This window comes from Streptomyces sp. NPDC059994, assembly GCF_042737755.1.
In the GTDB taxonomy this organism is placed as follows: Bacteria; Actinomycetota; Actinomycetes; order Streptomycetales; family Streptomycetaceae; genus Streptomyces.
Map to the genome: position 1 here is coordinate 1 of NZ_JBHWUR010000005.1, position 55,329 is coordinate 55,329.

Here is a 55,329-nt window from a genome sequence, read left to right on the forward strand (position 1 = left end):
GCTCGACCGCCGCGCGACCGCCGCGTGAGAGACTTCGCGGCATCTGCATGTCATGTCCAGGACATTCGCGCACCCTCGCGGTGCGCAGGGAGAAGGGCGACGACGCCATGAACAGATCCCCCTCCAAGGGCTTGGGCCGGGCCGGCCTCGCGCTGGGCGCAGCCCTGGCGTCGACCGTGCTCTGCGCCACGGTGAGTGCGGCGGTACCCGGCGGCGCGAGCGACGGCACGGGTACGGACTCCGTCGCGCGTACGGGCGCCGAAAGCGCTTGCCCCGTCGTGTACTTCGACCTGGGCGAGACCCTCGTGCACACCGCCGACGACGGCAGCATCGGCTATCTGCCCGGCGCGGCCTCCTATCTGCGCGCCCTGCGCGAGCACCACATCAGAATCGGGCTGATCACCAACGTTCCGCCCTCCTGGGGCAGGACCGACGCCGAGCGTGCCGCCAGGCTGAAGAAGGAGGTCGACGCCACCTGGAGGGGCTCCGCGCCCTTCGCCTGGCAGGACTTCGGCGACCGGATCCTCACCCCGCGTACCGAGGCGGAACGCAAACCGGCGCCTGCCCTCTGGCAGCGCGCGCAGGCCGACTCGGGGCGCTGCCGACTCGTCTACCAGGCGGAGACGACCGAGGAGGTCAAGGTCGCCGCCTCGCTGGGCTATCTGCCGTACCAGGTCGGACAGCCCCATCGGCCCACGTTCCTCCCGGCCGGGCTGCTCGAACTCCTCGGCCGCCGGTCCCACTGACCGACGTCCGCGCGCACCGCGCCCGCTGAGGTACACACCTTGGGTACACACTTTCCCGGATGCGTACCTCAGCGGGGACGCGCCCGCGCCGCGGCTACGTGCCCGGCCGCGGCCTGCGGCGTCCGCCTCCGGTCAGCCGGGCCGCGTCACCGGCGTCATGACCGTCCGCGTCCTCCCCGGGGGGCGGCGCGGGCGTCGGGTCCCACGTCCCCGCGTCCACCGCCGGGATCCCGGCCACGGCGCGGTCCCGCCCCACCACCCCGCTGCGCAGGAGCAGTTGGAAGGCCCCCAGCAGCACCGCGGTCGCGAGCGCGCTGTGCCACAGCAGGGCGTCCAGACGCCCGGCGGAGAGATACGCGCCCACGGCGATCGCGGCCAGTGCGCACACCGCGCGGTCCACGATGCTCTCGACCGAAAGCAGTGTGGCCCGTGGGGCGTTCGCGGGTATCGCGTCGTTCACCAACTTGCGCTGGATGGGGTACGCGAAGCCGGTCGCGGCGGCGAACAGGCAGAGCAGCGCGACGACGGCCCACGGCCCGCCGAACGTCATGGCCGCCAGGGTGCCCGCGAGCGCGAGACTGAGGATCGACACCCAGGCCACCGGTGGCAGACGGCGGCTCAGCCACTGGGGCCGGGCCGAGGCCACCGCCTCCGCCACCGTCATCGCCGCCATCACCCCACCGTGCGAGGCCTCCCCGATGCCGTGGTCCAGCAGGATCGGCTGGAAGAGGTTGACCTGGCAGATCCGGGACAGCGTGAAGATCGCCACGCCCTGCACCATCACCAGGGCCAGCCACGGCGAAGAGGCGACGCAGCGCAGCGCGGAGCCCGCGTCCCGCAGGAACGCGCCGCCCCCGCGCCCGCCGTTCGCCCGGCCGGCCGCCGTCCCCTTACCACCGCCCGGCCCACCGCCCGCACCGGCGAGCCGGGGCAGCGCGACGGCGCACGCGAGGGAGCCCGCGGCGCTGGCGGCGCTGAGCAGGTACGGAGCCGCGTGGGCGACGGTCATCAGGGGCCCGACCAGCGGCCAGCACACGACCTTCGCCGCCAGCCCCAGGGCCCGTGCGGTGCCCTCCGCCTTCAGATAGTGCTCGTCGCACTTCTCGGCCCGCAGCCCGTCGTACAGATAGGCGCTCGCCGCTCCCGAGGTGAGCGAACGGCCCGCGGCGATGGCGAGGAAGTGGACGAGGAAGCCGGTGTACGAGGCGCTGACCACGGGAGCCAGGTTCGCCGCCGTCATCACCACCGCCCCGGCCCGCAGGCAGTTGCGGGCGCCGATCCGGTCGGCGATCAGCCCGGTCGGGATCTCGAACAGGCAGAAGGCCACGTAGTAGATGCTCTGGATGCCGAAGATCTGCCCGTCCGAGAGCCCGGCCGCCTTCTGGTAGGCGTAGAACACCGGCATCCACCACAGCAGGTTGAACAGCAGTTGGAAGCCGTAGTTGAGCCGGATGATCCGGCGGGCGGTGTCCGTCGGACCGGTGGCGGCCGGCTCTCCGGGGCGCAGCCCCCTCACAGCGCGTACGGGCGGATCTGGACCAGCCGGAAGTCGCCCCGCTCGGTCATCAGCCACTCGATGTCCAGCGGCTTGTCCACGTCGGACCCGCCGAACTCCGACCCGCTGAAGTGGGACTGCAGGAGCCGCCCGGTCAGGGAGAGGTCGGCGAGCCGGGCGCGGGTGGCGGCGGGCAGCCCGTCGCCCCAGGAGCCCAGGGCGACGGTGCGGCCGCCGCCCTCCACCGTGTTGTACAGATACTGCTGCGGCAGGACCGAGCCGTCGACGACCCGCTCCGGGGAGCCGGGGGAACAGTTGAGGTAGACGTTGCGGAAGTCCTCGCGGCGGGTCGGGTCGCAGGTCACCAGGACACCACCGAGTGAGGCGGGCACGTACTCCTGGATGATCACGCCCATATAGGTGTCGTCGAGGGAGATCCCGACCTGGTGGCGCAGTCGTACGCTGCGGGGCGACAGCAGGGAGGCCCACACCTGGCGTACCGCGTCCAGGAGTTCGCCGGGGCCGTGGACGGCGGTGACGGAGTCGTAGACGCCCGCCGCGGAGAAGCCCGGAAGGTCCTCGGCGTTGGACGAGGAGCGCACCACCAGGCGTCCGAGCGCGGCGGCCGGGACGGGGAACGCCTGGCTGATCTGCCGGGTGACGGACTCGGGGACTGGCGTGTTCCGGATCAGTTGCTGGAGTTGCAGACAGAGCGGGTCCAGGACGTCGGTGGCGTCGAGTTCGAGTGCCATCTTGAGCTTGCCGATGCCCTGCTGGAGGGCGGGCGACGAGGCGAGGAAGTGCTGCTGGAGCGCGAACGGCAGCGCGACGCCCTCCGGGGCGCCGACCGTCGCGGCCACGAAGTCGGACGCACTGGCGCGGAGTTCGGCTGCGGAGGGCGCGCTGAGGCCGAGCCGGGCGGCGAGGTGCCCGTAGAGGTCGTCGCGCGGCGGGCGGGGCCGCCCGTAGAAGGCGGTCAGGTCGGCCGTACGGCTGTCGAGTACGTGGTGCAGCTCGCCGAGGTTGGCCGCCTTGGTGCCGTACCGGTCGCGGTCGGTGCTGCGCAGCCGGTGCAGGGCCAGCACGGGGGTGTTTTCGAGCAGGGGCGGTTCGAGGCGTATGCGCTGCTGGTGCCAGGCCGGTGCGCGCAGGGCCGGTTCCTGGTCCAGCCGCTCCAGGGAGATCTCGTCCTCGCGCACCCGGTAGCGCACCCACGCGCCGTCCAGGCCGCCCCTCTCGACGAGCTCCTCCAGATCGAGCACGATCGCGTTGGGTATCCCCCAGCCGGAGGCCAGGACGTTGGTGTGCGAAAGCGGCGTGATCGGCGCGGTGTTGAGGAATCCGGCCACCCGGGGGACATCGTCCGGCAGGCACGGCATGGCCACGATGTCCGCCCAGCCGAGCCCGGCTTCCCCGGCTGTGTACTCCTCGTACGCCTCGTTCGTACGGAAGAACCGCAGCCGCCCGGTGGCCTCGCCGGGGTTCAGCGGCGTCCGGGTCCTGGAGCCGAAGAGCTCGTGGCTCAGGATGCGCGGCACGCGCAGTTCGCTGATGGCCGCCAGCTCCTCCTCCTGCCCGTGGTTGGCGGGCTTGAGCAGCAACGGGAGCCTGCCATCGACCCGTACCCGCACGAACTCGTAGAAGAATTCGAGGAGTTCGCCGTGCATGGTGTCGGCCTCGGTCGTCTCCAGGACGAGGAAGGTGCGCTCGCGGCCCTCCGCGTCCTCGCCGGTGTGCAGGGACAGCACACCCAGCAGGAAACGACGCCCGGGGTCCATGTAGACGGAGGCGTTGAACGCGTCCAGGTCCGCGTCCAGCTCGGCGAGTTCCATGCCCAGGACGCGGGTGGCGATGTAGTTGACGTGGAAGGGGTGCGCGGCCGTGTCGAGCAGGTGCCAGGTGTTCTCGGCACGGTCGACGACGACCTTGAGGTAGGGGTGGCCGGCCAGGACCCCGGAGAGCGTGCGGAAGAGCGGCAGGGAGAGGTTCTCGCCGACGACCGTGCGGTCCGTGGCCGGTTCGGCGGCGCCGGTGAACAGCTGGGCGGTCATACGGAGACCTCCTCGGGCTGTATGACGGAGCGCCGCGCGGCGGGCAGCACCCGCGGCAGGGCGTCCACCAGCGTCTCGAAGTCGCGGAGCACCGTCCGCGGGTCGGTGGCGGAGAGCAGGCACAGGGCCGCCATGGTGTTGGCGCCCGCGGCCGGGTCGTACACCGGCACGACGCTGCCGTCGGGGAGCGAACTCTCCGCGACCACCGACAGCTCGCTGCCGCGGGTGAGGGGCACGCGCGCCGAGACCGCCGGGAAGTCCCAGACCCTGCGGTCCCGCCACGCCTCGCCCCTGCCGTCGACCGCGAGGACGACGAGGGAGCCGGCCGCGCCGTGCGCCTGCGCCGGGGCGAGGGCCTGCCCGGGCCACTCGACCGGGCGCCCGAGGAGGTGGTCGACGAGCATGCCGACGAGGTCGAGCCCGAAGACCTCCTCGATCTGCGGCACCGTCATCGCGCCGCCGAACCGGGCAGCCGTCTCGATCAGCCACATGTCGCCGTCCGCGCCGAGCTTGATCTCGGTGTGCGTCCCGCAGTCGCGCAGGCCGAGGGCGTCGACGGCCTCCCGCGCGAGCGCCACCACGCGGTCCTGGGCGTCCTGGGACAGCAGGGCGGGGGTGATGCCGGCACGCTCGGTGAACGGCTCGACCGTGGGCATCCGGCCGCTGACGCAGACCGGGTGGAAGACGCCGTCCGCCACGACACCCTCGACACTGACGTAGTCGCCCCAGCCGGGCTCCTCGAACCAGTCCGACACGGCGCCGGTCACGATCTGCTCCACCACGAAGTCCGCGTTCGCCTCGGCCACATGGAGCTCCGCGTACCCCAACTGGGCGGATTCAGCCATGACTTCACGCGAGCGGCGCCAGGCCGCTGACACCTCGTGCGGTGAGCGGATGATCTGGTGCGCGGTGGAGCCCGCGCTCCAGGCCGCCTTGAGGAGCATCGGGTAGGGCAGGGCACCGGCCGCCTCGTGCAGGTCGGCCTCCGTGGCGACGGCACGGAACTCGGGCTGCGGCAGGCCGTGTTCCTGCCAGGTGCGCCGCATCAGCCGCTTGTCACGGGCGAGCTCGGAGGCGCCGCCGGCCCCCGCGAGACCGAGCGCCTCGCACGCCTCGGCAACGGCCACGACCGCGTACTCGGAGAAGGTGAGCACCGCGTCCGCGCCAACAGCCTCGGCCCGCGAGACGATCAGGGACACCAGATCGGAACGCTCCGCCTCGGCGGGCGTCACGACCGAGGCGCACAGTCTCCGGGCGGAGCCTGCCACGGTGGGAGGAAGTGCGCTGAGCGCCAGCAGGTGCACTTCCGCCCTCGCGGCCGTCCGGGAGAGGACGTGACCGAGCGGCGGACCACCCTTGGCATGCACTAACAGCACCTTGCTCACTGAAGTTCGTCTCCATTCGTCCGTGTCGGTACGTGCCGTACGCGTCGTCATACGTGTCGTCGTACGTGTCGTCGTACGGATCGGTGATGCGCGTCGGGCGCGGGGAAAGGTCCCGGCGTACGTGTCGGGGCGTGTTCACCCGCATACTCAAGGCAACCACGCACCAGGCGCCCGCAGCGCCACCGGGGACGCCTGACATTCAGGCAAATGCCTGAGTCGCGGACCGCGTTGGGGCACCGGAACAGTCCGGCGCGGCTGGCGGGTCGGCCTCCACTTCGGCCGAGAACCGAGCATGCGCGGGATCGGGACGGGATACCCATCGCGATGTGACTGTGCGTCAGCCAGTTGTATACGGATGGAGAGACCGCTGTGGACGATTCCAGTCTCAAGGCACTGCTGGAACACCTTCCCGTGTTCTGGTGGGAGGTCGACGAGCCGTGGCAGGTGCTGGAGAGGGGAGGCGGCGCCTTCGCCGACACGGGCACGGCGCAGCGCTTCCTCGACCGGATGCGTCAGGAGCTCTCGGCCCCGGGGCACCCGCCGGAGGAGGGCCGCTGGCAGGCCCGGTTCGACGGCCGCACCTTCGACGTGAGCTGGCCCCTGGACGAAAGCCCCGCCCACAGCCGTACGCGCGGCCTCGCCGTGGAGGTCGACGCCCACCCCGAGACCCCGCGCCGGTACGCCGCCTTCGCGGGCCTTGTGGACCTCGCCCCGGCCGCCGCCTTCATCCGGGACCGCGAGGGCCGCTACCTGTGGGCCAACCACGCCTACGCGCACCTCTACGGCACCGTTCCGGACGAACTCGTCGGCAAGTACATAGAGGACTTCGACGCCCCCGCCGAGGCCGTCCACTTCCGCGCCCTCGACCAGGAGATCCTCACCCGGGGGACACCGGTGCGCCACACCCTCGACTACCGGCGCCCGGACGGCAGCGCGGGCCAGGCGGTGGGCCACCGGTTCCCCGTGCGGGAGAACGCGCGGACCTGCGTCGCCGGGATCTACGTGGACATCACGGATCAACTCCGCGCCATGGTCCAGTGGCAGGAGGCCGAGGACAACCTGCAGGCCCTGCGCGACCACAGCGGCCTGCCCTGCGCACTGCTGTCGGCCAACGGACGCGTGGTCGAGGCGAGCGCGGCTGCCGCCGAGCTGTTCCAGCTCAGCCTGCCCGACCTGGTCGGCCGCCGCGCGCACACCCTGCTCGCCCCCGGGCCCGGCCTCGACCGGCTGCACCGCAGGTGGAACGGTCTGATAGCGCGCCGCACCAGACGAGTGGAGACGTCCGCGATACTCGTCGACGCCCAGGGGCGGCAGCGCCGCGCACAGCTCCACCTGACGACGGTCGGCCATTCCGCAGCCCGCGCCCGGCACGTCTGGGTCATCGTCACCCACCAGAGCCTCGCCCACGAGGCCCATCCGTCACTCACCGCCGCGCAGATCCGCATCCTCTCCCTCCTGGCGGCGGGCAGCAGCAACAGCGACATCGCCACCTCGCTGAAGCTGTCCCGGCAGACGGTCGACTACCACCTCAGCCGCCTGCGGGAACTCCTGGGCGCCGCGACCCGCCCCGCCCTCGTCGCCCGCGCCTACGTACTCGGCATCCTCGCCCCCCGCGCCTGGCCCCCGCGCTCCACCACAGCGGCCCATCCACTCAGCACGGCCTGACGGGCACGGGCTGCCCCGCCACTTGGGCCGGGCAGCGCCATCAGGTCCTGGCCGGGCCGGACGACGCTGCCCGGCCAGGGCTGCCCAGAGCCTGAAGCGACCGCCTCACCCCGCCGCCGACCAGAACTCCGACCGCTCCCGAGGCCGAAGGTCCTCCGCCCGAGGCCCGCCGGGCTGCCCCGGCGTCCCGGCCGGATACGTCATGGCCGAGTCCTGCGCGCACCCGAAACTCGCGCTGATGAACACATTCCCCACGCTCCCCACCTGCAGCGACACGCTGAAGCCGTCGGGGCGGCTCGCGCGGAGCCATGGCATCGACTCGTCGTTCCGCACGCTCGTGACCTTGAAGCCCTGCTGCTCCCAGTGGCGCTGGACCACGCCCAGGAGGCTGCCACGGCGGTGGGGGGAGACCACCGTCATGATGTTGCGGCTGCGGGTGACCGTCGTCCTGCCCATCGGCTCGTTGAGATCGGTGCTGCATGCCTCCTGCATGGGGGCGCCGTACGCCCACTTCACAGGCGGCTGGACCGCCGCCAGCGTCTCGTCCAGGATCTTCTCCGAGCCCTCGCCCGCCTGCTGCATGTTCATCTTCGATGCCTTCTGCGTCTGCCGTACCCGCTGGTCGCCGCTCTTCGTCTGCCCGGCCCCGCCAGGCCCGCACGCCGCCAGCGCCGTCATCAGCACCGCGCACGCCACCACCCGTGCCCGCCTCATCGCGGCCTCGTCGTCGTGATGCGGTCGCCGTGCCCCGTCACCACGCTCGCGATGTTGGGGAGGGAGTCGCCGCCCGCGTCCGGGTCGAAGTAGAGCGCGTGCGCGGGGAGGTCACCCTTCGCCAGACCCGTCAGACCCGTGTCCTTGCCCGGGGCCACGGCGAAGTGGTGGCCGCCGAAGTGGTTGTCCGCGGGGTCCGTACCGAACCAGTTCTTCTTCGGGCCGTACTCGCTTCCCGGTGCCACGTACTCCAGCAGGTTCGGCGACGGAAGGTACGTGACCTGGTCGTTCTCCGCCGCGCCTATGTATACGTGTTCCGCCCCCACACCCAGGTCGGACGCCTTGTTCACACCCACACCGGGGCTGCCGATCAGCACCACGTCGTCCGCCGGGATACCGCCGGGCTGCTGCGTCGCCTGACCCACCGTGAGTGAGCCGTACGAGTGGCCGATGGCCGTCACATGCGGCGAGCCGGACTCGTGGGTGGCCCTGATGCCGCTCAGGAACCGGTCGTACGCCGGAGCTCCCGCCTTCGCGTCGTCCTTGCTCATCACGTCCGTCGCCGACCACGACAAGCTGTCGAGCTGCGGGCAGTCGTAGCCGAGCCACACCACCGAGGCGGTCGTGGTGTCGGGGTACATCTTGTTCGCCATGGTCGCCACGTTCCGGGCGCGGTCCACGTCCGCCGACGCGAAGTGGCCGCTCAGCTTGGTGTTGAGCCCCGGCACGTACGCGGAGACGTTCTTCGACGTGTCCGGGTTGCCGAAGGAGACTATGGCCCGGCCCTTGCCCTCCGAGCCGATGCCCAGCAGGTACGGGCGCGGCTCGCCCTCCGCCGACAGCTGCTTCTTGATGCCCTGCAACCCGTCGATCTTGTCCTTGAGCGCCTTCGCCTCGTCCCCGTCCGCTCCCGCGTACTGCGCCTCCAGGCTGTTCAGCAACATCGGCAGATACGTCCGGTTGGCCCGGTCGCGATCGACGGCCGGGATGCCGTCGCGGTTGCCGATCTGCTGCGGGTAGTCCTGGATCAGCTTGGCCTGGAGGCTGGGGGACAGCTGCGCCCACCACGCCTGCACGGCGGCAGGGGAGCCGTTCTTGTCCGGCATGCCGAGCTCGTGCAGCAGCTCGCGGTTGAGCTCGTCCGCCTTCGCCAGCTCCAGCAGGCCCGTGCTCCAGTCGCCCTTCGCGCAGCGGTTGGCCGCGTCGGTGAAGAGCCTGATCGCCGCCGCGTACTCCTTGTCCGCCTTCTGCGCCGCCGCCAGAGCGTCGCCGATGCGGTCGGCGTACCCCTGCGCGCGGGTGGCCTGGTCGCGCTGCATCATCGCCACGTCGCCGGGCTTCATCCCGCCGGTGTCGACGCTCGGCGCGGTGACCTTGCCGTCGTCCGCGACCTGGTATCCGGCCCCCGTCGCGTCCGCCACGGCGTTCGCGAGCTTGCCCTGCTGCGCGGCGAACTCCTCGCCGCAGGCCCTCAACACCGTTCCCACGGCGTCGAGTTCCTTCTTCGCCACCACCAGGTCGCGCTGCATCCGGCCGAGCCGGTCGGCGGCGGACTCGGCGGCGATCCCGCCCCAGTTCCCCTGCTGGAGGGGCTGGTGCAGATACTTGCCGCAGTCGGTGGTGTGGGTGGCGAACTTCTCCGCCAGCTTGTCCCAGGCGTCACCCGCGTCCGTCAGCAGGAGCGGTTTGGCGTCGCGGAGTTGCGAGACCCGCATGTGTCAGTGCCCCCCGTTCGACGCCGGCGGGAGGGTCACTCCCGGGGCGTAGGGGGTGTACGGCGTGTACGGGCCGTGCCCCGGGGCCGTGACGCCCGGCGCGTACGGGCCGAAGCCCAGGAACGACTTCCCGCGCTCGTGGTCCTCCCGGGTGAAGCGCGTACTGGACGAGCCGACCGCGTCCGCCGCACCCTCCACCATGCCCGCCAGCGAGCGCAGCGCCTTCGCCCACGCCTCCAGGCAGTCGTCGATCGCCTTGGCGGTCTCGAAACCGGCGAGACCCGCCACCGCCGCGTCCGTCGGCGTGTACAGGGTCTTGATCTCGTCGGGGATGTCCTTGGCCACCTTGCGCGCCGAGTCGCCGGCCTTCTGGACTTCGCCTGGCGTGATCCAGAAGCCCCGTGTGGGACCACCGATCGGTGTGGACATGCCGTTCGCCCCTCCGCTTGCTGATCTTCTTTCCGGCAGGCTACAGGGCGAATTCAGGCCAGCTATGAGTACGCGTACTCAGTCCTGATCATCCAAGTGCTCAGCGACGGCGGCTCCCCGATGCCCTCGATGTCCTCGGACCACAGCCCCGGGCGGGCCGAGCCAACTCCCGCACCAGCGACCGCCATTCGACGTCACCGAGCACCACGACCTCCACCCCGCGCCCGGCCGGCCCGCCCCCTGTTGCTGTAGGCCCGATAGGCATCGAGGTTGGCCGTTGCCGGCCTCGGCGGGGGTCGGGCATCTTGCGGGGCCTGCCGCATCCGGCCCTGGGACGCGGATCTTCTCCAGGACCGGCTTGAACTGGGTGCAGGCCGCCCGCTGGCCGGGTGTGACGATCAAGGGCAGCGGGCGGCGGCGGGCGGCAGCGGCCGTCGGCCCTCAGATGGAGTTTGATGGTGAACCCGCCGCGTGAGCGGGGCCGGTCCCACCGCCACCACGGGCTCAGCGGCCCCAGCGCAGCGCGGCCGTCTGCACGGGCGCGTCCCACAGCCGCAGCATTTCCGCGCCGGCCCGGCACAGCGTCACCGAGCAGCCCGCCATGTCCAGCGACGTGACGTAGTTGCCCACGAGCGCCCGCGCCACCGGCACGCCCCGGGCCTCCAGCAGCCGGACCACCTCGGCGTGGAACCCGTACAGCTCCAGCAGCGGCGTCGCTCCCATCCCGTTGACCAGGGCCAGTACCGGCCCGTTGGCCGGAGCCACCTCCACCAGCTCCTCAAGTACGGCGCCCACCGCGACCTCCGCGATCTCTCGGGCCGGCATCATCGCGCGCCGCTCCCGGCCCGGCTCGCCGTGGATCCCGACCCCGAGCTCCATCTCCCCGTCCGGCAGGTCGAAGGTCGGGCCGCCTTTCGCGGGAGTGCTGCAGGCGCTGAGCGCCACGCCGAAGGTGCGCGAGGACTCGTTGACGCGCCGGGCGATCGCGGCCACCTGTTCCAGCGGTGCGCCCTCCTCGGCGGCCGCCCCGGCGATCTTCTCCACGAACAGGGTCGCCCCGGTGCCCCGCCGCCCGGCCGTGTACAGGCTGTCGGTGACGGCGACGTCGTCGTTGACCAGGACCCGTTCGACCCGGACGCCGTCCTCCTCGGCGAGCTCGGCGGCCATCTGGAAGTTCAGGACGTCCCCGGTGTAGTTCTTGACGACGAACAGCACGCCCTGCCCGGCCTCGACGGCGCTCGCCGCGCGCAGCATCTGGTCCGGGACGGGCGAGGTGAACACCTCCCCGGGACACGCGGCCGACAGCATCCCGTACCCGACGAACCCGGCGTGCAGCGGCTCGTGCCCGGAGCCGCCGCCGGACACCAGCCCGACCCGCCCGCCCTCCCGCGCGTCCCGCCGTACGACCACCCGCCGCTCCACGTCCACGTTCAGCTCCGGGTGGGCGGCAGCCACCCCCCGCAGGGCATCGGCGACCACGGTCTCCGGACTGTTGATCAGCATCTTCATGGGACCTCCCGGGTGGAACCGGCGGCCGAGCCTCTGTCCAGTGTCCTCACGGGGCTCCGGCATCGCCGGTGACAGGCGGGCGCATTCGCGATCGCACGCCACACGAACAGTGTGCCGTCACGCCGTGGACATCCGCGATCCGTGCTCGCTGCCGCCCGCCTCCCAGGGCGGGGGTACGGCCAGTTCGGTCCAGGCGGCCAGGGCGCCGCCGCCGACGCGGACGATGCCGCAGGTGGCGGCGGGCTCCTCGGCGGGTGCGGCGGCGGAGGCGGTGGTGACGACGACCGCCACGTCGGCCTCATGGACGGCGAAGCAGGTGCCGCCGCGGCGCCACAGGTCCTTGGAGCCCACCCGGTTGCCGTCGGCGTAGTGCTTGCCTGGGATGACGGCGGAACCCGTCCGCGTTCGTCGCGACCACATCGGCGCCCGAGTTGCCCGCACCGCCGAACGCTTCCACCGGTGTGCAGCCGGCCCCGCGCGCACGGCGCGGCGACGTGTGCACGAAGCCGTCGGCCGCGGGGCCGCGGACCCCAGGTCAGCCGGACCCTTGGCGCCGGCATCCCCTTCCGCCTGGTCAGGGGGTCGCTCTCACCGGCCGGGCAGCAGGCGTTTCGCCTCGCGCGCGCATGGCTCTGGCCGGTCTTACAATGATCTCTGGAGTACTCGGGGCAGTCGACGGCCGGCCCTTGGGCCGGCGGGAAGCGGGCACCCATGGCTGAGCGACTCAAGAGATCAGGACTGGTCGGCGAGCTTTCAGCGGAATTCGCCGGCACGATGATCCTCATCCTCTTCGGTTGTGGCGTGGTGGCTCAGGTAGTCGCCGGCGGGGCTCTCACGAATCCGGCGGGCGGCCTGGGAAACCACGACAGCATCGCCTGGGCCTGGGGCCTCGGCGTCACCCTGGGCGTCTACGTCGCGGCGAGGCTGAGCGGTGCTCACCTCAATCCCGCGGTGACCGTCGCGCTGGCGGCCTTCAAGGGCTTCCCGTGGAGCAAAGTGGCTCCCTACGCGCTGGCCCAGACGGCCGGCGCCTTCGTGGCAGCCCTGATCGTCCGGTGGAACTACACCGAGGCGCTGGCGAAGGCGGATCCCACCCACACGATCAAGACGCAGGGCGTCTTCTCCACGCTGCCCGCCAACGGCAACACGAACCTGCCGGTCACCGAATGGGGCGCACTCCGCGACCAGGTCATCGGCACCGCGATCCTGCTGCTGCTGATCCTCGCGGTCACGGACCTGCTCAACACGCCCCCCGGCGCCAACCTGGCGCCGTTCATCGTCGGCCTGATCGTCGTGGCCATCGGTATGGCCTGGGGCACCGACGCGGGTTACGCGATCAACCCGGCACGCGACTTCGGTCCCCGGCTGGCCAGCTTCTTCACCGGGTACGGCGGAGCGTGGCGAGATCAGTACGGGCACTTCTACTTCTGGGTGCCGATCGTCGGTCCGCTGATCGGAGGTCTGCTGGGAGCGGGCCTGTACAAGTTCTTCATCGGCCGGTTCCTGCCGACCGCTGAGCCGGAGCCCCCCGGACGGGTCCCGACCCCGGACGAGAGCTGACACGAGAGCTGACCGGCTCCCGGGGCGGCCGTGATCCGGCCGCCCCGGGAGAGCCCAAGGAGAGGCGGCATCCCATGGCGGACTTCGTCGGTGCGGTGGACCAAGGGACCACCAGCACCCGTTTCATGATCTTCGACCATGCCGGCAACGAGGTGGCGAAGCACCAGATGGAGCACGCGCAGATCCTCCCGCGCTCGGGGTGGGTCGAACACGACCCGGTGGAGATCTGGGAGCGCACCAACTCGGTGATGCAGAACGCGCTCCGGCACGGAAACCTCTCGCCGGAGGACCTGGCGGCCATCGGTATCACCAACCAACGGGAGACGACCGTCGTCTGGGACCCGCGCAACGGCCGCCCCTACTACAACGCCATCGTCTGGCAGGACACCCGTACCGACTCCATCGCGGCAGCGCTGGAACGCTCGGGCCAGGGCGACGTCATCCGCCGCAAGGCAGGGCTGCCGCCGGCCACGTACTTCTCCGGCGGCAAGATCCAGTGGATCCTGGAGAACGTCGACGGAGTCCGCGAGGCGGCCGAGCAGGGTCATGCCCTCTTCGGCAACACCGACTGCTGGGTGCTGTGGAACCTCACCGGCGGCCCCGACGGCGGCATCCACGCCACCGACGTGACCAATGCCAGCCGCACCATGCTGATGGACCTGGAGACCCTCGACTGGGACGACGAGCTGCTGGGCTTCTTCGGCGTTCCCCGGGCGATGCTGCCAACCATCAGCCCGTCCTCCCACCGGGAGGCGTTCGGACAGACCCGTACGTCCCGGCCGCTGCGGGCCGCCATCCCCATCACCGGTGTGCTCGGCGACCAGCAGGCAGCCACCGTCGGGCAGGTCTGCTACGCGCCGGGCGAAGCCAAGAACACCTACGGCACCGGCAACTTCCTGGTGCTCAACACCGGCACGGAACTGGTGCGGTCCCAGCACGGCCTCCTCACCACCGTGGCGTACCAATTCGGCGACAGCCCGGCGATCTACGCACTCGAAGGCTCCATCGCCGTCACAGGCTCCGCGGTGCAATGGCTGCGCGACCAGCTGAAGATCATCAGTGACGCCGCCGAGAGTGAACGCCTGGCGCGGACCGTCGAGGACAACGGCGGGATCTACTTCGTCCCCGCCTTCTCCGGCCTGTTCGCCCCGTACTGGCGCTCCGACGCCCGCGGCGCGATCGTCGGCCTCGCCCGGTACAACGACAACGGCCACCTGGCGCGGGCCACCCTGGAAGCCATCTGCTACCAAAGCCGCGACGTGGTGGAGGCCATGGAGCAGGACTCCGGCGTCCACCTCGACGTGCTCAAGGTCGACGGCGGCGTGACGGCCAACGACCTGTGCATGCAGATCCAGGCCGACGTCCTCGGCGTCCCGGTCAGCCGCCCGGTCGTCGCCGAGACCACCGCGCTCGGCGCCGCCTACGCCGCCGGTCTGGCCACCGGTTTCTGGCGGGACACGGACGAACTGCGCACCCACTGGCAGGAGTCCAAGCGCTGGGAACCCCAGTGGTCGGAGGAACAGCGCGCGGAAGGATACGCGGGCTGGAAGAAGGCGGTAGAGCGCACGCTCGACTGGGCCAAGGTCGAATAGGTTCCGGCCGGGAGCGACCGAACGGGCGGCCCAGGCCACGTGTGCCGCCCACACCCGCACCCGCTGCACGAGGAGGAGACCATGGCGAACCCGGTGGCTCTCTCGCCAGGGGCACGCGCGGAGGCCCTCGTCCGACTGGGAGAGGGTGAGCTCGACGTCCTCGTCGTCGGGGGCGGCGTCGTCGGCGCCGGCGCGGCCCTTGACGCCGCCACCCGGGGCCTGAGAGTCGGCCTCGTCGAAGCCCGGGACTGGGCCTCGGGCACATCCAGCCGCTCCAGCAAGCTCATCCACGGCGGCCTGCGCTACCTGGAGATGCTGGACTTCCGGCTCGTCGCCGAAGCCCTGAAGGAACGCGGACTCCTGCTTCAGTTCCTCGCCCCTCATCTGGTGCGTCCGGTGCCGTTCCTCTACCCCCTGCAACACCGGATCTGGGAGCGTCCGTACGTCGGCGCCGGCGTGCTGCTGTACGACACCATGGCTGCGGCCTCCGGTACCTCCAGAGGTCTGCCCCACCACCGCCACCTGCTCAAGCGCCGAGCCCTGCACGAGGCGCCCGCGCTGCGCTCCGACGCCCTGGTCGGCGCCATCCAGTACTGGGACGCCCAGGTCGACGACGCCCGGCACACCATGTTCCTCGCCCGCACGGCCGTCGCCTACGGAGCGCTGGCCGCCAACCGCACCCGTGTCAGCCGCTTCCTGCGGCAGGGCGAGCGGGTGGTGGGAGCCGCTGTCACGGATCTGGAGACCGGCGAGGAGACAGAGGTACGAGCCAAACAGGTCATCAACGCGACCGGGGTGTGGACCGACGACACCCAGGCCCTCGCCGGCACGCGCGGCCAGTTCCACGTCCGCGCCTCCAAGGGCGTACACCTGCTGGTCCCCCGTGACCGGATCAACTCCCGCACCGGGCTGATCCTCCGCACCGAGAAGAGCGTGCTGTTCGTCATCCCCTGGGGACGACACTGGATCATCGGGACCACCGACACCGACTGGACACTCGACAAGGCCCATCCCGCCCTCAGCTCCAAGGACGTCACCTACCTACTGGAACACGTCAACAGCGTCCTGGCCACACCTCTGGTTCCGGAGGACGTCGAAGGCGTCTACGCCGGTCTGCGTCCCCTCCTGTCCGGCGAGGCCGCAGAAACCAGCAAACTGTCACGGGAGCACCTGGTCGCACACCCGGTACCCGGGCTCGTCGTGGTGGCCGGCGGCAAGTACACGACCTATCGGGTGATGGCCAAGGACGCAGTCGACGAGGCGGCCCGCGGCCTGGACGAGAAAGTGCCCGACTGCATCACGCAACGCGTTCCGCTGCTCGGCGCCGACGGCTATCCGGCCCTTTGGAACTCCCGCCACAACCTCGCCGAGTGCTCCGGGCTGCATGTCGCCCGTATCGAGCACCTGTTGAACCGCTACGGTTCCCTGGTGCACGAGCTGCTCGCCCTGGTCGCAGCCGACTCCTCACTCGGCGAGCCGTTGCCGAGCTCCGACGATTACCTGCGGGTCGAGGCCGTCTACGCGGTGACCCATGAGGGTGCCCGCCACCTGGAGGACGTGCTCGCCCGACGTACCCGGATCTCCATCGAGTCCTGGGACCGTGGTGTGGACGCGGCGCAGACCGTCGTGGAACTGATGGCGCCTCACCTGGGGTGGGACCAAGCGCACCGGGACCGTGAGGTCAACCACTACCTGACGCGGGTGGCCGCCGAACGCGAGGCTCAGCAGCAGCCGGACGACCAGACCGCCGACGCGGTACGGCTCGGCGCCCCCGACATCATCCCGGTGCACTGAGTGGGGTCGGGGGCTGGAAACGAGCGGGCCCTGAGCCGGCGAGTGACCGTTCTCGGTGAACTACGGGAACCGGTCCTTCTGCTTGAGCAGGAAGGTCAGGAAGGTGATGTCGCGAACTGGCTGCGCGAGAAGATCCGCATCGCTGAGCTGGACCGTCGCCCCCTCGCCTTGCTGGGCGCCGATTTCTGAATCATCGCTCGCCTCGGAATCAGGATTTCGCGTGAGTGCTCGTCACGCGTCAGGGCCGGTCAGGGCAGCCCGGTCGCGGACAAGACCGCAGAGCGACCTCGTCAGGATCCGGGCCTCATGCGATCGAGCGAATCGGCTCCGTTACGTAGGCCGACGCACGAGGGGCCCCGCGGGAGCAAGCCGACGGGGGTTCCACAGCCTCCGTCAGCGCGGTCACGGCCGGAGCGGCCTGACCAGGTGGAAGACCTCCCGGGCCGCCCCACGGCGCCCCGCTTCCTGGCCCGATTGCGTATCCACTCCCAGCACCGCCTCCCCCGCAGGGGCGACGACGACGGGTCTGCGGAGCAGGCGGCGTACTGGACACGGTCGATCTGGACATGCCCATTCCCCTTTCCGGTCCGACGGCGCGTCGCGTTGCCGGTACCGGGCCGCCTCGGGCGGTCAGAATCGTGAGGACGACACCACGATCGGCAGGCCCCTATCGGGACACGCCCCGCCGGCCCGGCACCGACAACGCACCATCCCCGGCCAACGGCCGACACTGTGACACCAGGACACTTCGGTCAGGCATGTCATGAGTCAGACTCCTGGCCCGGGACAGCACTCCCCCATCCTCCCGCCCGCATCTCATCCCCGCTCAGGGGCCGCAGAACATACTCAATCCCCCTCACGCAACACCCAGAACCTGATCCCAGCCGACTAGAGCAGTGCACGAAGGCAAGCGGCGCGTTGAGGGGGGGGCGGGGTTGCTCGTCGGCAGGGGCGCCGCCACCGACTAGCCCCGCCGCGGCAACCAACTCTGTTGTCAGAGGCAGGATTTACTCTCAAATCATGACCCACAACGTGCTGCATCGCGGTTACGGGATCACTATCGACTTGAGTGCCAGCCTCACCTTCTCTACTGCCTCGGGGCCCACGAATACGGGACCGCCTGCCCCGGGTTCATGACCATCGTCGAGAAGAACGGCCGCTACCACGCCCGGCACGTGCCCAGGGGAGAGGTGTCCGAGACAACAGGCGAGAGCGAGCTGCACAAGTCGCTCAAGAACCACACCGCCGAAACAGCGGGTCGAGAGGGCTTCAGCGTCTCCGTCGAAGACCGAGCCGTACATGGTCGCCGTCGTACGGATGTAACGGTCGCCGGCGCCAACAGAAAGAAGATCGGCTACGAGATCGCCTTGCGCGTACGAGGAGGCGTGAAGGCGTTGCGCCTGGTTCGCTGCGACTGGAGCACTCAGCGTGAATGCCCCAAGAGGCTCCTGCGTCACCGCTGAACGCCGGCCCTGCGCCCCGCTCCGCGCGGCGTCGCTACAGCCACGCGCGCCTCGCAGCCGTCCGGCCGGCCACTGTGGGCGCTGCGGTCTTGCGCCAGCTGGGGGCCGGGAGAAAACGATGTTGTGCCGCGCGCGGTGGCCCTGTGGTGTGTCGGGTTCTTCGTCTGCGGGACCCGCTTCCCTGACCGCCCCGGCCACGGCTGGGGTGGACTGCGATCCGCACCTCGGGGCCGACCCCGCCACCTCGGCGACCGCGCGGGCCGGCATCCCGACGTTCCTTGATCCACTGCGGCGTGCGATCCGTACCGAATGTCGGAGTTCGACGCTGCGTAGTCAGCACCAAGTCAGCACAGGAGAGGTGATCCAGGGTGCTGACGTGCGGTTTCAGGTCAGCACCAAACCAGCACGGAAGTCAGCGCCGTGTCCGCAAAACGCACCGAACAGCGCGCGCGGACAGCACCCTGCCGCCCTCCAAAACAGCCTCGAACCAGCGCCGACACCCCCCTCATGGTGCCCCCACGCACACCCACCCCCAGAACTATGGCGTCCCACCACATACGCCGCTGACCTGCACGTTCCTACGGTGTGGCGACACGCAAACGTCCCCCGTCGCACACCAGGAAGTGGTGCCGATGTCCTCCCCTACAACCGCTCCCCCACCCCCCACCAGCCTCCCCCGCATCGTCGCCGCCAGCCTCATCGGCACGACCATCGAGTGGTACGACTTCTTCCTGTACGGGTCGGCCGCCGCGCTCGTCTTCAACAAGCTGTTCTTTCCCGGCTCCGACCCGCTCGTCGGCACGCTGCTGTCGTTCCTGACGTACGCCGTCGGGTTCGCCGCCCGGCCGATCGGGGCGCTGGTCTTCGGGCACTTCGGGGACCGGGTCGGGCGCAAGAAGCTGCTCGTGCTGAGTCTGCTCATGATGGGCGGGGCTACCTTCGCGATCGGGTTGCTGCCGACGCACGCCACGGTCGGCTCCGCCGCGCCCGTGCTGCTCACGGCCCTGCGGCTGGTGCAGGGGTTCGCGCTCGGTGGGGAGTGGGGCGGGGCCGTGCTGCTGGTGTCGGAGCACGGGGACGCTCGGCGGCGCGGGTTCTGGGCGTCGTGGCCGCAGACCGGGGCGCCCGCCGGGCAGTTGCTCGCGACCGGCGTGCTCTCGGCGCTCACCGCGCTGCTGTCGGATGACGCCTTCCTCTCCTGGGGCTGGCGGGTGCCGTTCCTGCTCTCCGGGGTGCTGGTGCTCGTCGGGCTGTGGATACGGCTGTCGGTCGATGAATCCCCCCTGTTCAAGGCCGCGTTGGAACGTGCGGAGTCCCGCAAGGCCGCCGAGCCCGACCGGGTGGCGGAGAAGCTGCCGCTCGTCGCCGTCCTGCGCGACCACTGGCGCGACGTACTGGTCGCGATGGGCGCCCGTATGGCGGAGAACATCAGCTACTACGTGATCACCGCGTTCATCCTCGTGTACGCGACGACCTCCGCCGGGATGGCCAAGCAGACCGCGCTCAACGCCGTACTGATCGCCTCCGCCGTGCACTTCGCGGTGATCCCCGCCTGGGGCGCGCTCTCCGACCGGATCGGGCGGCGGCCCGTCTATCTGATCGGCGCGGTGGGTGTCGGCGCCTGGATGTTCCCCTTCTTCTCGCTGATCGACACGGCCGACTTCGGGAACCTCGTCCTCGCCATCACCGTCGGGCTGGTCTTCCACGGGGCGATGTACGCACCCCAGGCCGCCTTCTTCACCGAGATGTTCGCGACCCGGATGCGCTACTCGGGAGCCTCGATCGGCGCCCAGTTCGCCTCGGTCGCGGCCGGCGCGCCCGCCCCGCTCATCGCCACCGCCCTCCTGTCCGACTACGACAGCTCCACCCCCATCGCCCTCTATGTGATCGCGGCCGCCGTCCTCACGGTGATCGCCCTCGTCTGCGCCCAGGAGACCCGCCACCGGGACCTGGCGGAGGTCGACGCCGAGAGCCGCTCCCGGGACTCCGTCAACGTCTGACCGCCGCCGACATCAGATGGAGCCGCAGCGCCAGCTGGATCTCCAGCGCTCGGGCCGGGCACTGCCAGTCCGGCCCGAGCAGCCTGCCTATCCGCTCCAGCCGCTGAGCCACCGTGTTCACATGGACGTGCAGGTCGTCCTTGGTGCGCGCCGGGCTCATACCGCTCGCGAAGTACGCGTCGAGGGTGCGCACCAGGTCGGTGCCGCGCCTTTCGTCGTACGCCACGACCGCGCCGAGCGTCCGGTCGACGAAGCCCTCGATGTCCCGGGTGTCGGCGAGGAGCAGCCCGAGGAAGCCGAGGTCCTGGGCGGCCGCGCCCTCGCCGGGGCGGCCCAGCAGCCGCAGTGCCTCCAGGCAGCGGCGCGCCTCCGCGTACGCCTCGGCTATCTCGGCGGGCCGGGCCGCCGGCGCTTCGACGGGGGCCGACGCGCCCACCGTGACCCGCTCGTGCAGGGCGCCGCCCAGCTGCTTGGCCAGCTGCCGGGCGACCTCGGCCGGGGTGTCGGCCGGGCCTAGCGGCAGCAGCAGCACCGTCCCGCCGTCGCGGGTCGCGGCCAGGCCGTGCCGGGTCGCCGCCAGATGCGCGGCGGCCGACCCCATCCGCTGCCGGTCGGCGGTCTGCCGCTCCGCCGTGCCCTCCTCGGGGCTCTCGATGCGGGCGGCGAGGACCACGTGCGGCGCGTCCAGGTCGGCCCGCAGCCGGACGGCGCGGTCGCGCAGCAGCCGGGGGTCGCGGCCGGGCGCGTCCAGCAGGTCGTCCAGGAGCTCGCCACGCACGCGCTGTTCGGCCTCGCCGGCCGAGCGCCGGGCGAGCAGCAGCAGCGAGGTGACCATCGCGGCCCGCTCCAGTGTGCGGCGGTCCACCGGGTCGAGCGCCGGGTGGCCGCGCAGCACCAGCGCGCCCAGCACTTCGTCGCCCGCCGCGACCGTGGCCACCCAGTCCCGTCCGTTGCGGACCGCATGGCCGTCCGTGCCGGTCAGCTCCAAGGCGGCGAAGACCGCCGAGTCGGCGTCGGCGAACTCGACCGTTCCGTCCAGGACTTCGGAGACCGCGCTCGCCACGTCGTGCACCCCGCCGCCGCGCAGCACCAGTTCGGTGAGCCGGTCGTGGACCTCGGAGGCGCGCTCCAGGACCGCGCTGTGGTCCCGGATGATCTCGTTGGCCCGCTCCAGCTCGGCCAGTGCCGATCTGGTCTCGGCGAGCAGGTTGGCGGTGTCGATGGCGACGGCGGCGTGCGCGGCGAAGGAACCGAGCAGGGCGATCTCCTCGCGCGCGAAGACCCGGCTGTGCCGGTCGGCGGCGAACAGCACGCCGATCACATTGCTGCCGAGCATCAGCGGTACGCCGAGGATCGCGACCAGGCCCTCGTCGCGCACTCCGGTGTCGATGGTCCGGGTGTGCTGGAAGCGCTCGTCGTCGAAGTAGCTCGACGTCACATACGGCCTGGCGGTCTGGGCGACGAGGCCGCCGAGGCCCTCGCCCATGCCCAGCCGCAGCTGCTGGAAGCGGGCGGCCACCGACCCTTCGGTGACCCGCATGTAAGTGTCGCCCGCCACCGGGTCGTTGAGGCTGAGGTAGGCGACCTCGGTGCCAAGCAGGGAACGCGCGCGCTGCACGATCGCGCGCAGCACCGCGTCCAGATCGCGCAGCCCCGCGAGATCGTGGGCGGTCTCGAAGAGCGCGGACAGCTCGGCCTCTCTGCGGCGTCTGCCCTCCAGGTCGGCGCGGACCCGCAGGGCGAGCTGCCGGGCGGACTCCAGGGCGGCCAGCGCCTCGGGCCCGGCGCCGTCGGCACGGGCGAGCAGCGCGGGCCGGTCGTACGCCTCGGCCGCCGCGCCGCGCGCCAGAAGCTCCAGATAGGGGGCCTCCGCGTACTCGGTGGACTGCGGGTGATGGTGGGACATGTTCACAGGGATACCTGCCGTACGGGCGGCCGCGCCAGCCCTGTGGACAACTGTTGGCAGGCGCCGGTCAAGGAGCGGAGGTGTGGTGGTGGTGCGGCGGCGGGTACCGCCCGGGTGCGCCGACGGTGCGTCAGTGCGCGGTCCAGCCGCCGTCCAGTGCGAGCGAGGTGCCGGTGATGAAGGAGGCCTGCGGAGCGCAGAGGTAGGCGACGGCCTCGGCGACCTCGTCCGGCTCGACCAGCCGTTTGAGCGCCGAGTCCTTGAGGAGCACCTCGGTCAGGACTCGCTCCTCGGGGATGCCGTGGGCGGCGGCCTGGTCGGCGATCTGCCGCTCGACGAGCGGGGTGCGGACATAGCCGGGGCTGACGCAGTTCGACGTGACGCCGTGCTGGGCGCCTTCCAGGGCGGCGGTCTTGGAGAGCCCTTCGAGGCCGTGCTTGGCCGCGACATAGGCCGACTTGTACGCGGAGGCCCGCAGCCCGTGCACCGAGGAGATATTGACGATGCGGCCCCAGCCCTGCCCGTACATGTGCGGCAGCGATCCTCTGATCAGCCGGAACGGCGCTTCCAGCATCACCGTGAGCACGGTGTGGAACACCTCGGGCGGGAACTCCTCGATGGGGCGCACGAGTTGCAGCCCGGCGTTGTTCACCAGGACGTCGGTGCCGGTGGCGGCCTGCTCGGCGGCTTCGAGGTCGGTGAGGTCCAGGACCAGCGGCTCCAGGGATCCGGCGAGGCCCGCGCCCTGTCCGGCCAGGGCTTCGAGGCCTTCGGCGTCCCGGTCGACGGCCCGCACCTTGGCGCCGGCGGCAGCCAGGCGCAGGGCGCAGGCCCGGCCGATGCCGCCTGCGGCTCCGGTGACCAGGGCGGTGCGGCCGCCCAGGTCGAGCTCGATGGACGTGGGGACGGGACCAGGTGTGGTGGGCGCGGTCATGTTCTCGACCCTAGGCAGTGCGGCCGCCCACCACCCATGTGGTCCGGGCCCATACTTCAGCGCTCGGTCATAGGCGCAAACCATGTCGGTTCATCGGTCATCGCTTGTTTGATCCGGAAAAGCGAGAACTCCTCCAGCTCCGGCAGCGCGTCGACCGGGAACCAGCCGACCTCCAGGGACTCGTCGTCGTTGACGCGTGCCTCGCCGCCCACGGCCCGGCACTTGAAGCAGATGTCCATGAACTGGCAGTGGTCGCCGTTGGGGTAGGTGACCGGGCGCAGCGCGTCCACCAGGACGACCTTCTCCACGACGCACCGCACGGCGGCCTCTTCGTACACCTCGCGCACGGCGGTCTCGGCGGGCTGCTCGCCGGGTTCGGGGATCCCGCCGATGATCGACCACTCGCCGGTGTCCACGCGCCGGCCGAGCAGTACCCGGCCCTCGTCGTCGAAGACGACCACGCTGACTCCCGGCAGGAACAGCAGCTGCTGGCCGGCCGAGGCCCGGATCTCTCGGATGAACTCTGGTGTCGCCATGCCCTCGACCCTAGCGAGACTCGGCGGCGCCGGACTCCGGTTCACGACGCGCGCGTACGGCACGGCTCACCGCCCAGCCGAGTCCCGCCGCCGCGAGCGCCACCAGGACCCACTCGGGCACGGTGCCGAGCCGGGTCGCCGGAGTCTCGGAGGAGCGCAGCGGCACCTTGGCGACGAGCGAGTCGGGCGTGAACATCCTGGTCTTCTGGACGACTTCCCCGTCGGGCATGATCACCGCGCTGACCCCGCTGGTGACGGGGACGGTGACGGTCCGGCTGTGCTCGACCGCGCGCACGCGCGACATGGCGAGCTGCTGGTAGGTCATCTCGCTGCGGTCGAAGGTCGCGTTGTTGCTCGGTACGGAGATGATCTGCGCGCCATGGGTGACGGTGTCGCGCACGGCCCAGTCGAACGCCGCCTCGTAGCAGGTGGCGATGCCGACCTCGGTGCCCGCCATGTCGAACACACCGGGCCTGGTTCCGCGGCTGAAGTCCTGGCGGACCATGGAGACATAGCCCGGGCCGAACTGCTTGATGAGGCCGCGCAGCGGGATGTACTCGCCGAAGGGCTGGATCTGCCGCTTGTCGTAGGTGGCTCCGGGGCCCGTCTTCGGGTCCCACAGCACCTGCTCGTTGAAGAGCTGTCCGTCGGGGCGCTCGACGACCGCGCCCACCGAGATGGGCGCGCCGATCGCCTTGGCGGCCCGGTCGATGTCGGTGTACGCCTGGGCGTCGGTGTACGGGTCGACGTCCGAGGAGTTCTCCGGCCAGAGCACGAAGTCGGGCTTGGCGGCCTTGCCCGCCTTGACCCGGTCGGCGAGCCGCAGGGTTTCGCGCACGTGGTAGTTGAGCACCGCGCGGCGCTGCTCGTTGAAGTCCAGGCCCAGGCGCGGCACATTGCCCTGGATCACGGCGACCGTGGCGGTGCCGTTCTCGGCCGCGACGCTGACCAGCGGCGTCGCGGCGAAGGCGGCGGCGACCGGCGCGAGCAGGGTGGCCAGGGCGGCGGCCGCGGCCCCCTTGCGTACGACACCGGTGGCGCGCAGGCGCAGCCCCTGGCGCACGCACTCGTAGAGCCCGAAGCCGCAGAGCACGACGGCGAAGCCGAGGACGGGCGTGCCGCCCAGGGCGGCGAGCGGCAGGAACACCCCGTCCGCCTGGCCGAAGGCCAGCTTGCCCCAGGGGAAGCCGCCGAACGGCACGCGCGCGCGTGCCGCCTCGGAGGCGATCCACATCGCCGCGCCCCCCACCGGCCACCAGGGCAGCCGCGAGACCGCCGCGATCCCGGCGCCCGCGGCGGCCACCCCGACCGCCTCGATGGCCGCCAGGGCCAGCCAGGGGCCGGGGCCGACCTCCACGCCCGTCCAGTTGAGCAGCGGCAGCAGGAAGCCGAGCCCGAAGAGGTAGCCGAGGCCGAATCCGGCCTTCCAGGTCCGCCCGCGCAGACACCAGCCGAACAGCGCGAACGCGGGCACCGCCAGCCACCACAGGGGCCGGGGCGGGAAGCTCAGGTACAGGAACACCCCGGACAGCGCGGCCGTGGCAGGCCGTACGAACCGGTGCAGCAGCCGACGGCCGCGCGAGGCGGTGGCGGGCTGCGGTTCGAGTTGCTCTGGCTCGGCTGTGGGGGTGGTGGTCGTGCTCACCCGGCGGAGTCTACGGCCGCGAGCTGTAGCCGTGTCAGACCAGTTCGTACAGTAACCGTCCATATGCGCACGATCACCGTCGATCTGCGTCCGGCCACTACGTCCGTACGCGTACGGGCATCGGAACGCACCCCCGCCGGAACGTTTCCGCACGATCTGTACCCAGATCGTGCCCGGCGCCACTACGGTGTGCGCAGTCCGTCAGACGGCCGGGGGGCGGGGATGAGCGCACTGACAGGCCGGTCCGCCGCACCCGAGCGCCGGGCCGGGCCCGATCTCGTCGGTGTCCTGGTGCTGGGCGCCTGCGCGGGCTGGTCGCTGGTCACGGCGGCGGGGCGGGAGGCCCGCCCGGAGGGCGTACTGCTTGCGGTGCTCGCGGTGGCCGCGGGGTACGCGCTGGGCCGGATCAGCGGCAGTCTGGTGCCCGTGGCGGCCGCGGCCTGCGCCGCGAGCGCGGGCCTTCTCCTGGCGTACGCCTCCAGGGACGGCGTCCCCGGCGCCACCGTGGACCCCCTGCCGGGCCACATCGGCGTCTCGGCCGCGCTTCCCGCGCTCGCGGCGGGCGCGGCCTGCTGCGGCGCCTGGGCGGCCCGTACGACCCCGGTCCGCCTCGCGCTGCGGCTGCTCGCCGCGGGGTGTGCGGGCACGGCCCTCGCACTCGGCTCGGCGGCGGGCTGCGCGGCGGCGCTCGGCGTACTGCTGTGCTCCCTGGCGGCGGCCCGGATGCGGCACCGGACGGTGGGCCTCGCGGGGCTCGCGGCGATCGCCGCGCTCGTCGCGGTGGGGTCGGTCGCCGTGGCCGAGGACGTGCTGCCCGACGGGCTCACCGTCTCCCTGGAGGGCCAGCTGACGCCGGAGCGCGTACTGCTGTGGCGGGACGCGGTGGATCTGGCCGAGCACCACCCCGTGCGCGGAACCGGGCCCGACCGGTTCGGCAGCCTCAGTCCGGTGGCGCGGCAGTCCCCGGTCGCCGCCGGCAAGCCGCACTCCGCCCTGCTCCAGCAGGCGTCCGAGCAGGGCGCGGTGGGAGCCACGCTGCTCGGGGCCGCCTACGGCTGGATGCTGTACGCACTGTGGCGCTCGCCCCGGCCGACGTCCGTCGTCCTCACGGCGGGCGCCGGGCTCACCGCGCTGGCCGCGTTCGCCTGCGTCGCCAACGCGCTGAGCTTCACCCCGGTGACGATGGGCGCGGGCCTGCTGGCGGGCCTGGCGACGGCGCGGCCGCACGGAGACGGGCGGCGGGAGGCGGAACAGGAGGTGCAGGCCGTACGCGCGCGTGGATGATCCGGGTGAGGACAGGCGGGAGGGTCAGACCTCGGCGCGCTTGGCCGCGCCGAGCAGGCGCAGGCGGTCGCGGATGACGCGGACCGCCGCCTCGGCGTCGTCCACCGTCACGGTGAAGACACGCCCGTCGCCGAGCCGCAGCACCAGGCCCTCACCTCGGCGTACGACGACCGCGGTGCCCTTCTCGGGGCGCCAGCGGTAGCCCCAGCCGCCCCACTGGCGCGGGGTGACGCGCGGCGCGAAGTCCGCGCCCACCACGTCCAGGAGCGAGATCCGGCGGCGCGGCAGGCCGATGTGGCCGCAGCGCACTTCGAGGAAGTCGCCGTCGACCTTCACGGCCACATGGACGAAGGCGAGCGTTCCGTAGATCACCAGGAGCCCGGCCGTGACGCAGCCGATCACCGACATGAGCAGCGGGGCGACGCCGGACGTCCAGTTGGAGTCGACGGCGAGCTCGACGCCGAGCGCCACGCACGCCGCACCACCGGCGGCGAGCAGCCACTGGACTCGGTTGGTCGCGCGACCGGTCCAGATCGCCGGCTGCGGGGCGAGCGCCGGTGCATCACTGTCGTGCGCCGGCGGCTCGGGGGGAAATTCCCTCATGCCCAGCAGACTACTCAGATTCCACAGAACCGGCAGTGACCCCACTCTCAGTGAGCGGGGGCGCCCCGCATTCCGTGAGCAGCGGTGACGGCCTGTAGCAGCAGACCTTCCGGATAACCGAGCGCGGTCTCCGGAAGGGCGCCGACACGACCGCTGAGCAGCACCGTCACCATGCCGGTGGGCGCCGCGTCCGGGGCGGCTTCCAGGCCGGCCCGGCGCAGCGCCTGGGCGGCGACGGCCGACGCGCTGCCGTACAGGCCGGGCGCCGACAGACCGGGCTGCCGCACAGCGGCACGCACCCGCTCGGCGACCAGTTCGTAATGGGTGCAACCCAGGACGACACCCCTTACATCCTTGGGGGTCCGCTCGGCCGCCGCGGCGATGGCCAGCTCGATGGCGGGCTCGTCGCCGTGCTCGATCGCGTCCGCGAGCCCGGGGCAGGCGACCTCGGTGACCTCGACGCCGTCGGCGAACTCGCGGATCAGCCCGCGCTGGTAGGGGCTGCCGGTGGTGGCCGGGGTGGCCCAGATGGCGACGGGTCCGCCACTGGCGGCGGCCGGCTTGATCGCCGGTACGGTCCCGATCACCGGGATCCGCGGCTCCAGTTCGGCGCGCAGTGCCGGAAGCGCGTGCACGGAGGCGGTGTTGCAGGCCACGATCAGGGCGTCCGGGCGGAGCTCGGCGGCGGCGCGCGCCACGGCGAGCGCGCGCTCGGTGACGCCCTCGGGCGTGTGCGGGCCCCACGGCATGCTGTCCGGGGCGGAGGAGAGGACGAGGTCGGCGTCCGGCCGCAGCCGGCGCACGGCGGCGGCCGCCGTCAGCAGGCCGATTCCGGAGTCCATGAGCGCGATCTTCACCCGGTCACCATAGTCGACCGCCCTTGCGCACCCGCTCAGGTAGTGCAGACTGCGGCGGATGAGCGCCCTCGCATGGATCGCCGTGGTGTCACTGCTCTGCTGGCTCTGGCTGCTGCTCGGACAGGGCTTCTTCTGGCGCACCGACCAGCGCCTCCCCGCCCGTTCCGCCCCGCCGGACTGGCCGTATGTCGCCATCGTCGTACCGGCCAGGGACGAGGCCGAGGTGCTGCCGCGCAGCCTGCCCACCCTGCTGTCCCAGGACTATCCGGGCGAGGCGGAGATCTTCCTGGTCGACGACGCGAGTTCGGACGGCACGGGTGAGCTGGCGCGGGCGCTGGCCGCGCGGGAGGAGTGCGCGCTCCCGCTGACCGTGGTCCGGCCCGGCGAGCCCGAGCCCGGCTGGACCGGGAAGCTGTGGGCGCTGCGCCAGGGCATCGCGCTGGCCCGCGCGCGCGAGCCGGAGTATCTGCTGCTGACCGACGCCGACATCGCCCATGAGCCGGACAGCCTGCGGGAGTTGGTCGCCGCGGCCCGCTCCAACGGGCTCGACCTGGTGTCGCAGATGGCGCGGCTGCGCGTGGCGAGCGGCTGGGAGCGTCTGGTGGTGCCGGCCTTCGTCTACTTCTTCGCGCAGCTGTACCCGTTCCGCTGGATCAACCGGCCGGAGGCGCGCACGGCGGCGGCCGCGGGCGGCTGCGTCCTGCTGCGGACGGAGGCCGCCGAGCGGGCGCGGATTCCGGAGTCGGTGCGCCAGGCAGTCATCGACGACGTGTCGGTGGCGCGCGCGGTGAGCCGCTCGGGCGGGCGGATCTGGCTCGGGCTGGCGGAGCGCGTCGACAGCGTGCGCCCCTATCCGCGCCTCGCCGACCTGTGGCGCATGATCGCGCGCAGTGCGTACGCCCAGCTCCGGCACAGTCCGGTCCTGCTGCTCGGGACGGTCGCGGGGCTCGCGCTGATCTATCTCGCTCCCCCGGTCGCGCTCTTCGCCGGGATGGCGCGGGACGACGCGGTGGCGGGCTGGGCGGGCGGGTTCGCGTGGCTGGTGATGGCCGGAACGTACGTACCGATGCTGCGCTACTACCGGCAGCCGCTGCTGCTCGCGCCGCTGCTGCCGGTCACCGCGCTGCTGTACCTACTGATGACGGTGGACTCCGCCGTCCAGCACTACCGGGGGCGCGGGGCGGCATGGAAGGGGCGCACTTACGCGCGCCCGGAGGCCACACCGGACCAGTGAGCCGGGCCGTGCCCTCTCGCTTCCGCCGTAAAAAAACCGCGCCCACGCGCGCGTCACTTGCGCCCGGGCGTCCAGTTCATGCCCCACCCGTACTCCTGGTCGATGGTGCGCTGCGGGCTGACGCCGCGCCCGGGGACCAGATAGCGGGCCTCGCGCTGGACGACGAAGTCGCCCCCGTTGTTGGTGAGCAGCGCGAGGGCGCAGACCGTGGAGGGCACGGTGCACTCGTCGAGCGAGAAGTCGATCGCCGCCCCGTGCTCGGGCTGGAGGGTGACCGTGGCGTGCAGGTCGGCGAAGCTGCGCGCTCCCTCGTAGATCGTCACGAAGATCAGCACGCGGCGGAGCTGGTCCTTGTGGTCGAGGTTGACCGTGAGGTTCTCGCCGGACGTGACGGCGCCGGTGCGGTCGTCGCCGTCGAGGTGGATGTACGGGGGGCGGCTGAGCGAGCCGAAGGCGTTGCCCAGTGCCTGGACGACCCCCTTGCGGCCGTCCGCGAGCTCGTAGAGGGCGCACAGGTCGAGATCGAGGTCGGCGTGGTTGGCGACGGCACGCCCGAGCTTGGCGCCCCAGCCGCTGAACTGCTTGCGCGTCTGCCAGTTGAGGTTGACCCTCAGCGCCCCCGAGCTGCCGCCCTGCTTGGCCAGCGAGACCGTGGGAGCCGCCTTGGTCAGGGTCACCTTGGACAGACGTACGGGGGCCGGCGCGGGCGGTGCGGGCGAAGGCGGCGGGGCGGCCGCCGGGAAGGCGGGGGCGCTCGCCGCCGGAGCGGCAGCGGACGGGGCCGCGGCGGACGGCGCGGCTCTCGGCTGGGCGGCCGCCGGAACCGGTGCCCGGTAGGGAGCCGACGGCCCGGCCGGGGCCTGCGCACCCGGCCGGTCGACCGTGATCCCGAAGTCCGTTGCCAGCCCTTCGAGTCCGGATTCGTATCCCTGGCCCACCGCACGGAACCTCCACGCGCCCTGGCGCCGGTAGAGCTCGCCCAGGATGAACGCCGTCTCCACGGTCGCGTCCGCGCTGTCGAAGCGGGCGAGCTCCGCGCCGCTCACCCCGTCGAGGACCCGGATGGCCAGCCCGGGGACGCGGCCAAACGTTCCGCCATCGGCGGAGGCGGCGAGCACCACGCGCTCCACGTCGGGCTCCACGCGCGCGAGGTCGACGAAGAGCGTGTCCGTGACGCCCTCGGCCGACCTCTGCTTGCCCTCGTACCGCACCGCGCCGGAGGCGTGCGCCGGCTGGTTGTAGAAGACGAAGTCCGCGTCGGAGCGGACCTTCCCGGTGCCCGACGCGATCAGCAGGGCCGAGGCGTCGGCATCCGGCACCCCGGGACCGGAACGCCAGGCCAATTCGACGCGTACGGTCGGCGCCGGCACCGGCACATTGGACCCTTTAAGCATGGACATGCTCGCCCCCATCGCGAGTCGGGGTGCCGAAAGATTTTCCGCACCGTCAACCTAAACCCCGGCAGACGTTCCGGCACCCGCGGTAACCCCTCCCGAGCTCGGCCTTTACAGGATCCGTACGCTCCAGGGCGACCGATTTTCCCATGTTCGCTCGCATTGGGGATGTGCGATCACTCCGAACCCGTAAAACAACCCTCTTATCGGGCTCCCCAACGACCACATCGTGGGCTTAACTTATGTGCCATGACCTCCCCCCGCTCCACCTATGGCGGCGGTTACTACTCCGCGCCGTCCTTCCCGGACACCCCCATCTACGACTCCCTCGTCGCAGAACGGGGCACGCCTCAGATCGCCCCGATCCGAGTTCCCGCCCTGTACGACACCGGCAGCAGCTATCTGCCTGCCCTGCCGGCCGCGCTCCCCGCGCTGCCCGCCGCCCCCTCCCAGCAGCAGCCCGCCTACGCCTCGTCGTACGGCTACCAGCAGGCGCCGCAGCCGATGCCGCTGCAGCAGGCGCCCGCTCCCTATATTCCGCAGCAGACCGGCGCCCCGCGCGGCTACCCGAGCCCGCAGGCCCAGCAGCAGCGCCCGATGGGCCCGACCGGCTACGAGGCGATGCGCCCCGCGGCCCCGCGGCCCGCCCCGGCGCCGTACGACGGCTACAACCAGCCGTACCCGAACGCGGGGTACTGAGCGGGGCAGCCCACCGCTCCTCCGCGTTCGACCGGATGTCCGAGGCGGCTGGCAGGATTGGCTCATGGAGAGTCCGGTTCAGCCCGTCGTGCGCCACATCAACGTCTACCCCGTCAAGTCGGTCGGGGGGTACCGACTCGACGAGGTGCAGGTCGAACCATGGGGTCCGGCCGGCGACCGCCGCTGGATGGTCGTCGACGCCGCCGGGAAGGCCGTGACCCAACGCGAGCAGGCGCGGCTCGCGTTGGCCGCCGCCCGCGCGCTGCCGGACGGCTCCGTCCGGCTGTCCGCGCCCGGCCGGGAGGATCTGACCGTCGCCGTGCCCGAGCCGATCGGCGCGAGCGCGGTGACGCTCTTCGGCAAGAAGGTCGAGGCGATAGCGGCCGACGAGACCGCGCACGCGTGGTTCAGCGAGCACCTCGGGGTGGAGGTCCGGCTGGTCCACCTCGACGATCCCGCGACCCGGCGGCCGATCGACCCGGACTTCGCGCTGCCGGGCGAGACGGTGAGCTTCGCCGACGGCTTCCCGCTCCTGGTCGCCACCACGGCCTCGCTGGAGGCACTGAACTCACTGATCGCGCAGGGCGGCCATCCGCACGAGGGCCCGCTCCCGATGAACCGGTTCCGCCCCAATGTGGTCGTCGACGGCACCGAGGCGTGGGCAGAGGACCACTGGTCGCGGATCGCGATCGGCGAGGTCGTCTTCCGGGTCGCCAAGCCCTGCGGGCGCTGTGTCATCACCACCACGAACCAGGCGACCTCCGCGCGCGGCCGCGAGCCGCTGCGCACCCTGGGCCGCCACCGCCGCTTCGGCACGAAGCTGGTGTTCGGGCAGAACATCGTCCCGGAGCGCACCGGTGTCATCCGCACCGGTGATCCCGTGCGCGTTCTAGCGTAGGGCGCCCGTCGGCGGGAACTCGTGAGGACGGCGGACGCGTTGTGCGGGAGGGGGCTCGGGTGACGTTGCTCTCTCTTGGGCCCGCTCGCGCGTAGGGCGCACCGTACGGGGCCAGGACGCATGCGGAAGGGGGTGCGATTCAGTGCGATCCGCAGTGGGGGTGTGGCGTTGGCGGCAGAACCCCTTATGCCGCCGTACGGATCTCGTCGAGGCATGGGTGGCGCTCGCCGCCCTGGTGCTGATGGCGCTGGCCTCGCCGGTGCTCGGGAGCCTGTGCGGGGCGGTCACGGACCGGGCGCTCCAGCGCACGGTGACCAGGGAGCAGCGAGAGCGGCACGCGACGACGGCCGTGGTGGTCCACCAGGCGCACGAGCGCAGTGCGCTCGCCGGCGCCGAGGGGGTGGGCGGCCGCGAGGGCCGGATCCGGGTGGTGGCCAACTGGACGGCGTACGACGGCACTCTCCACACCGGCACGGTCGCCGCCCCCAGGCGGTCGGCCCCCGCGGGCTCCACCTTCCGCATGTGGACGGACGACCGGGGCATACGCACGAGCCGCCCCCTGGACTCCGCCACCGCGCACGCGCACGCGGTGTTCGCCGGTCTCGGCGCGGCCGTGGCGGCGGCCGGCCTCGTCGAGGGCATACGACGGCTCGTCGTATGGCGGCTGGTGCGACGGCGGTATGCCCGTCTCGACCGCGCCTGGGCCGGATACGGTCCGGACTGGGGCCGTGCGGGAGCAGGCAGCTGACCGGTCAACTCACCGGCCTCGCGCGCGCTACGGTGGACCATCAGTCGCACGTACAGCGTTCGCACGCACGAGGTGGGGGCACAGCAGCGCCATGGCTCAGGGCACGGTCCAGGTAACCCACACCGGCACTTCGAGGTGGCGGCGCCGCACCGGCGAATACGCCTCGCTCGCCGCTGCCCTGGAGGCCGCCGCGGACGGCGACATCCTCACGGTCGCACCCGGCACCTACCGCGAGAACCTGGTCCTGCGGCGGGCCGTGACCCTGCGCGGCCCGGAGGGGTCGGCGGGATCGGTGCGGATCGCCCCGGCCGACGGCGTGCCGCTGACCGTGCGCGCCTCCGCCACCGTCCAGGACCTCCAGCTCGAAGGGCAGGACGCGGCGGCGCCCGCCCTGCTGATCGAGGACGGCGCGCCCGAGCTGTGCGATCTGCGGGTGGTGACCCGCTCGGCGGTCGGCATCGAGGTACGCGGCGCGGCCCGCCCCACGGTCCGGCGCTGCACCGTGGACAACCCGGGCGGCGTCGGCATCGGTGTACTGGACGGCGCGGGCGGCCTGTTCGAGGACTGCGAGGTGGTCGCGGCCGGCCAGTCCGGCGTCTCGGTGCGCGCGGGCGCCCACCCCCGTCTGGAGCGCTGCCGGGTGCATCACGCCTCGGGCGCGGGCCTTTCGGTGACCGGCGAGGGCACCGGCCTGGAGGCGCTGGGCTGCGAGGTGTACGAGATCAAGGGCGCCGGGGTGCAGATCGCCGCGCGCGCCGTGGCCCACCTCACCGACTGCACGGTGCACCGCACCTCGGCGGACGGGGTCACGCTCGACACGGACGCGGTGCTCACGCTCGCCGACTGCGACATCCACGACATCCCCGAGAACGCGGTGGACCTGCGCTCCCGCTCGGTCCTGACGCTCACCCGCTCGGCGGTGCGCAGCTTCGGCCGCAACGGCCTCTCGGTGTGGGACCCGGGCACCCGGGTGGACGCCAACCAGTGCGAGATCCATGACAGTACGGGCGACTATCCGGCGGTGTGGGTCAGCGACGGCGCGACGGCGGTCCTGGAGGCGTGCCGCGTCCACGACGTGCCGGACGCGCTGTTCGTCCTGGACCGGGGCTCGCGCGCCGACGTCGTCGACAGCGACATCTCGCAGGTGCGCAACACCGCCGTGTCGGTGAGCGACGGGGCCACCGCGCAGCTCGACGACTGCCGCATCAGAGAGGTGTCCACGGGCGCCTGGTTCCGCGACCACGGCAGCGGCGGCACCCTCGCCAACTGCACCATCGACGCGGCGCAGACCGGCGTGATCGTCACCAAGGGCGCCGACCCCCGCATCGAGCGCTGTACGGTCACCGCACCCGCCGAGGCCGGGTTCTACGTGTCGGCGCAGGGCCGGGGCACCTTCCACGGCTGCCGGGTGACCGGCAGCGGGGGCTACGGCTTCCATGTCGTGGACGGCTGCCGTACGACGCTGATCCGCTGCCGTACGGAGCGCTGCGCGCGCGGCGGGTACGAGTTCGGCGAGGACGGGCCGGTCTCCGAGGAGTGCACCAGCGACGAGAGCGGCGTGCGCCCCGGGGCGCAGGAGCCGCCCGTCGTCCAGACCGCGACCCAGACGATGGGCCTGCTCTCCACGGTCCCGGGGCAGCGCCCCACCGGGACCGCGGCGGTGCCCGTAGAGGAACCCGCCCGCTCCTCGCAGGACGTCCTGGGTGAACTCGACACGCTGGTGGGCCTGGAGAGCGTCAAACGCGAGGTGCGGGCGCTCACCGACATGATCGAGGTGGGCCGCAAGCGGCAGCGGGCCGGGCTCAAGGCCGCCTCGGCCCGCCGCCATCTGGTCTTCACCGGCTCCCCCGGCACCGGCAAGACCACGGTCGCCCGGCTCTACGGGGAGATCCTGGCGTCGCTCGGGGTGCTGGAGCGCGGGCACCTCGTCGAGGTGTCCCGGGTCGATCTGGTGGGCGAGCACATCGGGTCGACCGCGATCCGTACCCAGGAGGCGTTCGACCGGGCGCGCGGCGGCGTGCTGTTCATCGACGAGGCGTACGCGCTGTCGCCCGAGGACTCCGGACGGGACTTCGGCCGGGAGGCGATCGACACCCTGGTGAAGCTGATGGAGGACCACCGCGAGGCGGTGGTGGTGATCGTCGCCGGGTACACGGCGGAGATGGAACGCTTCCTCAGGGTCAACCCCGGGGTGGCGTCCCGTTTCTCACGGACCATCACCTTCAGCGACTATGACCCGGACGAGCTGCTGCGGATCGTGGAGCAGCAGGCCGAGGAGCACGAGTACCGGCTGGGGAGCGGGACGGCCGAGGCGCTCCTGAAGTACTTCACGGCGCTGCCCAAGGGCCCGGCGTTCGGCAACGGCCGCACCGCGCGCCAGACGTTCGAGTCGATGGTGGAGCGGCACGCGGGCCGGGTCGCCCAGTTCACCGACGCGAGCCCGGACGACCTGAGCCTCCTCTACGCGGACGATCTCCCCGAACTTCCCTGACGGCAGGGGCTGTTGCCGGTACGTCAACGCTGCTGCGGGAGCGCCGGTGCCAATTCTTCAAGGAGTGCGGTGCGCTCCTCGGCGAAGGCCGGGTCGGCCTGGTAGTCCGAGTGGGCCAGGATCGGCGCGGGCAGCGGCTGCCGCTTCGTACGCCCGAAGGCGAGCGGGTCGAGGAGCGGGCCCCGGTCCACGTTCGTGCCGGGCAGCACCGGGCCGCCTATCGGGTCGGTGGCCCGCCACAGGTTGCGCCAGCAGTGCAGCTCCCGGTGGAGGGCGGTCAGTTCCGGGCGCCCGAAGTACGCGGGGAACCAGCGCCCGTAAAGCCGCTCCAGGGGCGAGCCGTAGGTGAGCAGCGCGACGCTGCGGCGGGTGCGGGCGGGCAGCTGCCACACGGCGGCGGCCGCCAGGACGCTGCCCTGGGAGTGGCCGGAGATGACGAGGCGGCCGCCGGTGCGCCCGGTCCAGGTGTTCATCCGCCAGGCCAGGTCCGGCACGGCCCGCTCGGCGTAGCAGGGCGGGGCGAACGGATGGGCCGCGCGCGGCCAGAAGGTGCCCACGTCCCACAGGATGCCGATGGTGCGCCGGGCCGAGGCGTCCTTGTAGGCGCGCCGGCCCCAGGTGACGAAGAGCAGGAAGCCGAGGCCGGTGAGCCAGGAGCCGAGCGCCTGGGCGGTGTCGGCGGCCGAGGCGACCGCGCCCGGCGCGTCGGCCGCCGCCCGCCCGGGCACCTGCCCGGTGGACCACGAGCCCGCGAGCGCGCCCGCGCCGAGCAGCAGCGTGGCGGCGCCGACGATGCCGAGGAAGGCGGGCGCGCGGTCGGTGAGTCCGGCCATCGCACGGGCGGTGGCGATCCGCCGGGAGCGGGCGGCGTCCGGGAGCTCGCCCGGGTAGTCCGCGAGCAGCCCCGGCTCCTCGGCACGTGCGGTGCGCCAGGTGCGCAACGCGAAGTAGGCGACGGCCGGGACGAGGAGCGCGAGCAGGGCCGGGATCACCGAGGCCTGCCAGGTGAGCAGCGGCGGCGGGCCCTTGAAGACGTCGCGGGTCTCGCCGGGCGTACCGGAGCCGTCCAGCCAGTCGGCCACGCGCTGGGCGACCCCGCCGGTCATCACTCCGCCGAGCGCGCACGCCAGGAGCGCGACGGCGGGGCCGCCGAGGCCGGACAGCGCGGTACGGGAGTCGTGCGCGCGGCGCCGCAGCAGGAGCGCGACCCCGGCGAGCAGGACGACCAGGACGCCTTGGGCCAGGACGATGACCCCGAAGGTGCGGTCGCCGGGGAGCGTGGAGTGCGGGGCCCAGCCGGGCCGCTCCCACGACGCGTACACCATCGACAGAACGAGCACGCCGAGGGCGGCGGCGGGCAGGAACGTGATGAGGGCCCGGTCCAGGTGCTCGTCGAGGCGCGACTCGCTGCGGCCCCGGCCGCACACCACGCCCACCACGACGGCCGCCCCCACGAGCAGAGTCGCCGTCAGGAGCCAGCCGAGGACGTCGAGCGGGGTGCTCGCGCCGGCCCGGTCGTGGCGGGCGGCGGCCGCGGTGACGGCCGCGGCGACGGTGAGGAACCCGGCGGCGGTGTGGGCGGCGCGCAGCCGGGCGACCAGGCGCCGCCCGTACCAGAAGCCGGGGCGGCTCAGAGCGGGCGCGTGCGGCTCGTCGTCGTCCCCGGCGGTGCCGAGCGGCTGCTGGGACTCGTACGCGCTCCAGGTGCGGTTGGACAGGTACCAGAGCAGCCCGGTCAGGGCGGCGGGCACCAGCGCGGCCAGCGCCAGACGGCGGCCGGGCGGGCTCCACCAGCCGTGCCGCTCGGGCGACAGGAAGCCGAGCCAGGACTTCCCGGCGGCGCAGCCCGCCGCGCCCGCGCACTGCCAGGCGGCCAGATCGAGCGCGACCTCGCAGGCGGCTGCGATGAGCAGCACGGTCAGGCTGAGCGCGACGAGCCGGACAAGGACCCCGTAGAGCCGCACCGCGCGTGCGGACTCCCGGGCGGGCGGGCGCATCCAGTGCGCGAGGTTGACCACCATGAACGGCAGGAGCAGCAGCCACAGGGCGCGGGCGCCGTTGCCGGAGGTGAGGTTGGCCCAGCAGTACGCCTCGGGCACGGGCCGGTCGCGGTAGCGCTCGGGGTGGTCCTCGGCGTCGGCGTCCTCGGTACGGCGGTGGACGGCGGCGGTCTCGTCCCCGGTGACCCGGACCGTACGCGGGTCGTCGAGCATGGACTGCGGGGTGGCACCACCGACGCCGTGGACGAGCAGTTCGAGCGCGGGGCCGCCGTCGTCGGCGGCCGGTGTGGCACGGGACACTTCTGTGACTCGCTCTCACGATGGGAGGATCGGCGGCGGGACACGGCGGGGGTTGTCGTGCGGATCGCGGATCGTGCGGGTCGGGCGTCGTGCGGGTCGGGCGTCGTGCGGGGGCCGGAGGACCTCGGCGCGGGGGCCTCGGCGTGCGGGTTCTTCAGGATCTCGGATCTGCTGCCGGAGTGCGGTGTCCTCACGGAATCTCCCCGTGACAGGATTCGGATGTACGGCGACGACATGTACGGCGACGCGGAAGGACCGACCCGGCAGTGACCGACAACCAGAATCTGCTCGCGGAGCAGCGTCGCGCCCTGATCCTCGACGAGGTCAGACGGCGTGGCGGTGTCCGGGTCAATGAGCTCACCCGGAAGCTCAACGTCTCGGACATGACGGTGCGCCGGGACCTGGACGCGCTGGCCCGGCAGGGCGTGATCGAGAAGGTGCACGGCGGCGCGGTGCCGGTGGTCGAGGCCTCCACGCACGAGCCGGGCTTCGAGGCCAAGTCGGGCCTGGAGCTGAGCGCCAAGGAGGACATCGCGCGCGCGGCGGCCGCGATGGCCGTGCCGGGCAGCGCCATCGCGCTCTCGGGCGGTACGACGACGTACGCCCTGGCGCACCGGCTCCTCGACGTGCCGGATCTGACGGTGGTGACCAACTCGGTGCGGGTCGCGGACGTCTTCCACGCGGCGCAGCGGGCCGCGGGCAACGGCGGGAACCGGCCGGGCGCGGCGACCGTGGTGCTCACCGGCGGGGTGCGCACCCCGTCGGACTCCCTGGTGGGGCCGGTCGCGGACCAGGCGATCCGCTCGCTCCACTTCGACGTGCTCTTCCTCGGGGTGCACGGCATCTCGGTGGAGGCGGGTCTCTCCACGCCGAACCTGGCGGAGGCGGAGACCAACCGGGGGTTCGTGCAGTCCGCTCGGCGGGTCGTGGTGGTCGCGGACCACACCAAGTGGGGGACGGTGGGGCTGAGTTCGTTCGCCTCGCTGGACGAGGTGCACACACTGGTGACGGACTCGGGGCTGTCCGACGCCGCGCGCGAGGAGATGGCCGAGCATCTGCCGGGGCTGCTGGTCGCGGGCGAGGGCGACTCGGCCGAGGTGGACGTGGCCCCCGCCGAGGACATCTAACGGACCGTCAGTTAAGGTGTGCGGGCTCGCTGTTGACCGCTCGTGCCCGTCCACATCGATCGCTGGAGGTGCGGCCCGATGGCTCGCCGACTCCGTCCCGTGGAGCTCGACTTCGTCGAGACCGCTCCGCTGCGCCTGGTCTTCGCCGCCGACGCGGCCGCCCCGGCGGACGCCCTCTACCGCGCGCTGGCCGTCGAGACCGGCACCTGGCCCGAGTGGTTCGCGGCCGTGACCCACTCGCGGGCGACCGACGGCGGCCGGGAGGTCCGGCTGAGGGGCGGCACCCGGTTCGAGGAGACGGTGCTGGCCGCCGAGCCCTCAGTGCGCTACGCCTACCGGGTCGACGTCACCAACGCCCCCGGCCCGCACGCCCTCCTGGAGGAGTGGCGGCTCACACCGACCGCCGGGGGCACCCGGGTGCAGTGGACCTTCGCGGCCGCCGGCGGCGCGCCCTTCCGGTTCGCGCTGCGGATGGGCCGGCCGGGTCTGGGCCGGGCGTTCCGCGACGCGGTGGCGGCGCTCGACCGCCGACTGGCCGCGCCCGGCGGCGGGCCGACGCCGGCGGCGTCCTAGTCCGGACCACCTGACCCGAAAGCCCTCGCCGCGCCCGTGCCTTCCGGCCCCACTGGCCGCTTCCAGCCGTGGGCCTCCCGGCCGACCGTGCTAGTCCGGCCACACTCCGTTGGCCAGGAACGTGTCGATCGCCGCCGTGTACGGCGCGATGTCCAGGCCCTGTTCGGCCAGCCAGTCGTCGGAGTAGTACTTGTCGAGGTAGCGGTCGCCCGGGTCGCAGAGCAGGGTGACGACGCTGCCGGTGCGCCCGGCGGCCACCATCTCGGAGATGATCTTCAGGGCGGACCACAGACCGGTGCCGGTGGAGCCGCCCGCCTTGCGGCCTATGGCCGCTTCGAGGGCGCGCACGGCCGCGACGCTGGCCGCGTCCGGGACCTTCATCATCCGGTCGATGGCGCCGGGCAGGAAGCTCGGCTCCATCCGGGGCCGCCCGATGCCCTCGATGCGCGAGCCGGAGTCACTGGTCGCATACGCGTCGCCGCGGGTCCAGCCGTCGAAGAAACAGGAGTTCTCCGGGTCCGGGACGCAGATGCGCGTGTCGTACTGCATGTAGTGCACATAGCGCGCGATGGTCGCCGAGGTGCCGCCGGTCCCGGCGGTGGCGACGATCCAGGCGGGCTCCGGGTAACGCTCCAGCTTCAGCTGCTGGTAAATCGATTCTGCGATGTTGTTGTTGCCGCGCCAGTCGGTGGCCCGCTCCGCGTACGTGAACTGGTCCATGTAGTGGCCGCCGGTCTCGGCGGCGAGCGCGGCGGACTCCTCGTACATCTTCATCGAGTCGTCCACGAAGTGGCACTGGCCGCCGTGGAATTCGATCAGGCGGCACTTCTCGGCGCTGGTGGTGCGCGGCATGACGGCGATGAACGGCACGCCGATGAGCTTGGCGAAGTACGCCTCGGAGACGGCGGTCGAGCCGCTGGACGCCTCTATGACCGGCTTGCCGGGACGGATCCAGCCGTTGCACAGCCCGTACAGGAAGAGCGAGCGGGCGAGCCGGTGCTTGAGGCTGCCGGTGGGGTGGGTGGACTCGTCCTTGAGGTACAGGTCGATGCCCCACCGCTCGGGCAGCGGGAAGCGCAGCAGATGCGTGTCGGCGGAGCGGTTGGCGTCGGCCTGGACCTTGCGCACGGCGTCCTTGAGCCACGCCCGGTAGGCCGCGTCGCTGCGGTCCACGTCGATGGTCTCCATGCCACTCCTCCATGTCTCGGGTGCCCCGGGACCAGGGCGCCCGGGCTGGAAATGTCGTGCAGCGTGTCGCCGAAGTCGGCTGGAAACGCGCGGCTCCCCTACTTGACAATACCGCCCTCACCTGCACAAACATTCCCTTTGGGGATCCATAGGGGTGGCTTGTGGGACGCCGGTGAAGCCGCGTACGGCGGCGGGTGACGGCCGATCCTCCGCGCGCCCTGGTGCGTACGGCCATCGTTGGGCAGACTGCCCAGCAGGAACGGTACGAAGGGGGCACAGCGGCCATGACCGAGCCCGAGTTCAGCGCCAGGGGTGTGCGGATCGAACGCTGGACGCGTTCGCTGACCAGGGCGGGACAAGTCCTGATCAAGGACGGCCGGCTCGCCCTGCTCACCAGCAACGGGCGGGAGATCGACAGCGCGCCGCTGCGTGCGGTGAGCGCGGGCAAGCCGCTGCTGCCGTGGGCCGCCAAGGCCGACCGGACCGTGGCCAGGCTCAACGGCCACCGCTACCGGCTGACCATGGGCCAGCAGAGCGGCAGGCCGCGCGGCGCGGAGCTCGCCCGGCGCTTCCTGCAGGCGGTGCGTCCGGCGGGTGAACCGCGCGGCTGAGGGGGCTGATGGGGCGCGAGTTGCGGAGCGCCGACCCCTGCGCCACCCTGGTCTCACATCACTGAGGGTTTACCGGCGGTCACGCTGTGATCCAGCCCGCCGGACCAGAAAGCTTCTTCCGGACCTCAATCGGGGAGGCGCAGCCGTGATCAGCCAGTCGAGCAGGCATTGCACGGTGGAGCTCCAAGCCCTGCCGTCGCGGATCGGGCAAGTCCGCAGAATCGTTTCAGCGCAGTTGCGTTACTGGCATCTCGATCCTCTGATAGACGAGGCGGCGCTGGGCGTCACCGAGTTGCTGACCAATGTTCACCGGCACGCCCAGCCGGACAAGCTCTGCACCGTGGAGATCGAGCTGTTGCGCGACCGCCTCACGGTGTCCGTCCACGACCACGATCCGCGCATGCCCACGGTGCGCAGCGCCGACCCCTTCGCCACCCATGGCCGCGGACTCGCGATGATCGCGGCGGTCAGCGAGAGCTGGGGGGTGCGTCCGCAGGGCGCCTTGGGCAAGACCGTGTGGTTCACGCTCCCCGCGCCGCCGGCGGTCGGGCTGCCGTCCCGCCCGGCGTACGGTACGAAGGCGACCGCTCCCAAGGCGACCGGCCCCTGCCTGCGCAAACGGCCCGCCCTGGTACTCACCGAGGGCCGGGCAGGCCATCCGCGCACCCCCGCCCGGCTGCCCGCGGCGGGCTGACCGGGCGGGGGTCCCGGGCAGGGCGGCCGGGCGGGGCGGCCGGGCGGGGGTCCCGGGCAGGGCCGCTCACTCCGCCGCGATCGCCCGCGGTATGTCGAGGCGGGCCGCTCGGCGGGCCTGGCACCAGCCGGCCAGGGCGCCCCACGATCGCGGGGAAGCGGCCGGCCGGGAAGTCGACGCCCACCCCGTCCAGGGCCCTCGCTCCGGTGTCGCCCGCGCCGTACGTCCTGACGGCGTCGACGACCCGGGCGGCGGCGGTGGCGGTGGTGGGCCGCAGTGCGGTGGTCATTCCGCACCGCCCTTGCGGCGGCCGAACTCCTCATCCAGGACGGAGAGCCGGCGCCAGTACTCGTCCTCGTCGATCTCACCTGCGGCGAAGCGGCGGCCGAGCACGGCGAGCGGCGAGCGCTCGTCGAGCGGGGGCCGGCCGTCGTAGGACCGCGGATCGGCGAGGGGCGGGCGCCAGGGGCCGCGCCGTCCGCCCCACACCGTGCGGCGCAGCAGGGTCACGACCGTGAGGATCACGGCTGCCCAGATCACCGGGAAGAACAGGATCCAGGGTCCGGGTCCGTCGTAGGCCAGTGTGTTCATGGTGCTCAGCTCCTCGGTCGGGGGTGGGTCCCGTGGCGCTTTCGAGACTCCCGCCGAGGGGTGGTCCGGGTCGTCGTACAGCCAGCGGCACTTGCCGTACCTCCCGAGGAGTAGATCGAGCGCGGACGACTGCTCTCGCTTCTGTACCTACTGGTATGTACAGTAGGAGGTATGAGCACCCCCGAGCGTCTGATCGAGGCCACCCGGGAGCTGCTGTGGGAGCGGGGCTACGTCGGCACCAGCCCCAAGGCGATCCAGCAGCAGGCGGGCGCGGGCCAGGGCAGCATGTACCACCACTTCGCGGGCAAGCCGGACCTGGCGCTCGCCGCCATCCGGCGCACCGCCGACGAGCTGCGCGCGAGCGCCGAGGCCTCCTTCGGGAGCGAGGGCACGGCGTACGAACGGATCCGCGGCTATCTGCTGCGCGAGCGCGACGTCCTGCGCGGCTGCCCGGTGGGCCGGCTGACCATGGACCCGGACGTCATCGCGAGCGAGGAGCTGCGCGCGCCCGTCACCGAGACGATCGACTGGCTGCGCGAGCGGCTCGCGCGCATCGTCCAAGAGGGCCTGGACGCGGGCGAGTTCAGCGCTCACCTGGTGCCCGAGGAGATCACGGCCACAGTGGTCGCGACCGTCCAGGGCGGCTACGTCCTGGCCCGCGCGTCCGGTTCGCCCGCCGCCTTCGACGCGGGGGTACGCGGCCTGCTCGCCCTGCTCGCGCCCCGCACCCTCTGACCGCAACCACCAGCCCAGGAGCGCCCACCATGCACGTCACCCGTCAGCGCCCCGCCAGTGTGCGGGGCCCGGCCGAGCACTTCACGGGCACGGTCTGGCTCGACGAGATCGCCGCGCCCCCGTCCCCGTCCCGGCTGCGGATGTTCAGCGTCCACTTCACCCCCGGCGCCCACACCGCCTGGCACCGCCACCCGCACGGCCAGGTCCTGCACGTGACCGAGGGCGAGGGCCTGGTGCAGCGCCGGGGCGGTCCCGTCGAGCCGATCCGGGCGGGTGACACCGTCTGGATCGAGCCGGACGAATGGCACTGGCACGGCGCCGGGCCGCACACGTTCATGACCCATCTCGCGGTCGTCGAGGCGGCACAGGACGGCACCGCGGTCGACTGGGACCGCCATGTCGCCGCCGACGCCTACCCGTCGTCCCCTGCCTGAGGAGTACGCCGTGCACGCCCTGCAGTACGAGATCACCCTGCCCGCCGACTACGACATGGACCTCATCCGCACCCGCGTGGCCACCCGGGGCCATCTCCTCGACGGCTTCCCCGGCCTCGGCCTCAAGGCGTATCTGATCCGCGAACGCGGCGCGGGCTCGCCGGTGAACGCGTATGCGCCGGTCTACCTCTGGAACACGCCCGAGGGCATGAACTCCTTCCTCTGGGGCCCGGGTTTCCAGGGCATCGTGGACGACTTCGGCCGCCCGGAGGTCCAGCACTGGATGGGGCTCTCGTACGAGGAGGGGGCGGCCGCCGGGGCCGTGCCGGTCTCCGCGACACGCGAGCGCCTCGCGGTGCCGGACGGTGTGAGGCCCGGAGACTTCGTGGCCGAGCAGATGGAGCGGGCGGCCGCCCCGGGGACGGTGGCGAGCGCGCTGGCCGTCGACCCCCGCCGCTGGGAGCTGCTGCGCTTCACGCTCTGGGAGCAGGAGGCCCCGCAGGCGCCCGGCGACCGCTTCCAGGTGCTGCACGTGTCGGCGCCGGAGCGCGGCGAGCTGACCCGGGGACGGCACTGGTGAGCGGGCCGGCCGTCGTCCGCACCGTGACCGGCGATGTGCCCGCCGACCGGCTCGGCGTGGTGGACGCGCACGACCATCTCTTCATCCGCAGCCCGCTGTTGCCGGGCCAGGAGCTCGACGACGCCGGGGAAGCGTCCGCCCGGCTCGGCGCCTTCCATGCCCTCGGCGGCGGCACGGTGGTGCAGTGGACCCCGTACGGAATGGGCCGCCGGGCCGACGAACTGGCCGCGCTCTCAAGGGAGTCGGGCGTCCGCATCGTGGCCGCCACCGGGCTGCACCAGGCCGCCCACTACCCGCCCGGACTGCTCGACTCCGTACGCGACTCGCTCGCCGAGCTGTTCGTGCGCGAGATCACCGAGGGCGTGGCGGGCGGCGGTGGAGCGCGGGCCGGGCTGATCAAGGTCGCCGGGGGCTTCCACGGGCTCGACGCGCACGCCCGGCTGACGATGCGCGCGGCCGCCGAGGCCCATCACCGCACGGGCGCGGCCATCGCGGTGCACCTGGAGCTCGGGACCGGAGCCCTCGACGTGCTCGACCTGCTCTGCGGGGAGCTGGGGGTAGCGCCGGACCGGGTGATCCTCGGCCACCTCAACCGCTCGCCCGACTTCGCCGGCCACCGGCAGGCCGCCGCCGAGGGCGCGTATCTGGGCTTCGACGGGCCGTCCCGGGCCAACCACGCCACCGACTGGCGGATGCCGAAGGCGCTGAAGGCGCTCGCCGACGCCGGGTTCGCGGACCGGCTGCTGCTCGGCGGGGACACGGTGACCCCGGACACGCCGGGCATGCCGTACCTGCTGCGCCGGGTGCGGCCCGGGCTCGAACTCGCCCTGGGCGAAGAGCTGGTGGAGCGAGTGCTGGGGGCGAATCCGCCGGGGGCGTTCGCGTTGCGCCACTGAGCGCTTCCCCGGGATCGCTGTCGGACAGCCGCGGGCCGTCCGGGGCCGGTAGCGCGGTTCCCCGCGCCCCTCACGGGGCCGCGGTACCGCACCGGACGTCCACAGCCCGCTCGGCGCCCACCGTTACGGGACCGGCCCGCGATCACGGGCCCGAACGCCCGTCAGCCCAGCGCCGCCAGCGGGTCGTCGAGCACCGGCTGCCACGCCAGCTCGGCCGCGCCGACCAGGCTGTTGTGGTCGAGCGAACACGCGAGGATGGGCACGCCGCCGCTGCGCCCCCACAGGCTGCGGTCGGCGACGACCGCCCGCAGCCGGTCGGGGTCCGCCTCCAGCAGGGCCTTGTGCAGTCCGCCGAGGATGATCCGGTCGGGGTTGAGGATGTTGACGAGTCCGGCAAGGCCCAGGCCCAGGCGGTCGATGAGCTCCTGCGCGGCCCCGCGTACGGACGGGTCCTCGTACTCCGTGCGCAGCAGCTCGCGGGACTGCTCCAGGAGCGAGACCTCGGGGCCCGGGTCGCGGCCCGCCGCCACCAGGAAGGCGAGCGGGTCGGTCTCCACGTCGAGGCAGCCCCGGCCGCCGCAGTAGCAGGAGCGGCCCTCGGGGCTGACGGTGAGGTGGCCGACCTCCAGGGCCAGGCCCGAACTCCCGGTGTGCAGACGGCCGTCGAGGACGAGGGCGCCGCCGACGCCGCGGTGCCCGGTGGCCACGCAGAGCAGGTGCTGCGCGCCGCGCCCGGCGCCGTGGCGGTGCTCGGCGAGGGCGGCGAGGTTGACGTCGTTGCCGGTGAAGGCCGGACCCTCGATGCCCGCGGCCCGTACCTGCTCGGCGAAGATCTCGCGCACCGGGGCGCCCGCGGGCCAGGCCAGGTGCAGCGGGTTCAGCGCGGTGCCGTCCGGCTCGGCGACGGCCGACGGCACGGCCAGGCCCGCGCCGACGCAGCGCAGCCCGCTGCCGCGCAGCAGTTCGGCGCCCGCCTCGACGACCTCGCCCAGCACCTGCGCCGGGTCGGCGGAGACGGTGACGCAGCCGGGTGCGGTGGCGACCGTACGGCCGCCAAGGCCCACCAGTGCGGCGCGGAATCCGTCGGCGTGCACCTGGGCGGCGAGGGCGACGGGGCCCGAGTCGTTGACCGCGAGGCGGTGCGAGGGGCGGCCCTGGGAACCGGCGGCGGCGCCGGGGCGGGAGTCGACCTGGATGAGGCCGAGCGCTTCGAGTTCGGCGGCGACCGCTCCGGCCGTGGCCCTGGTGACGCCCAGCTCGGCGGTGAGGACGGCGCGGGTGGGCGCGCGGCCGGTGTGGACCAGTTCGAGCGCGGGGCCGAGTGCCCCACGGCCTCTGTCCAGCCTCGTCCTGGTGTGCGTCGCCTTGCCGTTCATGGGGGCGAGTCTCCCATGATCCAGGACGGAGGCATTCCCTCCGGCGGCGGCCCCCGTTCACTCGCCGCTCACCCGCCGGTCGTCGAGCGGACCGGCGGCCGGGAGATCGACGGGTTGTCCGCAGGGGCGTCGCCCCCTATTCTGAGTTTGTGCCGCTACTAAACAAAGTACGGACGGCCCTTCCGGCAGGATCCGGCGCGCACACCGCCGCGCCCTCCCTGCTCCGCCTCCGCACCGCCCTGACCGTGTTCTTCGCCCTCGACGGATTCCTCTTCGCCGGCTGGGTGGTCCGCATCCCGGCCATCAAGCAGCAGACCGGCGCCTCGGCCGGTGACCTCGGCCTCGCCCTGCTCGGCGTCTCGGCGGGCGCCGTGGTGACGATGGTGATCACCGGCCGGCTCTGCCGGCGCTTCGGCAGCCACCCCGTGACCGTGGCATGCGCCGCGCTGATGGCGCTGGCCATCGCCCTGCCTCCGCAGACCCACTCGGCGCTCGCCCTGGGAGCGGTCCTGCTGCTCTTCGGCGCCGCGTACGGCGGGATCAACGTGGCCATGAACAGCGCGGCCGTCGATCTGGTCGCATCCCTGCGGCGCCCGGTGATGCCCAGTTTCCACGCCGCGTTCAGCCTCGGCGGGATGCTCGGCGCGGGCGTCGGCGCGCTGGTCGCGGGCAGCCTCTCCCCCACCGCGCACCTGCTCGCGCTGACCGGATTCGGCCTGCTGGTGACCGCCCTCGCGGGGCCGTCCCTGCTCCGCCACCCCGCCCCGGCGCACACCGCGACCCCGCACGCCCAGGGGCGGCGCCTCGACGGCCGGGCCCGGCGTCTGGTGCTCCTGTTCGGCGTGATCGCCCTGTGCACGGCGTACGGGGAAGGGGCCATGGCCGACTGGGGCGCGCTCCACCTGGAGCAGGATCTCGACGCGGCGCCCGGCATCGCGGCCATCGGCTACTCCCTGTTCGCCCTGGCCATGACAGCCGGCCGGCTCAGCGGCACCTTCCTGCTCGAACGCCTGGGCCAGACCCGCGCGCTGGTCGCGGGCGGCACGACGGCCACCGCCGGGATGCTGCTGGGCGCGCTCGCGCCGACGGTGTGGCTCGCGCTCGCCGGTTTCGCGGTGATGGGCCTGGGCCTCGCCAACATCTTCCCGGTCGCGGTGGCCCGCGCGGGCGCGCTGGCCGGACCCGGCGGCGTCGCCGCCGCGTCGACCCTCGGCTACGGCGGCATGCTCCTCGGCCCGCCCGCGATCGGCTTCGTGACCCAGTGGTCCTCCCTGCCGGTCGCCCTCACGACGGTGGCCGCACTGTCGGCGGCGGCGGCCGTGATCGCGTACGCCTCGCGGCACGCGACGGCGGGGGCGTAATGGCGGGGGCGTGACGGAGCCCGGGGGCCGCACACGGAACAGAGCGGGCCGGACGGAGCCCGGCGCGGCCGCGCTCGGACCGGAGCGGGTGGACGAAAGGGCCCGGCGGCACGGACCGTGCGGCGGCCCGGCCACACCGACGCCAACGCGATGCGCCGACGGGCCCGCGCGCCTGCGGACTCCCTGCTGATCGGCCCCGCCAGGCCAGGGACGCGGGCGCCCGCTCGCGAACCGCTCCCGCGCGGGCGTGACCGGGCGCACATGGACAGCATCACCACCCCGCCCGCGCCGCTGGCAGAATCCCGACATGGACACCGCTGAACTCATCAACGCCCTCGACCGCGAGGGCCGGTTGCTGGCCGGGGCCGCCGACGCGGCGGGCCCCGACGCCCCCGTGCCGACCTGCCCCGGCTGGCAGGTGCGGGATCTGCTGCGGCACACCGGGACGGTGCACCGCTGGGCGACCGCGTACATCACGGAGGGCCACACCGCCTTCCACCCCAGCGGTGAGGAGCCCGACCTGGACGGCGACGGGCTCCTCGACTGGTTCCGCGAGGGCCACCGCGCGCTCGTCGGCACACTGACCGGCGCACCGAAGGACCTGGAGTGCTGGCACTTCCTGCCCGCGCCCTCCCCGCTGGCGTTCTGGGCCCGCCGCCAGGCGCACGAGACGGCCGTCCACCGGGTGGACGCCGAGTCGGCCCGGGGTGGCCGCGTCACCGCGCCGGAGCCGGAGTTCGCCGTCGACGGCATCGACGAACTGCTGCGCGGCTTCCACGCCCGGGAGCAGAGCCGGGTGCGGACGCGGACGCCGCGCACCCTTCGCGTGCGGACGACGGACACGGACGCGGTGTGGACCGCGCATCTGTCGGACGGGGTGCCGCGCACGGTCCAGGACGACGACGGCCCCGCCGACTGCGAGCTGAGCGGCACCGCGCACGAGCTGTATCTGACGCTGTGGAACCGACGGCCGCTCTCGTCCGTTGCCCTTGCGGGCGACGCGTCGCTCGCCGAGCTGTGGCAGGCGAACTCGGCCATCACCTGGAAGTAGCCCCGGCACCGCACGGCCCGCGCGGGGTCATGGCACGCGCGGCCGTGACCCCGCCGCCGTACCGCGGGCGCTACGAGGGCCGGTCCGCCAGCATCCGGGAGAGCACCGCGCGTTGCAGCGGTCGCACCTCCGCGTGGCGCGCCCGGCCCTTGTCCGTGATCATGACCCGGACGCCCCGCCGGTCCTCGCTGCACATCCCGCGGGTGACCAGGTCCTCCTTCTCCAGCCTGCCGATCAGGCGGGAGAGGGCGCTCTGGCTCAGATGGACGCGTGAGGCGAGCTCCTGGACGCGGTACGCCGTACCGCCGTCCTCCGCACGCCCCTCCACGAGCACGTCGAGCACCTCGAAGTCGCTCGCTCCGATGCCGTACTGATGCAGCTCGCGATCGAGCTCGCACGTCGTGCGCGCATGCACCGCGAGGATGCCACGCCACTCGTCCACGAGCATGCGCTCCGACTTCTTGGCTGCCATGGCCGCACGTTAGCAGAGAAGCCGCTCTTTGTTGCACTGTAATTAAATGCACTTGCACTCGATGCATGTGCATGTAGTCTGCTCCGCATGACGACTCCGCTCAACGTCCCGTCCAGCCAAGAGCGTTGGAGCCCCCGGCTGTGGGGCACCCTGCTGGTGCTGTGCGCCGCGATGTTCCTCGACGCCCTCGACGTCTCCATGGTCGGCGTCGCCCTGCCCTCGATCGCCACCGATCTGGACCTCACCACCTCGACGCTCCAGTGGATCGTCAGCGGCTACATCCTGGGCTACGGCGGCCTGCTGCTCCTCGGCGGCCGCGCGGCCGACCTGATGGGCCGCCGCCAGGTGTTCCTCATCGCGCTCGGCGTCTTCGCGCTGGCCTCGCTGCTCGGCGGGCTCGTCGACTCCGGGCCGCTGCTGATCGCCAGCCGCTTCATCAAGGGCCTCAGCGCCGCGTTCACCGCGCCCGCCGGCCTCTCGATCATCACCACGACCTTCAAGGAGGGCCCGCAGCGCAACCGCGCGCTCTCCATCTACACCACCTGCGCCGCCACCGGCTTCTCCATGGGCCTGGTCCTGTCCGGTCTGCTCACCCAGCTGAGCTGGCGCTGGACCATGCTGCTCCCGGCGCCGGTCGCCCTGATCGCCCTGGTCGCGGGCCTCAAGCTCATCCCGCACAGCGACCGCCCCGAGGGCAAGCGCCACTACGACGTGCCCGGCGCCATCACCGGCACCGGCTCGATGCTGCTGCTCGTCTACACCGTCGTCCAGGCGCCCGAAGCCGGCTGGGCCTCCGCCCGTACGCTGCTGTCCTTCCTCGCCGTCGCCGTCCTGCTCACCCTGTTCGTACGGATCGAGCAGCGCACCGCGAGCCCGCTCGTCCGGCTCAGCGTGCTCCGCTCCGGCACCCAGGTCCGCACCCAGCTGGGCGCCGCCGCCTTCTTCGGCTCGTACGTCGGCTTCCAGTTCATGGTCACCCAGTACATGCAGTCGGTGCTCCAGTGGACCGCGCTCCAGACCGCGCTGGCGTTCCTGCCCGCCGGTGTGCTCGTCGCCCTCTCCTCGACGATGATCGGGTCGGTCGTCGACCGCTTCGGCACCCCGCGCATCCTCGCCATCGGCTTCGCGGCCCTGGTCCTCGCGTACGCCCTGTTCCTGCGCATCAGCCTCACCCCGCAGTACGCCGCGGTCATCCTGCCGTCGATGCTGCTTCTCGGCGCGGCCTGCGCGCTCGTCTTCCCCTCGCTCAACATCCAGGCCACCACCGGCGTGGACGACAGCGAACAGGGCATGGTCTCGGGTCTGCTCAACACCTCGATCCAGGTGGGCGGCGCGATCTTCCTGGCCGTGGTGACGGCCGTGATCACCGCGGGCGACCGGGGCGACTCGCCGCAGGACCTGCTCGACAGTTTCCGGCCGGGTCTGATGGTGGTGACCGGTATCGCGCTCGCCGGTCTCCTCATCACCCTGACCGGGCTGCGCACCAAGACCGACCGGCGGACGCTGGTCGTCGCGGGACCGGCCGAGGACGCGGCCGCCACCCAGGAGCCCGCGAAGGTCGCCGTCGGCGACTGACGCCTCCTCGGGGGAGGGTGCGGCCGACGGGTGCTTCTTGCCCGTCGGCCGTATCTGTGCGGAGACTGCTCCCATGGGCAACCGGAGCCAGGGCGAACGCGACGCCCTCACCGTCGAGATCATGTACGCCGTGGTGACCGGCTCGCTGGCCGCCCTGCTCGCCTTCGGCGCGGTCGCCGGGCCCGCCTTCCTCTTCGAACTGCGCCATCCCGCACGGGGATTGCTGCTCCTGGCCGGGTCGGCCGCCGCCGTGCTCGCCTTCGTCAGCAGGACCGTGCACGTCCTGTGGCGCTTCTCGTACGCGGGCGACGACGGCCGCCGTCAGCCGAGCCAGCCGGGCCGCACCAGGCCCGACTCATAGGCCAGCACCACCAGTTGGGCCCGGTCGCGGGCACCGAGCTTGACCATGGTGCGGCTGACGTGGGTCTTGGCGGTGAGCGGGCTGACGACCAGGCGGCGCGCGATCTCCTCGTTGGAGAGCCCGATCCCGACCAGGGCCATCACCTCCCGCTCCCGCTCGGTCAGTTCGCCCAGGCTCTCGGCCGTGGCCGGTTCCTTGGAGCGGGCGGCGAACTCGGCGATCAGCCGCCGGGTCACCCCGGGCGAGAGCAGCGCGTCCCCGTCCACCACAGCCCGTACCGCCCGCAGCAGTTCCTCCGGCTCGGTGTCCTTGACCAGGAACCCGGAGGCGCCGGCGCGGATCGCCTCGAAGACGTACTCGTCGAGCTCGAAGGTGGTGAGCATCACCACCTTCACGCCCTCCAGTTCCCGGTCTCCGGTGATCCGCCGGGTGGCGGCGAGCCCGTCGAGGGTGGGCATGCGGATGTCCATCAGGACGACGTCCGGCCGCAGTTCGCGCACCAGACGCACCGCCTCCTCGCCGTCGGCGGCCTCGCCAGCGACCTCGATGTCCGGCTGGGCATCGAGCAGCGCCCGGAAACCTGCCCGTACGAGCAACTGGTCGTCGGCGAGCAGTACGCGGATCACGGGGTCTCCCTCGGTGCGGCGGGTGCGGTGCGGGTGAGCGGGAGCCGGGCGACCACCCGGAAGCCGCCGTCCGGGCGCGGGCCCGCCTCGATGGTGCCACCGAGCGCGGCGGCCCGCTCCCGCATGCCGATCAGGCCGTTCCCACTGCCGCCCGCGTTCCCGGGACCGGCCGGTCCGTCGTCGTCCACGCGCACTTCGAGCACGTCGGGCGCGTAGTCGAGCACCACGCGCGCGGCACGGGAGCCGGAGTGGCGCACCACATTGGTGAGCGCCTCCTGGACGATACGGAAGGCGGCGAGATCGGCCCCGGGCGGGAGCGCCCTGGGCGAGCCGGTCGTGGCGGTCTCCACGGTGAGCCCGGCCGCCGCGGCCTGTTCGACGAGCTCGGGCAGCCGGTCGAGGCCGGGCGCGGGCGAGCGGGGTGCGTCGCCCGGGGTGCGCAGGGTGTCGAGCACCTGGCGCACCTCGCCCAGCGCCTCCTTGCTGGCGGACTTGATGGTGGTCAGCGCGGTACGGGCCTGCTCAGGGTCGGAGTCGAGCAGTGCGAGGCCCACGCCCGCCTGGACGTTGATGACCGAGATGCTGTGCGCCAGCACGTCGTGCAGCTCGCGCGCGATCCGCAGCCGCTCCTCGTCGGCGCGCCGCCGGTCGGCGGCGGCCCGCTCGGCCCCCGCCCTGGCCCACTGCTCCCGGCGTACGCGGGTGAGCTCGGCGATCGCCACGATGGCCAGCACCCAGGCGGCGACGACCAGTTCCTGCCCCCAGGGCGCGGCCCGGTCGCCGCCCGGGGGCAGCCAGCGGTAGAGCCAGTGGGCGACCAGGACATGGCCGAGCCAGAGCATCCCGACCGCCGCCCAGGCGGCCCGGCGGTGTCCGGCGACGATCGCCGCGAAGCAGCCGACGGCCACCGCGAGGAAGATCGGCCCGTACGGATATCCGGCGCCGAGGTAGACCATGGCGGCGCCCGCCGAGCCGAACACGGCGAGCACGGGGTGGCGGCGGCGCAGCAGCAGCACCGCGCAGCTCGCGAGGAGCAGCAGCCGGGCGAAGACGTCGAGGGAGGCACGCCCGGTCTGGTTGTGCGCGGCGAAGGTGGAGCCGCCCAGCACCACCGCGGTCAGCACCAGGGTGGACGGCCACGGCAGCCGCGAGCGCCCCCGGGCGTCCACACCGCCGCCCGCGCCCGGGACCCACATCCGTGCCCAGGGCGGGCGCGGCGCCGGACCCCGCCGCGCCCAGGGGGGATCGTCGCAGCGGGCGGGGCGCACTGAGTGCCGCTCTTCCATACCGGCCACGCTAGCCCCGGGCGGGGCGCCCGGGCGTCAGCCCGGCGTGGTGACCGCGACTACTCCCCGGGGAGTACCAGGCCCACCGAGGCGGCCAGCCCGGCGGCCGCGTGCGCGAAGAAGGCGTCCCGCTCCTCGACGACGCGGTGGAACTGGCCGAACAGCTCGAACGAGATCAGCCCGAAGAGCTGCGCCCACGCGGCGACCAGCGCGGGGCCGACCGCCGGCGGCAGGCCGGGCGCGAAGTCGGCGGCCATCCGGTCGGCCTCCGCGCGCAACTCGGGGGCGAGCCGGGGAACGGCGATGCCCCGGGCCTGGTGCGCGTCGCGCACGATCCCGATGAGCACCAGCCCCACGCGCGAGGCGGGGCCGACGGTGGCCTGGGGCGCGGTGTAGCCGGGGACGGGCGAGCCGTAGATCAACGCGTACTCGTGCGGGTGGGCCAGCGCCCAGGCCCGCACGGCCCGGCAGACGGCGACCCACCGCCCGGCGGGCGCGTCGGCGGGCCCGGCCTGCGCGAGCGCCCGCTCGGCGGCCTCGCCCACGGCGTCGTAGGCGTCCACGATCAGCGCGGTGAGCAGGTCGTCGCGGCTCGGGAAGTAGCGGTAGAGGGCGGAGGAGACCATGCCGAGCTCGCGGGCGACGGCGCGCAGCGACAGCTTCGAGGCGCCTTCGGCGGCGAGCTGTCTCCTCGCCTCGTCCTTGATGGCCGCAGTGATTTCGGTACGCGCGCGGGCTCGGGCGCCCTGGACGGTGCTCATGGAGGCCATTCTGCCATCACCGAGAGCGGCGCCCCGGAATGAGAGCACTGATCCGACCAGTGAGCCCCGAACAATTTCGAGAGCACTGCTCTTGCTTTGGAGCACCGATTCCGTGCAGACTGCTCTCAAGCGAGAGCAGTGCTCTCGAAGTCACAGCAGGGAGTCCCCGATGTCGTCGCAGCCGTACTACCTCCCGGGCAGCCGCTTCACCGTCAAGATGAACGGCGTCATCGGCTGGCTCGCCCGCCACGGCCTCAGCCTGGCCGGCACCGCCGAGATGTCGGTGCGCGGCCGCAAGAGCGGCCAGATGCAGCGCGTGCCGGTCAATCCGCACACGTACGAGGGCGCGCAGTACCTCGTCTCGGCCCGCGGGCACTCCCAGTGGGTGCGCAACATGCGGGCGGCGGGCGGCGGTGAGCTGCGCGTCGGCCGGAAGGTCCGCGCCTTCACCGCCGTGGAGGTCCCGGACAGCGAGAAGACCGCCATCCTGCGCGCCTACCTGGAGCGCTGGGGGTGGGAGGTCAACCAGTACTTCAATGGCGTCACCGCGAAGTCGAGCGACGACGAACTGCTCGCCGCCGCGCCCGACCACCCGGTCTTCCGCATAACCGTCGACGCCTGAGCCGGGCCCGGCCTCCCGGGCCCGGCTCAGCCCTAGGAGCGGCGGTCCACCATGTCCAGGACGCGCCGCGCCATCGGGTGCGAGCGCACCATGCCCGCCAGGGTCGTCGTGCCACGGGTGATGTCCGCGAAGGCCTTCCAGGCCGGGCGGAAGCCGGTGATCGCGGCGTGCAGCATCGTCGGGCGCTTCTCGAACAGCGCCAGCATCCGGCGGCCCACGCCCATCTCGACGCCGAGGCCCGCCTTGATGGCGAAGGCGTAGTTCAGCGCCTGGCGGCGGGCGTCCACGGCGTCCTGGGACTCCGAGATCCGCACCGCCCACTCGCCCGCGAGCCGCCCCGAGCGCAGCGCGAACGAGATGCCCTCCCGGGTCCACGGCTCCAGCAGCCCCGCCGCGTCCCCGCACACCAGGACCCGGCCGCGCGACAGCGGCGAGTCGTCGCTGCGGCACCTGGTCAGATGCCCCGACGAGATCGCGGGCTCGAACCCGGCGAGGCCGAGCCGGGCGATGAAGTCCTCCAGGTACCGCTTGGTCCCGGCGCCCTCGCCACGCGCCGAGATCACCCCGACCGTGAGCGTGTCGCCCTTGGGGAAGACCCAGCCGTAACTCCCGGGCATCGGCCCCCAGTCGATGAGCACCCGGCCCGCCCAGTCCTCGGCCACCGTCGCGGGCACCGGGATCTCCGCCTCCAGGCCGAGGTCCACCTGGTCGAGCTTGACGCCGACATGCGCTCCTATCCGGCTCGCGCTGCCGTCGGCGCCG

Annotated in this window: 51 protein-coding genes and 1 pseudogene (1 of these 52 only partly in view); 27 read left to right on the forward strand and 25 right to left on the reverse strand. The window is 72.7% G+C overall.

Features of this window, described 5'->3' with window-relative positions; all coding sequences use genetic code 11:
• Nucleotides 1–107: 107 nt before the first annotated feature.
• The gene (locus ACFWA7_RS04200; RefSeq protein ID WP_385820780.1) at nt 108–746 is read left to right on the forward strand and encodes a hypothetical protein; all 639 of its coding nucleotides are present in this window, start codon (nt 108–110) and stop codon (nt 744–746) included.
• A gap of 94 nt (nt 747–840) precedes the next feature.
• Here the strand turns inward: ACFWA7_RS04200 and ACFWA7_RS04205 are convergent, their stop codons facing one another.
• The 3 genes from ACFWA7_RS04205 to ACFWA7_RS04215 are packed head-to-tail and all read right to left on the reverse strand — an operon-like array spanning nt 841 to nt 5,677.
• The gene (locus tag ACFWA7_RS04205; RefSeq protein ID WP_385820782.1) at nt 841–2,262 is read right to left on the reverse strand and encodes an MFS transporter; all 1,422 of its coding nucleotides are present in this window, start codon (nt 2,260–2,262) and stop codon (nt 841–843) included.
• A complete protein-coding gene (locus ACFWA7_RS04210; RefSeq protein ID WP_385549299.1) occupies nt 2,259–4,292 on the reverse strand; it encodes a PEP/pyruvate-binding domain-containing protein in 2,034 nt (677 codons plus the stop codon). The genes ACFWA7_RS04205 and ACFWA7_RS04210 overlap by 4 nt, the downstream gene beginning before the upstream one ends.
• A complete protein-coding gene (locus ACFWA7_RS04215; RefSeq protein ID WP_385549302.1) occupies nt 4,289–5,677 on the reverse strand; it encodes an acetyl-CoA carboxylase biotin carboxylase subunit family protein in 1,389 nt (462 codons plus the stop codon). The genes ACFWA7_RS04210 and ACFWA7_RS04215 overlap by 4 nt, the downstream gene beginning before the upstream one ends.
• A 369-nt stretch (nt 5,678–6,046) precedes the next feature.
• On the opposite strand from ACFWA7_RS04215, the gene ACFWA7_RS04220 reads away from it, so the two are divergent.
• On the forward strand, nt 6,047–7,342 hold the full coding sequence (locus ACFWA7_RS04220) for a PAS domain S-box protein (RefSeq protein WP_385549306.1): 1,296 nt from the start codon (nt 6,047–6,049) through the stop codon (nt 7,340–7,342).
• A 105-nt stretch (nt 7,343–7,447) separates the two neighbouring features.
• Here ACFWA7_RS04220 and ACFWA7_RS04225 read toward each other — a convergent pair whose 3' ends face one another.
• The 5 genes from ACFWA7_RS04225 to ACFWA7_RS04245 form a co-directional block, all read right to left on the reverse strand.
• Nucleotides 7,448–8,056, reverse strand: coding sequence for a hypothetical protein (locus ACFWA7_RS04225; RefSeq protein ID WP_385549309.1), 609 nt, complete (start codon nt 8,054–8,056; stop codon nt 7,448–7,450).
• Complete coding sequence (locus ACFWA7_RS04230; RefSeq protein ID WP_385820784.1) at nt 8,053–9,771, reverse strand: alpha/beta hydrolase; 1,719 nt, start codon at nt 9,769–9,771, stop codon at nt 8,053–8,055. Before ACFWA7_RS04230 ends, ACFWA7_RS04225 begins: the two co-directional genes overlap by 4 nt.
• Nucleotides 9,772–9,774: 3 nt before the next feature.
• Nucleotides 9,775–10,200 (reverse strand): hypothetical protein, encoded by a 426-nt coding sequence (locus ACFWA7_RS04235; RefSeq protein WP_385820786.1) that lies wholly within the window; start codon nt 10,198–10,200, stop codon nt 9,775–9,777.
• Between the two features lie 504 nt (nt 10,201–10,704).
• Entirely contained in the window at nt 10,705–11,709 is a 1,005-nt protein-coding gene (dhaK, locus tag ACFWA7_RS04240) for a dihydroxyacetone kinase subunit DhaK (protein WP_385820788.1), read from the reverse strand.
• Between the two features lie 117 nt (nt 11,710–11,826).
• The gene (locus tag ACFWA7_RS04245; protein WP_385820790.1) at nt 11,827–12,129 is read right to left on the reverse strand and encodes a hypothetical protein; all 303 of its coding nucleotides are present in this window, start codon (nt 12,127–12,129) and stop codon (nt 11,827–11,829) included.
• 291 nt (nt 12,130–12,420) lie between these two features.
• On the opposite strand from ACFWA7_RS04245, the gene ACFWA7_RS04250 reads away from it, so the two are divergent.
• The 6 genes from ACFWA7_RS04250 to ACFWA7_RS04275 all read left to right on the forward strand — a co-directional run bounded on the left by ACFWA7_RS04250 (nt 12,421) and on the right by ACFWA7_RS04275 (nt 20,118).
• The gene (locus tag ACFWA7_RS04250) at nt 12,421–13,269 is read left to right on the forward strand and encodes an MIP/aquaporin family protein (RefSeq protein WP_385549323.1); all 849 of its coding nucleotides are present in this window, start codon (nt 12,421–12,423) and stop codon (nt 13,267–13,269) included.
• Between the two features lie 74 nt (nt 13,270–13,343).
• Nucleotides 13,344–14,861, forward strand: a complete 1,518-nt coding sequence (gene glpK / locus ACFWA7_RS04255) for a glycerol kinase GlpK (protein WP_385535475.1) — start codon at nt 13,344–13,346, stop codon at nt 14,859–14,861.
• 81 nt (nt 14,862–14,942) lie between these two features.
• Complete coding sequence (locus ACFWA7_RS04260; RefSeq protein ID WP_385535460.1) at nt 14,943–16,655, forward strand: glycerol-3-phosphate dehydrogenase/oxidase; 1,713 nt, start codon at nt 14,943–14,945, stop codon at nt 16,653–16,655.
• 42 nt (nt 16,656–16,697) lie between these two features.
• Complete coding sequence (locus tag ACFWA7_RS04265) at nt 16,698–16,844, forward strand: hypothetical protein (protein WP_385820792.1); 147 nt, start codon at nt 16,698–16,700, stop codon at nt 16,842–16,844.
• A gap of 944 nt (nt 16,845–17,788) precedes the next feature.
• The gene (locus ACFWA7_RS04270) at nt 17,789–18,118 is read left to right on the forward strand and encodes a hypothetical protein (RefSeq protein WP_385820794.1); all 330 of its coding nucleotides are present in this window, start codon (nt 17,789–17,791) and stop codon (nt 18,116–18,118) included.
• Nucleotides 18,119–18,750: 632 nt separating this feature from the next.
• Nucleotides 18,751–20,118 (forward strand): MFS transporter, encoded by a 1,368-nt coding sequence (locus ACFWA7_RS04275; protein ID WP_385820796.1) that lies wholly within the window; start codon nt 18,751–18,753, stop codon nt 20,116–20,118.
• On the opposite strand, the gene ACFWA7_RS04280 is transcribed toward ACFWA7_RS04275, so the two are convergent.
• The 4 genes from ACFWA7_RS04280 to lnt all read right to left on the reverse strand — a co-directional run bounded on the left by ACFWA7_RS04280 (nt 20,108) and on the right by lnt (nt 25,139).
• Nucleotides 20,108–22,024, reverse strand: coding sequence for a helix-turn-helix domain-containing protein (locus tag ACFWA7_RS04280; protein WP_385820798.1), 1,917 nt, complete (start codon nt 22,022–22,024; stop codon nt 20,108–20,110). The genes ACFWA7_RS04275 and ACFWA7_RS04280 overlap by 11 nt on opposite strands.
• A 130-nt stretch (nt 22,025–22,154) precedes the next feature.
• Complete coding sequence (locus ACFWA7_RS04285) at nt 22,155–22,958, reverse strand: 3-hydroxybutyrate dehydrogenase (RefSeq protein WP_385535452.1); 804 nt, start codon at nt 22,956–22,958, stop codon at nt 22,155–22,157.
• Nucleotides 22,959–23,014: 56 nt separating this feature from the next.
• Nucleotides 23,015–23,494, reverse strand: coding sequence for an NUDIX domain-containing protein (locus ACFWA7_RS04290; protein WP_385535450.1), 480 nt, complete (start codon nt 23,492–23,494; stop codon nt 23,015–23,017).
• 10 nt (nt 23,495–23,504) lie between these two features.
• A complete protein-coding gene (gene lnt / locus ACFWA7_RS04295; RefSeq protein WP_385820800.1) occupies nt 23,505–25,139 on the reverse strand; it encodes an apolipoprotein N-acyltransferase in 1,635 nt (544 codons plus the stop codon).
• Between the two features lie 222 nt (nt 25,140–25,361).
• Here lnt and ACFWA7_RS04300 point away from each other — a divergent pair, with 222 nt between their 5' ends.
• Entirely contained in the window at nt 25,362–26,423 is a 1,062-nt protein-coding gene (locus ACFWA7_RS04300; RefSeq protein WP_385820802.1) for an O-antigen ligase family protein, read from the forward strand.
• A 24-nt stretch (nt 26,424–26,447) separates the two neighbouring features.
• Here ACFWA7_RS04300 and ACFWA7_RS04305 read toward each other — a convergent pair whose 3' ends face one another.
• The gene (locus ACFWA7_RS04305) at nt 26,448–27,026 is read right to left on the reverse strand and encodes a hypothetical protein (RefSeq protein WP_385820807.1); all 579 of its coding nucleotides are present in this window, start codon (nt 27,024–27,026) and stop codon (nt 26,448–26,450) included.
• 47 nt (nt 27,027–27,073) lie between these two features.
• Nucleotides 27,074–27,883: a glutamate racemase gene (locus ACFWA7_RS04310; RefSeq protein WP_385820809.1), complete on the reverse strand. Its 810-nt coding sequence runs from the start codon at nt 27,881–27,883 to the stop codon at nt 27,074–27,076.
• A 58-nt stretch (nt 27,884–27,941) separates the two neighbouring features.
• On the opposite strand from ACFWA7_RS04310, the gene ACFWA7_RS04315 reads away from it, so the two are divergent.
• A complete protein-coding gene (locus tag ACFWA7_RS04315; RefSeq protein ID WP_385820811.1) occupies nt 27,942–29,117 on the forward strand; it encodes a glycosyltransferase in 1,176 nt (391 codons plus the stop codon).
• Between the two features lie 53 nt (nt 29,118–29,170).
• Here the strand turns inward: ACFWA7_RS04315 and ACFWA7_RS04320 are convergent, their stop codons facing one another.
• Nucleotides 29,171–30,517: a TerD family protein gene (locus ACFWA7_RS04320; protein WP_385820813.1), complete on the reverse strand. Its 1,347-nt coding sequence runs from the start codon at nt 30,515–30,517 to the stop codon at nt 29,171–29,173.
• 243 nt (nt 30,518–30,760) lie between these two features.
• Between ACFWA7_RS04320 and ACFWA7_RS04325 the strand changes: the two genes are divergently transcribed.
• The 4 genes from ACFWA7_RS04325 (at nt 30,761) to ACFWA7_RS04340 (ending at nt 35,347) form a co-directional block, all read left to right on the forward strand.
• On the forward strand, nt 30,761–31,210 hold the full coding sequence (locus ACFWA7_RS04325; protein ID WP_385535436.1) for a DUF6643 family protein: 450 nt from the start codon (nt 30,761–30,763) through the stop codon (nt 31,208–31,210).
• A gap of 64 nt (nt 31,211–31,274) precedes the next feature.
• Complete coding sequence (locus tag ACFWA7_RS04330) at nt 31,275–32,108, forward strand: MOSC domain-containing protein (RefSeq protein WP_385535434.1); 834 nt, start codon at nt 31,275–31,277, stop codon at nt 32,106–32,108.
• Nucleotides 32,109–32,250: 142 nt separating this feature from the next.
• On the forward strand, nt 32,251–32,856 hold the full coding sequence (locus ACFWA7_RS04335) for a hypothetical protein (RefSeq protein ID WP_385535433.1): 606 nt from the start codon (nt 32,251–32,253) through the stop codon (nt 32,854–32,856).
• A 91-nt stretch (nt 32,857–32,947) separates the two neighbouring features.
• Nucleotides 32,948–35,347, forward strand: coding sequence for a right-handed parallel beta-helix repeat-containing protein (locus ACFWA7_RS04340; protein ID WP_385535431.1), 2,400 nt, complete (start codon nt 32,948–32,950; stop codon nt 35,345–35,347).
• Nucleotides 35,348–35,370: 23 nt separating this feature from the next.
• On the opposite strand, the gene ACFWA7_RS04345 is transcribed toward ACFWA7_RS04340, so the two are convergent.
• Nucleotides 35,371–37,647, reverse strand: a complete 2,277-nt coding sequence (locus ACFWA7_RS04345; protein ID WP_385820815.1) for a hypothetical protein — start codon at nt 37,645–37,647, stop codon at nt 35,371–35,373.
• A gap of 266 nt (nt 37,648–37,913) precedes the next feature.
• Here ACFWA7_RS04345 and ACFWA7_RS04350 point away from each other — a divergent pair, with 266 nt between their 5' ends.
• Together ACFWA7_RS04350 and ACFWA7_RS04355 are read left to right on the forward strand one after the other, a co-directional pair.
• The gene (locus tag ACFWA7_RS04350) at nt 37,914–38,774 is read left to right on the forward strand and encodes a DeoR/GlpR family DNA-binding transcription regulator (RefSeq protein ID WP_385535427.1); all 861 of its coding nucleotides are present in this window, start codon (nt 37,914–37,916) and stop codon (nt 38,772–38,774) included.
• Nucleotides 38,775–38,852: 78 nt separating this feature from the next.
• Nucleotides 38,853–39,347, forward strand: coding sequence for an SRPBCC family protein (locus ACFWA7_RS04355; RefSeq protein WP_385535425.1), 495 nt, complete (start codon nt 38,853–38,855; stop codon nt 39,345–39,347).
• 90 nt (nt 39,348–39,437) lie between these two features.
• On the opposite strand, the gene ACFWA7_RS04360 is transcribed toward ACFWA7_RS04355, so the two are convergent.
• Nucleotides 39,438–40,535: a PLP-dependent cysteine synthase family protein gene (locus tag ACFWA7_RS04360; protein WP_385535423.1), complete on the reverse strand. Its 1,098-nt coding sequence runs from the start codon at nt 40,533–40,535 to the stop codon at nt 39,438–39,440.
• 284 nt (nt 40,536–40,819) lie between these two features.
• On the opposite strand from ACFWA7_RS04360, the gene ACFWA7_RS04365 reads away from it, so the two are divergent.
• Nucleotides 40,820–41,146 carry a hypothetical protein gene (locus tag ACFWA7_RS04365; protein WP_385535421.1) on the forward strand — a complete coding sequence of 109 codons (327 nt, stop codon included), beginning with the start codon at nt 40,820–40,822 and terminating at the stop codon, nt 41,144–41,146.
• A gap of 145 nt (nt 41,147–41,291) precedes the next feature.
• Nucleotides 41,292–41,840, forward strand: a complete 549-nt coding sequence (locus ACFWA7_RS04370; protein ID WP_385820817.1) for an ATP-binding protein — start codon at nt 41,292–41,294, stop codon at nt 41,838–41,840.
• Between the two features lie 130 nt (nt 41,841–41,970).
• On the opposite strand, the pseudogene ACFWA7_RS04375 reads toward ACFWA7_RS04370, so the two are convergent.
• Together ACFWA7_RS04375 and ACFWA7_RS04380 are read right to left on the reverse strand one after the other, a co-directional pair.
• A pseudogene (locus ACFWA7_RS04375) lies at nt 41,971–42,129 on the reverse strand (ABC transporter ATP-binding protein); the annotation flags it as partial.
• Entirely contained in the window at nt 42,126–42,431 is a 306-nt protein-coding gene (locus ACFWA7_RS04380; protein WP_385820819.1) for an SHOCT domain-containing protein, read from the reverse strand. The gene ACFWA7_RS04380 and the pseudogene ACFWA7_RS04375, both read right to left, overlap by 4 nt.
• Nucleotides 42,432–42,602: 171 nt before the next feature.
• Between ACFWA7_RS04380 and ACFWA7_RS04385 the strand changes: the two genes are divergently transcribed.
• The 4 genes from ACFWA7_RS04385 to ACFWA7_RS04400 are packed head-to-tail and all read left to right on the forward strand — an operon-like array spanning nt 42,603 to nt 45,076.
• Nucleotides 42,603–43,166, forward strand: a complete 564-nt coding sequence (locus tag ACFWA7_RS04385; RefSeq protein WP_385820821.1) for a TetR/AcrR family transcriptional regulator — start codon at nt 42,603–42,605, stop codon at nt 43,164–43,166.
• Nucleotides 43,167–43,195: 29 nt separating this feature from the next.
• Nucleotides 43,196–43,600, forward strand: a complete 405-nt coding sequence (locus ACFWA7_RS04390) for a cupin domain-containing protein (protein WP_385535413.1) — start codon at nt 43,196–43,198, stop codon at nt 43,598–43,600.
• Between the two features lie 10 nt (nt 43,601–43,610).
• Complete coding sequence (locus ACFWA7_RS04395) at nt 43,611–44,180, forward strand: DUF4865 family protein (protein WP_385820823.1); 570 nt, start codon at nt 43,611–43,613, stop codon at nt 44,178–44,180.
• Complete coding sequence (locus ACFWA7_RS04400; protein ID WP_385821060.1) at nt 44,174–45,076, forward strand: phosphotriesterase; 903 nt, start codon at nt 44,174–44,176, stop codon at nt 45,074–45,076. The genes ACFWA7_RS04395 and ACFWA7_RS04400 overlap by 7 nt, the downstream gene beginning before the upstream one ends.
• 161 nt (nt 45,077–45,237) lie before the next feature.
• Here ACFWA7_RS04400 and ACFWA7_RS04405 read toward each other — a convergent pair whose 3' ends face one another.
• Complete coding sequence (locus ACFWA7_RS04405; protein WP_385820825.1) at nt 45,238–46,452, reverse strand: ROK family protein; 1,215 nt, start codon at nt 46,450–46,452, stop codon at nt 45,238–45,240.
• Nucleotides 46,453–46,601: 149 nt separating this feature from the next.
• Here ACFWA7_RS04405 and ACFWA7_RS04410 point away from each other — a divergent pair, with 149 nt between their 5' ends.
• Complete coding sequence (locus ACFWA7_RS04410) at nt 46,602–47,813, forward strand: MFS transporter (protein WP_385535407.1); 1,212 nt, start codon at nt 46,602–46,604, stop codon at nt 47,811–47,813.
• Nucleotides 47,814–48,120: 307 nt separating this feature from the next.
• Nucleotides 48,121–48,864, forward strand: coding sequence for a maleylpyruvate isomerase family mycothiol-dependent enzyme (locus ACFWA7_RS04415; protein ID WP_385820827.1), 744 nt, complete (start codon nt 48,121–48,123; stop codon nt 48,862–48,864).
• A 70-nt stretch (nt 48,865–48,934) separates the two neighbouring features.
• Here ACFWA7_RS04415 and ACFWA7_RS04420 read toward each other — a convergent pair whose 3' ends face one another.
• Entirely contained in the window at nt 48,935–49,336 is a 402-nt protein-coding gene (locus tag ACFWA7_RS04420; RefSeq protein WP_371650612.1) for a MarR family winged helix-turn-helix transcriptional regulator, read from the reverse strand.
• 87 nt (nt 49,337–49,423) lie between these two features.
• Here ACFWA7_RS04420 and ACFWA7_RS04425 point away from each other — a divergent pair, with 87 nt between their 5' ends.
• Nucleotides 49,424–50,911 (forward strand): MFS transporter, encoded by a 1,488-nt coding sequence (locus ACFWA7_RS04425; protein WP_385820829.1) that lies wholly within the window; start codon nt 49,424–49,426, stop codon nt 50,909–50,911.
• Nucleotides 50,912–50,984: 73 nt separating this feature from the next.
• Complete coding sequence (locus ACFWA7_RS04430) at nt 50,985–51,272, forward strand: DUF6332 family protein (RefSeq protein WP_385535400.1); 288 nt, start codon at nt 50,985–50,987, stop codon at nt 51,270–51,272.
• Here ACFWA7_RS04430 and ACFWA7_RS04435 read toward each other — a convergent pair.
• From ACFWA7_RS04435 to ACFWA7_RS04445, 3 genes are read right to left on the reverse strand one after another with little or no spacing between them, the layout of a single operon-like run.
• Entirely contained in the window at nt 51,233–51,898 is a 666-nt protein-coding gene (locus tag ACFWA7_RS04435; RefSeq protein ID WP_385535398.1) for a response regulator, read from the reverse strand. The two genes, ACFWA7_RS04430 and ACFWA7_RS04435, sit on opposite strands and share 40 nt — an antisense overlap.
• A complete protein-coding gene (locus tag ACFWA7_RS04440; protein ID WP_385820831.1) occupies nt 51,895–53,184 on the reverse strand; it encodes a histidine kinase in 1,290 nt (429 codons plus the stop codon). Before ACFWA7_RS04440 ends, ACFWA7_RS04435 begins: the two co-directional genes overlap by 4 nt.
• 59 nt (nt 53,185–53,243) lie before the next feature.
• Complete coding sequence (locus tag ACFWA7_RS04445) at nt 53,244–53,945, reverse strand: TetR/AcrR family transcriptional regulator (RefSeq protein ID WP_385535394.1); 702 nt, start codon at nt 53,943–53,945, stop codon at nt 53,244–53,246.
• A 169-nt stretch (nt 53,946–54,114) separates the two neighbouring features.
• Here ACFWA7_RS04445 and ACFWA7_RS04450 point away from each other — a divergent pair, with 169 nt between their 5' ends.
• Nucleotides 54,115–54,567 (forward strand): nitroreductase family deazaflavin-dependent oxidoreductase, encoded by a 453-nt coding sequence (locus ACFWA7_RS04450; RefSeq protein WP_385820833.1) that lies wholly within the window; start codon nt 54,115–54,117, stop codon nt 54,565–54,567.
• 32 nt (nt 54,568–54,599) lie between these two features.
• On the opposite strand, the gene ACFWA7_RS04455 is transcribed toward ACFWA7_RS04450, so the two are convergent.
• A protein-coding gene (locus ACFWA7_RS04455) for a geranylgeranyl reductase family protein (protein ID WP_385820835.1) crosses the window boundary here: on the reverse strand, nt 54,600–55,329 show its 3' portion. Its footprint extends 500 nt past the window's final position; the window shows 730 of its 1,230 coding nt (coding positions 501–1,230); its start codon lies off the right edge, out of view; the stop codon is at nt 54,600–54,602.

Excerpts from the sequence above, each read along its gene's own strand:
- ACFWA7_RS04200 (WP_385820780.1), top strand. The coding sequence starts at position 108 with ATGAACAGATCCCCCTCCAAGGGCTTGGGCCGGGCCGGCCTCGCGCTG.
- ACFWA7_RS04210 (WP_385549299.1), bottom strand. The coding sequence starts at position 4,292 with ATGACCGCCCAGCTGTTCACCGGCGCCGCCGAACCGGCCACGGACCGC.
- ACFWA7_RS04225 (WP_385549309.1), bottom strand. The coding sequence starts at position 8,056 with ATGAGGCGGGCACGGGTGGTGGCGTGCGCGGTGCTGATGACGGCGCTG.
- ACFWA7_RS04230 (WP_385820784.1), bottom strand. The coding sequence starts at position 9,771 with ATGCGGGTCTCGCAACTCCGCGACGCCAAACCGCTCCTGCTGACGGAC.
- ACFWA7_RS04235 (WP_385820786.1), bottom strand. The coding sequence starts at position 10,200 with ATGTCCACACCGATCGGTGGTCCCACACGGGGCTTCTGGATCACGCCA.
- dhaK (WP_385820788.1), bottom strand. The coding sequence starts at position 11,709 with ATGAAGATGCTGATCAACAGTCCGGAGACCGTGGTCGCCGATGCCCTG.
- ACFWA7_RS04245 (WP_385820790.1), bottom strand. The coding sequence starts at position 12,129 with ATGTGGTCGCGACGAACGCGGACGGGTTCCGCCGTCATCCCAGGCAAG.
- ACFWA7_RS04250 (WP_385549323.1), top strand. The coding sequence starts at position 12,421 with ATGGCTGAGCGACTCAAGAGATCAGGACTGGTCGGCGAGCTTTCAGCG.
- glpK (WP_385535475.1), top strand. The coding sequence starts at position 13,344 with ATGGCGGACTTCGTCGGTGCGGTGGACCAAGGGACCACCAGCACCCGT.
- ACFWA7_RS04260 (WP_385535460.1), top strand. The coding sequence starts at position 14,943 with ATGGCGAACCCGGTGGCTCTCTCGCCAGGGGCACGCGCGGAGGCCCTC.
- ACFWA7_RS04270 (WP_385820794.1), top strand. The coding sequence starts at position 17,789 with ATGACCATCGTCGAGAAGAACGGCCGCTACCACGCCCGGCACGTGCCC.
- ACFWA7_RS04275 (WP_385820796.1), top strand. The coding sequence starts at position 18,751 with ATGTCCTCCCCTACAACCGCTCCCCCACCCCCCACCAGCCTCCCCCGC.
- ACFWA7_RS04280 (WP_385820798.1), bottom strand. The coding sequence starts at position 22,024 with ATGTCCCACCATCACCCGCAGTCCACCGAGTACGCGGAGGCCCCCTAT.
- ACFWA7_RS04285 (WP_385535452.1), bottom strand. The coding sequence starts at position 22,958 with ATGACCGCGCCCACCACACCTGGTCCCGTCCCCACGTCCATCGAGCTC.
- ACFWA7_RS04290 (WP_385535450.1), bottom strand. The coding sequence starts at position 23,494 with ATGGCGACACCAGAGTTCATCCGAGAGATCCGGGCCTCGGCCGGCCAG.
- ACFWA7_RS04300 (WP_385820802.1), top strand. The coding sequence starts at position 25,362 with ATGAGCGCACTGACAGGCCGGTCCGCCGCACCCGAGCGCCGGGCCGGG.
- ACFWA7_RS04305 (WP_385820807.1), bottom strand. The coding sequence starts at position 27,026 with ATGAGGGAATTTCCCCCCGAGCCGCCGGCGCACGACAGTGATGCACCG.
- ACFWA7_RS04315 (WP_385820811.1), top strand. The coding sequence starts at position 27,942 with ATGAGCGCCCTCGCATGGATCGCCGTGGTGTCACTGCTCTGCTGGCTC.
- ACFWA7_RS04320 (WP_385820813.1), bottom strand. The coding sequence starts at position 30,517 with ATGTCCATGCTTAAAGGGTCCAATGTGCCGGTGCCGGCGCCGACCGTA.
- ACFWA7_RS04325 (WP_385535436.1), top strand. The coding sequence starts at position 30,761 with ATGACCTCCCCCCGCTCCACCTATGGCGGCGGTTACTACTCCGCGCCG.
- ACFWA7_RS04330 (WP_385535434.1), top strand. The coding sequence starts at position 31,275 with ATGGAGAGTCCGGTTCAGCCCGTCGTGCGCCACATCAACGTCTACCCC.
- ACFWA7_RS04340 (WP_385535431.1), top strand. The coding sequence starts at position 32,948 with ATGGCTCAGGGCACGGTCCAGGTAACCCACACCGGCACTTCGAGGTGG.
- ACFWA7_RS04355 (WP_385535425.1), top strand. The coding sequence starts at position 38,853 with ATGGCTCGCCGACTCCGTCCCGTGGAGCTCGACTTCGTCGAGACCGCT.
- ACFWA7_RS04360 (WP_385535423.1), bottom strand. The coding sequence starts at position 40,535 with ATGGAGACCATCGACGTGGACCGCAGCGACGCGGCCTACCGGGCGTGG.
- ACFWA7_RS04365 (WP_385535421.1), top strand. The coding sequence starts at position 40,820 with ATGACCGAGCCCGAGTTCAGCGCCAGGGGTGTGCGGATCGAACGCTGG.
- ACFWA7_RS04380 (WP_385820819.1), bottom strand. The coding sequence starts at position 42,431 with ATGAACACACTGGCCTACGACGGACCCGGACCCTGGATCCTGTTCTTC.
- ACFWA7_RS04385 (WP_385820821.1), top strand. The coding sequence starts at position 42,603 with ATGAGCACCCCCGAGCGTCTGATCGAGGCCACCCGGGAGCTGCTGTGG.
- ACFWA7_RS04390 (WP_385535413.1), top strand. The coding sequence starts at position 43,196 with ATGCACGTCACCCGTCAGCGCCCCGCCAGTGTGCGGGGCCCGGCCGAG.
- ACFWA7_RS04405 (WP_385820825.1), bottom strand. The coding sequence starts at position 46,452 with ATGAACGGCAAGGCGACGCACACCAGGACGAGGCTGGACAGAGGCCGT.
- ACFWA7_RS04415 (WP_385820827.1), top strand. The coding sequence starts at position 48,121 with ATGGACACCGCTGAACTCATCAACGCCCTCGACCGCGAGGGCCGGTTG.
- ACFWA7_RS04420 (WP_371650612.1), bottom strand. The coding sequence starts at position 49,336 with ATGGCAGCCAAGAAGTCGGAGCGCATGCTCGTGGACGAGTGGCGTGGC.
- ACFWA7_RS04425 (WP_385820829.1), top strand. The coding sequence starts at position 49,424 with ATGACGACTCCGCTCAACGTCCCGTCCAGCCAAGAGCGTTGGAGCCCC.
- ACFWA7_RS04430 (WP_385535400.1), top strand. The coding sequence starts at position 50,985 with ATGGGCAACCGGAGCCAGGGCGAACGCGACGCCCTCACCGTCGAGATC.
- ACFWA7_RS04440 (WP_385820831.1), bottom strand. The coding sequence starts at position 53,184 with ATGGAAGAGCGGCACTCAGTGCGCCCCGCCCGCTGCGACGATCCCCCC.
- ACFWA7_RS04445 (WP_385535394.1), bottom strand. The coding sequence starts at position 53,945 with ATGAGCACCGTCCAGGGCGCCCGAGCCCGCGCGCGTACCGAAATCACT.
- ACFWA7_RS04450 (WP_385820833.1), top strand. The coding sequence starts at position 54,115 with ATGTCGTCGCAGCCGTACTACCTCCCGGGCAGCCGCTTCACCGTCAAG.